This is a genomic window from Providencia sp. 2.29 (assembly GCF_015832305.1).
In the GTDB taxonomy this organism is placed as follows: Bacteria; Pseudomonadota; Gammaproteobacteria; order Enterobacterales; family Enterobacteriaceae; genus Providencia; species Providencia stuartii.
Window position 1 is genome coordinate 4,030,413 of sequence record NZ_CP065420.1, and the last position, 57,671, is coordinate 4,088,083.

Annotated in this window: 49 protein-coding genes and 2 pseudogenes (2 of these 51 cut by a window edge); 15 read left to right on the forward strand and 36 right to left on the reverse strand. The window is 39.8% G+C overall.

The window, feature by feature from the left end; all coding sequences use genetic code 11:
* The 3 genes from I3B46_RS19095 to I3B46_RS19105 all read right to left on the reverse strand — a co-directional run.
* On the reverse strand, nt 1-1,914 hold the 5' portion of the coding sequence (locus tag I3B46_RS19095) for a fimbria/pilus outer membrane usher protein (RefSeq protein ID WP_231405883.1). Its footprint begins 486 nt before the window's first position; only the first 1,914 of its 2,400 coding nucleotides appear in the window; the start codon lies at nt 1,912-1,914; the stop codon falls past the left edge of the window.
* 305 nt (nt 1,915-2,219) lie between these two features.
* Nucleotides 2,220-2,780 (reverse strand): fimbrial protein, encoded by a 561-nt coding sequence (locus tag I3B46_RS19100; protein WP_004917353.1) that lies wholly within the window; start codon nt 2,778-2,780, stop codon nt 2,220-2,222.
* A 121-nt stretch (nt 2,781-2,901) separates the two neighbouring features.
* Complete coding sequence (locus I3B46_RS19105; RefSeq protein ID WP_004917356.1) at nt 2,902-3,204, reverse strand: helix-turn-helix domain-containing protein; 303 nt, start codon at nt 3,202-3,204, stop codon at nt 2,902-2,904.
* A 1,254-nt stretch (nt 3,205-4,458) separates the two neighbouring features.
* Between I3B46_RS19105 and I3B46_RS19110 the strand changes: the two genes are divergently transcribed.
* Both I3B46_RS19110 and I3B46_RS19115 read left to right on the forward strand, forming a co-directional pair.
* Nucleotides 4,459-5,439: a nitrilase family protein gene (locus I3B46_RS19110; protein ID WP_004917359.1), complete on the forward strand. Its 981-nt coding sequence runs from the start codon at nt 4,459-4,461 to the stop codon at nt 5,437-5,439.
* 97 nt (nt 5,440-5,536) lie between these two features.
* Entirely contained in the window at nt 5,537-6,442 is a 906-nt protein-coding gene (locus tag I3B46_RS19115; RefSeq protein ID WP_004917362.1) for a LysR family transcriptional regulator, read from the forward strand.
* A gap of 95 nt (nt 6,443-6,537) precedes the next feature.
* Here I3B46_RS19115 and I3B46_RS19120 read toward each other — a convergent pair whose 3' ends face one another.
* The 5 genes from I3B46_RS19120 to dmsA all read right to left on the reverse strand — a co-directional run bounded on the left by I3B46_RS19120 (nt 6,538) and on the right by dmsA (nt 12,772).
* On the reverse strand, nt 6,538-7,857 hold the full coding sequence (locus I3B46_RS19120; RefSeq protein WP_004917363.1) for a polysaccharide deacetylase family protein: 1,320 nt from the start codon (nt 7,855-7,857) through the stop codon (nt 6,538-6,540).
* 260 nt (nt 7,858-8,117) lie between these two features.
* Nucleotides 8,118-8,732 (reverse strand): Tat proofreading chaperone DmsD, encoded by a 615-nt coding sequence (gene dmsD, locus I3B46_RS19125; RefSeq protein ID WP_040132488.1) that lies wholly within the window; start codon nt 8,730-8,732, stop codon nt 8,118-8,120.
* Between the two features lie 107 nt (nt 8,733-8,839).
* A complete protein-coding gene (locus tag I3B46_RS19130; protein WP_004917367.1) occupies nt 8,840-9,697 on the reverse strand; it encodes a DmsC/YnfH family molybdoenzyme membrane anchor subunit in 858 nt (285 codons plus the stop codon).
* Nucleotide 9,698: 1 nt separating this feature from the next.
* Nucleotides 9,699-10,316, reverse strand: a complete 618-nt coding sequence (locus I3B46_RS19135) for a DMSO/selenate family reductase complex B subunit (protein ID WP_014657404.1) — start codon at nt 10,314-10,316, stop codon at nt 9,699-9,701.
* Nucleotides 10,317-10,327: 11 nt separating this feature from the next.
* Nucleotides 10,328-12,772, reverse strand: a complete 2,445-nt coding sequence (gene dmsA, locus I3B46_RS19140; RefSeq protein ID WP_036942829.1) for a dimethylsulfoxide reductase subunit A — start codon at nt 12,770-12,772, stop codon at nt 10,328-10,330.
* Nucleotides 12,773-13,822: 1,050 nt separating this feature from the next.
* On the opposite strand from dmsA, the gene I3B46_RS19145 reads away from it, so the two are divergent.
* Nucleotides 13,823-15,145 (forward strand): MFS transporter, encoded by a 1,323-nt coding sequence (locus tag I3B46_RS19145; protein ID WP_004917375.1) that lies wholly within the window; start codon nt 13,823-13,825, stop codon nt 15,143-15,145.
* 74 nt (nt 15,146-15,219) lie between these two features.
* On the opposite strand, the gene I3B46_RS19150 is transcribed toward I3B46_RS19145, so the two are convergent.
* The 6 genes from I3B46_RS19150 to I3B46_RS19175 form a co-directional block, all read right to left on the reverse strand.
* The gene (locus I3B46_RS19150) at nt 15,220-16,269 is read right to left on the reverse strand and encodes an osmoprotectant NAGGN system M42 family peptidase (protein WP_014657402.1); all 1,050 of its coding nucleotides are present in this window, start codon (nt 16,267-16,269) and stop codon (nt 15,220-15,222) included.
* A gap of 4 nt (nt 16,270-16,273) precedes the next feature.
* Nucleotides 16,274-17,044, reverse strand: coding sequence for a FadR/GntR family transcriptional regulator (locus I3B46_RS19155; protein WP_041705166.1), 771 nt, complete (start codon nt 17,042-17,044; stop codon nt 16,274-16,276).
* A gap of 54 nt (nt 17,045-17,098) precedes the next feature.
* Complete coding sequence (locus tag I3B46_RS19160) at nt 17,099-17,893, reverse strand: ABC transporter ATP-binding protein (protein WP_060561453.1); 795 nt, start codon at nt 17,891-17,893, stop codon at nt 17,099-17,101.
* Nucleotides 17,890-19,692, reverse strand: a complete 1,803-nt coding sequence (locus I3B46_RS19165; RefSeq protein ID WP_004917383.1) for a dipeptide/oligopeptide/nickel ABC transporter permease/ATP-binding protein — start codon at nt 19,690-19,692, stop codon at nt 17,890-17,892. Before I3B46_RS19165 ends, I3B46_RS19160 begins: the two co-directional genes overlap by 4 nt.
* The gene (locus tag I3B46_RS19170) at nt 19,689-20,636 is read right to left on the reverse strand and encodes an ABC transporter permease (protein WP_014657400.1); all 948 of its coding nucleotides are present in this window, start codon (nt 20,634-20,636) and stop codon (nt 19,689-19,691) included. The genes I3B46_RS19165 and I3B46_RS19170 overlap by 4 nt, the downstream gene beginning before the upstream one ends.
* Nucleotides 20,637-20,732: 96 nt before the next feature.
* Nucleotides 20,733-22,292, reverse strand: a complete 1,560-nt coding sequence (locus tag I3B46_RS19175) for an ABC transporter substrate-binding protein (protein WP_004917390.1) — start codon at nt 22,290-22,292, stop codon at nt 20,733-20,735.
* Between the two features lie 150 nt (nt 22,293-22,442).
* Between I3B46_RS19175 and I3B46_RS19180 the strand changes: the two genes are divergently transcribed.
* From I3B46_RS19180 to I3B46_RS19190, 3 genes are all read left to right on the forward strand, one after another.
* A complete protein-coding gene (locus I3B46_RS19180) occupies nt 22,443-23,090 on the forward strand; it encodes a DUF1028 domain-containing protein (RefSeq protein ID WP_014657399.1) in 648 nt (215 codons plus the stop codon).
* A gap of 423 nt (nt 23,091-23,513) precedes the next feature.
* A complete protein-coding gene (locus tag I3B46_RS19185; protein ID WP_072502726.1) occupies nt 23,514-23,951 on the forward strand; it encodes a helix-turn-helix domain-containing protein in 438 nt (145 codons plus the stop codon).
* A gap of 1,054 nt (nt 23,952-25,005) precedes the next feature.
* The gene (locus tag I3B46_RS19190; protein ID WP_004917397.1) at nt 25,006-26,427 is read left to right on the forward strand and encodes an NAD(P)/FAD-dependent oxidoreductase; all 1,422 of its coding nucleotides are present in this window, start codon (nt 25,006-25,008) and stop codon (nt 26,425-26,427) included.
* A gap of 185 nt (nt 26,428-26,612) precedes the next feature.
* Here the strand turns inward: I3B46_RS19190 and I3B46_RS19195 are convergent, their stop codons facing one another.
* From I3B46_RS19195 to I3B46_RS19210, 4 genes are read right to left on the reverse strand one after another with little or no spacing between them, the layout of a single operon-like run.
* The gene (locus tag I3B46_RS19195; RefSeq protein WP_004917400.1) at nt 26,613-27,368 is read right to left on the reverse strand and encodes an iron ABC transporter ATP-binding protein; all 756 of its coding nucleotides are present in this window, start codon (nt 27,366-27,368) and stop codon (nt 26,613-26,615) included.
* Nucleotide 27,369: 1 nt separating this feature from the next.
* A complete protein-coding gene (locus I3B46_RS19200; RefSeq protein ID WP_004917402.1) occupies nt 27,370-28,353 on the reverse strand; it encodes an iron chelate uptake ABC transporter family permease subunit in 984 nt (327 codons plus the stop codon).
* On the reverse strand, nt 28,340-29,302 hold the full coding sequence (locus I3B46_RS19205) for an ABC transporter permease (RefSeq protein WP_004917404.1): 963 nt from the start codon (nt 29,300-29,302) through the stop codon (nt 28,340-28,342). Before I3B46_RS19205 ends, I3B46_RS19200 begins: the two co-directional genes overlap by 14 nt.
* A gap of 3 nt (nt 29,303-29,305) precedes the next feature.
* Nucleotides 29,306-30,274 carry a siderophore ABC transporter substrate-binding protein gene (locus I3B46_RS19210; protein ID WP_004917406.1) on the reverse strand — a complete coding sequence of 323 codons (969 nt, stop codon included), beginning with the start codon at nt 30,272-30,274 and terminating at the stop codon, nt 29,306-29,308.
* Between the two features lie 767 nt (nt 30,275-31,041).
* Here I3B46_RS19210 and I3B46_RS19215 point away from each other — a divergent pair.
* The 4 genes from I3B46_RS19215 (at nt 31,042) to I3B46_RS19230 (ending at nt 33,281) form a co-directional block, all read left to right on the forward strand.
* Complete coding sequence (locus I3B46_RS19215; RefSeq protein WP_004917407.1) at nt 31,042-31,383, forward strand: DUF5713 family protein; 342 nt, start codon at nt 31,042-31,044, stop codon at nt 31,381-31,383.
* Nucleotides 31,384-31,579: 196 nt separating this feature from the next.
* Nucleotides 31,580-31,876 carry a DUF2645 family protein gene (locus I3B46_RS19220; protein ID WP_014657396.1) on the forward strand — a complete coding sequence of 99 codons (297 nt, stop codon included), beginning with the start codon at nt 31,580-31,582 and terminating at the stop codon, nt 31,874-31,876.
* Nucleotides 31,877-32,471: 595 nt separating this feature from the next.
* Nucleotides 32,472-32,921: a hypothetical protein gene (locus I3B46_RS19225; protein WP_014657395.1), complete on the forward strand. Its 450-nt coding sequence runs from the start codon at nt 32,472-32,474 to the stop codon at nt 32,919-32,921.
* 15 nt (nt 32,922-32,936) lie between these two features.
* The gene (locus I3B46_RS19230; RefSeq protein ID WP_223854657.1) at nt 32,937-33,281 is read left to right on the forward strand and encodes a thioredoxin family protein; all 345 of its coding nucleotides are present in this window, start codon (nt 32,937-32,939) and stop codon (nt 33,279-33,281) included.
* Nucleotides 33,282-33,308: 27 nt separating this feature from the next.
* Here I3B46_RS19230 and I3B46_RS19235 read toward each other — a convergent pair whose 3' ends face one another.
* Nucleotides 33,309-34,691 carry an SPOR domain-containing protein gene (locus I3B46_RS19235; RefSeq protein WP_014657394.1) on the reverse strand — a complete coding sequence of 461 codons (1,383 nt, stop codon included), beginning with the start codon at nt 34,689-34,691 and terminating at the stop codon, nt 33,309-33,311.
* Between the two features lie 978 nt (nt 34,692-35,669).
* On the reverse strand, nt 35,670-36,869 hold the full coding sequence (locus I3B46_RS19240; RefSeq protein WP_104873195.1) for a nicotinamide mononucleotide deamidase-related protein YfaY: 1,200 nt from the start codon (nt 36,867-36,869) through the stop codon (nt 35,670-35,672).
* 265 nt (nt 36,870-37,134) lie between these two features.
* Here I3B46_RS19240 and I3B46_RS19245 point away from each other — a divergent pair, with 265 nt between their 5' ends.
* Entirely contained in the window at nt 37,135-37,788 is a 654-nt protein-coding gene (locus I3B46_RS19245) for a CPBP family intramembrane glutamic endopeptidase (protein ID WP_004917420.1), read from the forward strand.
* A gap of 73 nt (nt 37,789-37,861) precedes the next feature.
* The gene (gene yegD, locus I3B46_RS19250) at nt 37,862-39,214 is read left to right on the forward strand and encodes a molecular chaperone (protein ID WP_004917421.1); all 1,353 of its coding nucleotides are present in this window, start codon (nt 37,862-37,864) and stop codon (nt 39,212-39,214) included.
* A 54-nt stretch (nt 39,215-39,268) separates the two neighbouring features.
* On the opposite strand, the gene I3B46_RS19255 is transcribed toward yegD, so the two are convergent.
* From I3B46_RS19255 to I3B46_RS19270, 4 genes are all read right to left on the reverse strand, one after another.
* Complete coding sequence (locus I3B46_RS19255) at nt 39,269-40,981, reverse strand: lysophospholipid acyltransferase family protein (protein WP_004917422.1); 1,713 nt, start codon at nt 40,979-40,981, stop codon at nt 39,269-39,271.
* Nucleotides 40,982-41,451: 470 nt separating this feature from the next.
* Complete coding sequence (locus I3B46_RS19260) at nt 41,452-42,036, reverse strand: HutD/Ves family protein (RefSeq protein WP_014657390.1); 585 nt, start codon at nt 42,034-42,036, stop codon at nt 41,452-41,454.
* A gap of 224 nt (nt 42,037-42,260) precedes the next feature.
* Complete coding sequence (locus tag I3B46_RS19265) at nt 42,261-43,358, reverse strand: acyltransferase family protein (RefSeq protein WP_014657389.1); 1,098 nt, start codon at nt 43,356-43,358, stop codon at nt 42,261-42,263.
* 5 nt (nt 43,359-43,363) lie between these two features.
* Nucleotides 43,364-45,901, reverse strand: a complete 2,538-nt coding sequence (locus I3B46_RS19270; RefSeq protein ID WP_104873194.1) for a penicillin acylase family protein — start codon at nt 45,899-45,901, stop codon at nt 43,364-43,366.
* Between the two features lie 666 nt (nt 45,902-46,567).
* Between I3B46_RS19270 and I3B46_RS19275 the strand changes: the two genes are divergently transcribed.
* Complete coding sequence (locus I3B46_RS19275; RefSeq protein ID WP_036942803.1) at nt 46,568-47,440, forward strand: phosphorothioated DNA-binding restriction endonuclease; 873 nt, start codon at nt 46,568-46,570, stop codon at nt 47,438-47,440.
* A gap of 407 nt (nt 47,441-47,847) precedes the next feature.
* Here I3B46_RS19275 and I3B46_RS19280 read toward each other — a convergent pair.
* Nucleotides 47,848-48,935, reverse strand: a protein-coding gene (locus tag I3B46_RS19280; protein WP_104873193.1) for an IS3 family transposase whose coding sequence is annotated in 2 segments (ribosomal slippage) — nt 47,848-48,683 and nt 48,683-48,935 — 1,089 coding nt in all. Because the reading frame shifts where the segments join, the coding sequence is not laid out codon by codon here.
* A 424-nt stretch (nt 48,936-49,359) separates the two neighbouring features.
* Nucleotides 49,360-49,929, reverse strand: a complete 570-nt coding sequence (locus I3B46_RS19285) for a hypothetical protein (protein WP_163761873.1) — start codon at nt 49,927-49,929, stop codon at nt 49,360-49,362.
* Between I3B46_RS19285 and I3B46_RS19290 the strand changes: the two are divergent.
* Nucleotides 49,898-50,778 (forward strand): annotated as a pseudogene (locus I3B46_RS19290) (IS3 family transposase); the annotation flags it as partial. The gene I3B46_RS19285 and the pseudogene I3B46_RS19290 sit on opposite strands and share 32 nt — an antisense overlap.
* 43 nt (nt 50,779-50,821) lie before the next feature.
* On the forward strand, nt 50,822-51,277 hold the full coding sequence (locus I3B46_RS19295; protein ID WP_163762199.1) for an Hcp family type VI secretion system effector: 456 nt from the start codon (nt 50,822-50,824) through the stop codon (nt 51,275-51,277).
* A gap of 344 nt (nt 51,278-51,621) precedes the next feature.
* On the opposite strand, the gene I3B46_RS19300 is transcribed toward I3B46_RS19295, so the two are convergent.
* The 10 genes and pseudogenes from I3B46_RS19300 to I3B46_RS19345 all read right to left on the reverse strand — a co-directional run.
* Nucleotides 51,622-52,245, reverse strand: a complete 624-nt coding sequence (locus I3B46_RS19300) for a hypothetical protein (RefSeq protein ID WP_060561465.1) — start codon at nt 52,243-52,245, stop codon at nt 51,622-51,624.
* A 221-nt stretch (nt 52,246-52,466) separates the two neighbouring features.
* The gene (locus tag I3B46_RS19305) at nt 52,467-52,730 is read right to left on the reverse strand and encodes a hypothetical protein (RefSeq protein ID WP_052038336.1); all 264 of its coding nucleotides are present in this window, start codon (nt 52,728-52,730) and stop codon (nt 52,467-52,469) included.
* 228 nt (nt 52,731-52,958) lie between these two features.
* A complete protein-coding gene (locus I3B46_RS19310; RefSeq protein WP_072197236.1) occupies nt 52,959-53,183 on the reverse strand; it encodes a transposase in 225 nt (74 codons plus the stop codon).
* A gap of 116 nt (nt 53,184-53,299) precedes the next feature.
* Nucleotides 53,300-53,653 (reverse strand): annotated as a pseudogene (locus tag I3B46_RS19315) (Arm DNA-binding domain-containing protein); the annotation flags it as partial.
* Between the two features lie 598 nt (nt 53,654-54,251).
* Nucleotides 54,252-54,818 carry a hypothetical protein gene (locus tag I3B46_RS19320; RefSeq protein WP_015422297.1) on the reverse strand — a complete coding sequence of 189 codons (567 nt, stop codon included), beginning with the start codon at nt 54,816-54,818 and terminating at the stop codon, nt 54,252-54,254.
* A gap of 68 nt (nt 54,819-54,886) precedes the next feature.
* On the reverse strand, nt 54,887-55,129 hold the full coding sequence (locus I3B46_RS22570) for a hypothetical protein (RefSeq protein ID WP_121875334.1): 243 nt from the start codon (nt 55,127-55,129) through the stop codon (nt 54,887-54,889).
* Complete coding sequence (locus I3B46_RS22575; RefSeq protein ID WP_116672728.1) at nt 55,126-55,833, reverse strand: WYL domain-containing protein; 708 nt, start codon at nt 55,831-55,833, stop codon at nt 55,126-55,128. The genes I3B46_RS22570 and I3B46_RS22575 overlap by 4 nt, the downstream gene beginning before the upstream one ends.
* 211 nt (nt 55,834-56,044) lie before the next feature.
* Nucleotides 56,045-56,881 (reverse strand): DUF932 domain-containing protein, encoded by an 837-nt coding sequence (locus tag I3B46_RS19335; protein WP_116672727.1) that lies wholly within the window; start codon nt 56,879-56,881, stop codon nt 56,045-56,047.
* A gap of 101 nt (nt 56,882-56,982) precedes the next feature.
* Nucleotides 56,983-57,417 carry an antirestriction protein gene (locus I3B46_RS19340; protein WP_121875361.1) on the reverse strand — a complete coding sequence of 145 codons (435 nt, stop codon included), beginning with the start codon at nt 57,415-57,417 and terminating at the stop codon, nt 56,983-56,985.
* Nucleotides 57,418-57,657: 240 nt separating this feature from the next.
* A protein-coding gene (locus I3B46_RS19345) for an antirestriction protein (protein WP_109396749.1) crosses the window boundary here: on the reverse strand, nt 57,658-57,671 show its end. 412 nt of this gene lie beyond the right edge of the window; only the last 14 of its 426 coding nucleotides appear in the window; its start codon lies beyond the right edge, outside the window; the stop codon is at nt 57,658-57,660.

The following is a 57,671-nucleotide window of genomic DNA, read 5'->3' on the forward strand; positions in this document are numbered from 1 at the left end:
ACTAGTACCATTACGATGAAGCGCCGCACCATATTTCGTGGCCGTCATGGAGCCGTACCAACTTCCGCCGAAGGCTCGATAAGCATTCACATTTTCAGTCGCATTGAGATTTAATACACCATAAGCCGATGAGTACTGATAACTACCACTGATACTAGGCTCCATTCGGCCAAGTTGACGTTTATCGCCCCCAGCACGTAAACTCCAATAGTTGTTGTTAATGTTTTCACTGTAATACGCGACTGATTGATTTAACTCTTTGCCATCATTCGCATATTGCAGGTCATAACTGATAGAGGCGCCACTTTCTAGCGGAATAGAGAGTGATAAATACGCTTGGTTATCATCCGTTTCTTGGTACTTTATTTTATTTAATGACAATGTTGCTGACATATTTCTGATATTACCAAGGTTAAATATTTTGCTCAGACTCATGCCAAATGTCGTGGTTGATTCACTATTCCAAAATTGGTGGTGAGACGCATTAAGATATAAGGTGGCATCCAATAAACTGATATATTGGTTAAAGGATGCGGTATACACATTTTTATCTCGCCTAAAATCCAACATGCCGTTTGCAGCATCGATGTATTGCGGCATAGTTAAAAATGCTTTATCCGAGAACTTATAACCCGCAAAGGTGATCTGTGAGTTAGTGGATTCAAATCGTTTAGAATAATTTAAGCGGTAGCTATTTCCTGAATAAGTCCCCAAATTATTTAACTTCGCCTTAGCGCGTGTAATATCAAATGAAAGAGCGCCGAACTGGTTCATGTTTTGCCCAATACCAACGTTAATGGCTTGATATTCGTTGTTATTAAGCGTGGCAATCACTCCCCCGAATAAGGATGTACGACTAAAAAGGCCATAAGAGGCTTCACCTGCAATAAACCGCGGTTTAGTACGTTGTGAACGGCCAAATGGGCTAGATTCCCCCACTGAAAGCTTATATAAAAATTGCCCCTGCCGCGTTAAAAAAGGCAGCGATGCCGCGGTGACTTGATACTGTGTTTGGCTGCCATCTTCCTCTTGAATGGTGACATCTAACGTACCTTGTACCGCCTCGGTGATGTCCTGAATATTAAAAGGCCCTGGTGCAACACGAGCTTGTTTAATCACACGCCCATTTTGAGTAATAGTGACCATTGCATTCGTTTTGGCAATTCCTGAAATTTGTGGCGCATAACCACGCATCGAAGGGGGTAACATGCGAGTATCACTAAAAATCGACGCGCCAACAAAACGAAAACTGTCAAAGAGCTCCGTTCTTAAATATGACTCTCCTAATAAAATTTTTGCCCCTAATTCAGGGAAGGCTCTAAAGGCATAAAATTGCGTCCAATCAAATCGTTGGTTTGTTTTACCTTGTGAGCGATTATATTGATATTGATAGTCAGCACGGAAACGCCACGCACCTAAATTCCCCCCCGTTGTTCCGTTGCTACTGGCGCTAAAGGTTTCATTGCTATTTTTTGGCGCAGAATAGTTAGTAAATAGATTGTAGTCTATTAATAAACCTGCAATTCCATTATCCCATTGCGATGGTGGCACCCAGTAAGGGTCATCATATTCCAACCAAGCTTGAGGGATTGAAAATAGAATATTTTGGTTTGCTTTATCGAAAACATAATTTATGTTCATTGATTTAGGCAATTCAATACACTGATTACGCTTATCCTGTAATATTTTATTCCTAATGCTCGTTTTTAAGGAAAAAAGCTCTATCATTTCAGGCGTAATACAGAGTGCTGAAGTGTCTTTATTAACTTCAATAAACTTAATGAAATATTGTCCCGATAACTTACGACCATTTAATGTAATGTCTGTAAGATATTCACCTGCAGGTACAAAATCTGGATTGGAAAATTGACTGAGATCGATGTTGTCTCTATCTTTTGCATCAATAATATTCATATTAAACTCTATTGCATTAGATACACTTGATACCGACAGTGTAAGAAAAATAGAGAATAATAATTTATTCATATTTGGTTGAAGCGACAAAAACATGATAATCCCAGTCAAATAGATAAACTAATCAAAACAAGGGGAAAAGCAACAGGCAAATAAATGCCTGTTACTGATATGTACTCAAAATAATTCACATTTTATCTAAATAACAAACGGAATAGCTTTTACCACTATCAAGAGTAATAAAACTCATTAAGCCATTACATTCTTAATAAATAATAAAATAACTTTAAGTATAATGTGAAAATTTATAGGTAATTTAAGGCGTAAGTTGCTTGAGAAATAATACTACCTGTTTCTACCTTATTACCATTTGCTTCAACGCGTGCGCTAAATGTTAATTTATTCGCACCATTCACCAGTGGCATTTCAACGCTGGTATCCCCAACTTTCATGACTGCACCGTCTGCGTTAATTAGGCGAACGCCAACACCTTTCGATGTTCCCGTGTTAGCCAATAAATCCTTTTTCGTGGTATCTGGAGTACCAGAGAATGTCACTTTCACTTTACTGACCGCAGGGAAAAGCACTTTGTCGTCTGCACCCGTCACCGCAGCCAGATCACAATTCTCTAATGCAATAGTGTACTGAACGCTTTGGCTAAATTTATTGCCCGTTTCTAATACTTTATTCGCGACTTGACCTAAATCGACATTAACTGTTCCATCGCCAGGTAAACTGCACGGTGCATTAATGACTTTACCTGTAAAGTTAATGACACCACTTCCTTGGTCAATAGCTGCATTTGCAACTCCAGTAGCACATGAAGCAACAATAGTTGTAGCTAATATGGTTTTAACAAATTTCATTTCATTTTCCTATTTAAGACAAAAGACTAACGTACATAAACTCCCTAACGATAAAAATCGTTAGGCAGAAATTTATTATTATGTTGTGGCTGAGGAAGGCTATGAAGTAGTAATATGAAGTTTATAGATAATGATTAACTACCATATGATTCACAAGGTTATTTTTAATTTCATTGTCATTTATTAATTCAACACGACCTTCTATTGAAAAGATTTCATCGTTAAAAAAACAGATCAAATCGGTTTCAAGTGCTTTAGCCAAACTAAGAAGATTATCTAATGTAATATTACATTCACCCCTTTCATAGCGTGAAACTTGCTGTTGACTGATACCAACTAATCCAGCAAGTTCAGCACCTGAAAGCCCTAATTCTTTTCTTCTTTTGCGAATTTCTTTACCAACGATCTGGTTTACATTTTTCATTTATTAAGACCTGACCTAATTTAAAATAGTCAATAATGACATGGATAAAGCAATAAAAGCTCATTTGTTTATTATTATTATTTTAATTTATCCCTACTTAAGAAATAGAGATAATCGTAAAGGTCTAATTTGGAGTGATTATAGAACGCATTGCTCGAAAGTAAAACTGTTTGTAACGATCGATACGATCAATCAAATTAGACAAAACCTATCAAAAACATCTATTAAAAAAAAGAATAATGCCTCAATAAACCTATTCATATTTTATTATGTTTTTATTATCCTCCCCAAATAATAAATCTATTTTAAACGGATGATATTTAACATTAATTCACTTTACCCCCCACCGTTGTAAACATAGAAAAGAATAGAATATTAATAACGAATTAAGAGTATTAACCAACTATACTCAATAATGCTTTTTTATTGTTGAAATATAAGAATAATTTATAAAATATATTCAAAAATTCAAATTTAATCATTCTTTTTAGATTCTAATTATTTTACCATCGCCAGTGGTTTATTTATTTTATCTTATGTGAACAAGTAAAAAATTTAGTAGCAAAATCATACTCGGTATAGGAGTATAAAATATGTTAAACATCCGCTTTATTGCTCTTATTTGCATTTTAACTTCCTTTAGTAGGGGTTAGGTGGTTTTCAATCGTTACATTTGATACAAAGTAAACTTATTAGTAGTTTTTACTAATACCCTCTCTTGTGAAAAAATATATAACCCCTTATAATCAACAACATATAGTTTTTACTAAGTGTAACAAAGTAATATTGAATGTTTCTATTTACTGTAATAGTTATATTTGGTTGACGTTAAATAGCACAAAAAGACTATTCGTTATCAACCATCAATAAGCTCAAAAAACGTTAATCCTGAGTTTATTAGATAGTTTGACTTAAAACCTAAAAATTGATAGAGAGAATAGAGAGATATAAAACAATCTATTCTTAAGCTAGCACTAATGCTAACGTTCTTTGAAATATTTTTTTATCGATGCCTTTACAGATAAAGCAACAAAAAATCCAATAGCTTTGGCCGTCTTATAGAGTGAAATACTATGCTTCTAAATAAGATTGGAGTAAAAATTGGCTGATCATTTTTCACTATCATGGAAAATAAATCGCTATTTTGTGCGGAAGCCATTTAATAACCATTGGTTATCGAATAAGAGAATATCTCATTATACCTAGCTCAAATTATATGGTGTTATCTACTCATCGTAAGAGAGGAGATACCCTATGTCGACACCAATTCGAGTCGCCACCGTACAATTCCAACATAAAGCCTCTGATAAGGCTTATAACCTAAAACAGATCCATGCATTTATCGATCAGGCCGCATCTCAAGATGTGCAAATACTTGTGCTGCCAGAAATGTGCATTACAGGTTATTGGCACGTGCCTAAGCTGCCTAGCGAAGCTGTCTATCAGCTCAGTGAAACTTTACATGATAGCCCATCATTAACACCTATCCGCCAACGTGCAAAAGAGCTTAATATGATCATTGGCGTGGGGTTAATTGAAAAAGGCTTAGATGATAAATGCTATAATACTTGGGTTGCTTGTATGCCTGATGGCACGTATCACGCCCATCGGAAATTACATGCCTTTGAGCATCCAAGTATTCATTCAGGCGATAGCTACACTGTGTTTGATACGCCGTGGGGAGTGAAAGCAGGGATCTTAATATGTTGGGATAATAATTTAGTCGAGAACCCACGAGCAACCGCATTAATGGGAGCTGATATTATTTTAGCACCACACCAAACGGGGGGAACTCATTCCCGTAGCCCATACAGCATGAAGCCAATTCCTCTTCCTTTATGGGAGAACCGAGAAAAAGATCCTGAAGCATTACGAGAAGCCTTTCAAGGGGAACATGGTCGTGGCTGGTTAATGCGTTGGTTACCTGCTCGCGCCCATGATAATGGCGTCTTTTACATTTTCAGTAATGGCGTTGGTTTAGATGACGATGAAGTCCGTACAGGTAATGCCATGATCATCGACCCATATGGTCGTATTATCAACGAAAGCGATGCTATTGATAATGATATGGTGATCGCCGAGCTAGACTTAAGCTTACTTCCAATGTCAACTGGTCGCCGCTGGATGTCAGGCCGTCGCCCTGAGTTGTATAATATTTTGACAAAAACAATGGGTTATGAGCGTGATGCGCGAAGTGTGCGATTTGCTGATAAGCCTGTCGCAATTTCAAAATAACAGCAGCACATTTCCTTAAATGGATAATATACTTGTAGAGACGCCATTCAGGGTCTCTACAAGTTAACATGACTGATAAATTTACTGATGAGGCGTAATGGATACCCGATTATTACGTGCTTTTGTTGTTTTAGCTGACACGGCAAACTACCATACGGCTGCATCCCAATTGTGTATCACCCAACCCGCACTAACGAAGCAGATTAAACTGTTAGAGCAACAGCTCTCAATAACGTTATTTGAACGAGGTCGACATGGTGCACAACTGACTGAAAATGGTCGTAAGCTGCTCCCTTTTGCGCAACAAGTATTATCTCAAGCTGAGCTACTTTTGAACCGAGCAAGCGAATTGAGTACCCAATTCCCGAAATCTATTCATGTTGGATTTGGCATATCAACGTTCCAAGAAGCCTCTTTTTTCGTTGCGCGTTTGCGAGAACATTTAAAACAGACAACGATTTACTTTGATGATATGCCGTCAGATATCATGTCGCAAAAATTAGAAAATCATCAATTACAGGTTGCATTTTTACGCCGTCCTGAAATTGCATTTTCTACAGATTTTACAGTGCACCCGTTAAAACAAGAGACCTTGGCTCTCGCCATTTCGACATCACAACTCAGTGATGACCCCGTGAAACAGCTATTAATAAAGCACCCTTATTTATCGCTGCGTAAAGAAAGAGGTAGCGGACTATCACATCAAATCGAACGGTTCCTGGGCCAACAGGGGATCTCATTAGAGCCGGTACAAGAGGCTAGCGATATTCAAACCATCATCGCACTGGTTGCCGCTGGTGTGGGAGTCAGTTTAGTTCCTTATAGTTCAAGGCATATTAGCCGCCACGATGTGGCTTTTATCCCCATTGAAGACAGCCCATCGGCTATGTGGAATATTGATGTAGTTTGGTCATTAGCACTGCCTAAGCCTTGGCAAAATACCATTATGACACTACTTAAAGAAACTATGCTTCGTTTCAATCATAGCCCGAGTCTAAAATAATACTATTTAGTGATTGCTATGGTCATGTCAGGCTTCTTAATCGTAATTCCATAAAGGAAAGCGCATTCGCTTTCCTTTATTATTCGTCGCTATGCTTACCTATCAACCACAATATTTTTATTGACGATATTATCACTGCGGTTCCCCACCATCTGAGCGAACTTTTCGATAGGATCTGTTTTTAGTGCATACAATCTTTTTAATGCCAATGGGTTATCCCCTAAGCGTACTTTGCCTTGTATAGTCGTTACAGCAAGGTGCATTCCTGCTTGTTTTGCTGCGTTCATTGCCGTTTGGTTAAAACCACCAAATGGATAGGCTAAATAACGTTGCTCACGGGTAAATGGTTGTAAAGCATGCATAGAGCGTTGGAAATCTAAGAAGATAGTATGCTCTTTGCGACTAAAAATAACAGGGTTTTTACGAGCATCTAGCTTATGTAAGAAATGCGTGTGTGACTGAATATTAAACACATCTTGGCTACTTTTAATTTCCTGCTTACTCATAAATTGTAAACCATCTGCCGACCACTTTTGCGGCACACTTTTAATACGCGAAGAAATAACGAACAATGTGGCCTGTTGATGGTTATTTTTTAAAATTGGATACGCGTAGCGATAAACCGATTTCAAGCCATCATCAAACGTCAACACCACCGATTTAGCAGGCAAATTAACCGATTTATCTAAATATCCCTCAAGATCAGATAATGACAGTGTTTGGTAACCCGCCTGCTTCAAGTAATCCATTTGGGCGCGAAATGCCTCGACAGAAGTGGTCGTCGATGTATGCTGAAATTTTTTATTCTCACTTTCTTTGAGTAAGTGATGATAAGTGAGAACCGGTATCCCTTTGTCTATCTCAACCTCATCTGATTTGATATACCCTAAGCGGTCACCTAAGCGAATGGTTAACCAAGCTGTTTTTTCACCATTTTTTTCTGTTTTGATCATCCGATCCAACACGGGATAACGCAAATTACCAAATAGCATCGCGATTGGCTGGCTGTTTGCTTTTGCTGAGCGATAGACTAATGTGTTTTGTGTCGTGATCAGATAATTGTAGATAGGGTTATTTAAGTCATTTAACCTATCGTCTTCCGGTTTTAAACGTGGTTTTAAAGGTGATACTTCTTCTGTGTTCACATAAGCATAATCATTACCAAACTGCATAGGTCGATAATCACCAGCAGGCTCATACATATAGAAACCATGTTCAGAATAAAGCTCGGCGACGGCTTTCATTTCCCCAGCAATAGGCGCAAAAATCGTCTCATTCTGTTTAATCTGCATGAGTGTTGGCGGGGTATCAGCCAATTGCCAATCTTCTGTACTTTGTGGCGGTGTTAGAGCAAATGATTTTGGGATCAATAAAAAAATGAAAATAACAAATAATATCCACGACTGATTACGCATACTCTACCCATAATAACGACCAGAGAAAAAAACCGGCTTATTCTAAACCGACTCAATAGCTATTATCCCTATACTTTACAAAAAATAATTTATCTAAATAAGATGATGACGAGAGATAACACACCCAGTGTATTCTCGTCATTGTCTCAATTCGTATAACGAATAACCAATTTTTAGTGGAGGGGGCGGTAGTGGTGGGTCGTATTCGCTATGTTGATATAGCCCTTTCATTCAGGGCTATACCACAAATTTAATCATATTTAACGATAGAAAATCGCCTTTTCAGCCGCTTTCACATCAAGCGATTGCTGCCAATTCACTAACGTCAAATGGGCAAGTTCCGCAAGTCCGACATAGAAAGAAAAATGAGCATCTGCCTGCATTTTATTAAGATAGTGCACACCCCAAGGCAATATGTGTTGAGCCAACAGTTCATTGAGTTTGGCAGGGTTATTTTCTGCCACCCATGCGACCATCATTAATAATAAGCCAAAGTGATCTTCTGGTTCATTTTGCGTTAAACAAATATCAATCTGGTTATGTTGCATCCACTCGCGTAGTTGCAATGTTGATTCACCAAAAATCACATTCTCTTTATCGAGCCAAACAGATCCCCAAGGTGGTGCTGGTAACGCATATGGGCCTATAAATAGCCGCTGATATGCGTCATCCAATGTTTCATTATCTGTCTGTATTATTGCCATTTTATCGGCGATCGCCTGCTTTTGCTCCTCAGAGCCATACGGCCACTCTTCCGCCCATTGTGGCGTTGATAGCAATGCGATAATGTCTTGGATATCATTCGGTGCATAATAAAAGGCAGCACCGAGTACGCGTGCTGTCAAAGAGATAGAATTTAAAGTTTGTTCACTCATGGTGTATTTTATTCGCTTATTATTCGATACTTAACGGCTGTTTGCCTTGATTTAACCACAAATAGTTTAAAAGGCTTAGCAGTAAATCACTAAGCCTTCTTCTCAGTTTAATTAACCGCCATACCAACGGTCATATGTAGGCCGTAAAAAACACCACGCCCCACGATTTCACCTGCGAGCACGAATAAAAAACCGATCCCCATATTAATCACAGAAGGGTTACGTTTTGCCACTAATGGCATTATCCAACAACCTAACCCCATTGCAATGGCAACGATTTTAATATCCATGAGTATTCCATAATCTGGCACTAGGTCGACCGCTTTTTGTACGGGTGTTTCTATACTTGCCAAATCAAAGCCTTGGGTGATTGCCACACATACACTGACGAGTAATGCAACCACACTCAATGCAGGAATACGGCGAATACATTGCAAATCAAACCCAGCGATACGTAACAACAGTGCAGCTAATATTGGGCCACCAAGGAATGCCGTTAAGACAAAATTTAGGGTGGTATAGCTGTTATTCCAAGTTGGAACAGTATCAATCAGGTAAACGCGAGATGTTGCAACAATAAAGACTGCTGCCATGACCATCACGACTAATAGCCATAATTTGCCGAGTGCCGCTGGCATTTTATTAAGCACCGCCAGAAGCCAGTAAAAACCGCCCAAGGCAAAAAACAGCGCCCCACTCGCTACCTCATTACTCAGTGATGATGCCCCTAAGCGATTAAATGAGTTGAAAGCGCGTAACGGTGTTCCCATATGTGTCGTGGATAATAGGAAGCCTATCCCCATCAATAGCCACAAACCAAACATGCTGTAATGCACTTTACGGTGAAGCTCTGTTGACAGTTTTCCACTGAGTATCACCGCTGCCATAAAAATAAAAGCACCCGCCACGCTTTGGCCTATCACCGTGAAAAACATCAATGGCCATTCATGAATTCCCGATCCCATATTATACCTCCTCCGGGTTAGCCAGATGCCCAGTGGTATCTCCGACAGGACGGCTATTGGCATTCAATTTTAAGACAATGTTTGGATGCGTATATTTTGCCGATGGCAATGGCGCGATTTCCGCTAAAGTCCCATATTTTTCACGTAGCTCTTCAATAGGCGCCATATCCAGTGCTCGTAATGGACAAGACTCAACGCAGATAGGTTTTTTACCTTCTGCCACTCGCTCATAACAGCCATCGCATTTTGTCATATGCCCCTTCACTTCATCGAATTGTGGAGCACCGTAAGGGCACGCCATACTACAGTAACGGCAACCGATACACACCTCTTCATCGACAACAACAAAGCCATCTTCACGTTTATGCATCGCGCCACTTGGGCATACTTTAGTACAAGCAGGATCATCACAGTGGTTACAAGATATTGACAGATAATAGGCAAAGATATTCTGCCCAAATACACCATCCTGCTCGGTCCAATCTCCTCCTGCATATTCATAGATGCGGCGGAAGTTAACTTCCGGAGATAAGTTTTTAAAGTCTTTGCATGCTAGCTCACAGGTTTTGCAGCCAGTGCAACGACTTGAGTCGATATAAAAACCATATTGCGTTGACATAACTGACATCCTTAAGCTTTAACAACTTCAACAAGATTAGAATGTGATGGGTTCCCTTTCGCCAAAGGCGATGGGCGTTGGGTGGTTAACACGTTAATACTTCCAGCGTGATCCACACGGTTACCATCTGGGTCATACCAAGCCCCCTCACCCAAACCAACGACACCCGGAACAATACGTGGTGTGACTTTCACTTTCACACGTACCTCGCCTCGGTCATTAAAAACGCGGACTAAATCACCATGCTTAAGATCCCGTTTTGCGGCATCTTGTGGGTTGATCCACAACTCTTGTGGGCAGGCGGCTTTCAAAACATCCACGTTGCCATAAGTAGAGTGAGTACGTGATTTATAGTGGAAACCTGTTAACTGTAATGGGTACTTATCCATAAGTGGGTCGCCATATTGCTCAAAACCCGGTGAATAAACAGGTAATGGGTGGATCACATCTCCCTCGTCTAGCTCCCACGTTTTTTGCAATTCAGCTAATTGGGAAGAGTAGATCTCAATTTTACCTGACGGTGTCGTCAGGGGGTTCGCAACGGGGTCTTCACGGAAGTTACGATAGGCAACATGATGGCCTTTCGGATCCCGTTTTTTGAAAATACCTTGTGCGCGGAACTCTTCAAATGTTGGTAATTCAGGCAATGCTTCGCGAGATTGTTCGTATAAATGACGTAACCACTCCTCTTGGGTTCGATTCTCGGTGAACTGCTCACCAACGCCCATACGCTTAGCAATTTCGCTCGTCATTTCATAGATATTGCGACTTTCAAAACGAGGTTTAATCGCCTGATCAGCAAAAATAACGTAAGACATGTTGCCCGCCGAGGCATCCATACAGAAATCCATCTGCTCCGATGCGGTACAATCAGGCAGCAAGATATCCGCATATTTTGCTGAGGCTGTCATGTGGTTATCAATCACCACAATCATTTCGCATTTAGATTCATCCTGTAAAATTTCATGAGTGCGGTTAATCTCTGAATGCTGATTCACTAAGCAGTTTCCTGCGTAGTTCCACACCATCTTAATCGGCACATCAAGCTTATCTTTACCACGGACGCCATCGCGGGTCGCTGTCATCTCAGTGCCACGTAATATGGCATCGGTCCACATAAACATTGAGATGCTGGTTTTGACTGGATTGGTTAAGGTCGGCATACGAACAAAGGGAATGCTGTACGACCCTTCCCGAGCACCAGTATTGCCACCATTAATCCCGATATTACCGGTTAAAATAGCGAGCATGGCGATCGCGCGAGAGGCTAATTCGCCGTTAGAGCGACGTTGAGGCCCCCAACCTTGAACGATATAAGCAGGCTTCGCCATGCCGATCTCGCGGGCGAGTTTCACGATACGTGCAGCAGGGATACCTGTAATAGGAGCTGCCCATTCAGGCGTTTTTGCTTGTCCATCGGGGCCGTCACCTAAAATATAGGCTTTATAATGTGCATTTTTCGGGGCCCCAGCTGGCATTGTCGTTTCGTCGTAGCCCACACAGTACTTATCAAGAAATGGCTGATCGACTAAGTTTTCTTTGATCATCACATAGGCAAGCGCACTCACTAACGCCGCGTCTGTTCCCGGTCGAATCGGGATCCATTCATCCTCACGTCCAGCGCCTGTATCGGTATAGCGGGGATCGATAATGATCATTTTTGCATTCGATTTTTCGCGAGCTTGTTCAACATAATAGGTTACCCCGCCGCCGCTCATACGCGTCTCACTCGGGTTGTTGCCAAACATCACGACCAATTTGGAATTTTCAATATCAGAAGGACTATTACCATCAGCCCAGCCGCCATAGGTATAGTTCAGCCCTGCGGCAATTTGCGCGGTACTATAGTCACCATAGTGATTTAAATAACCGCCACAGCAATTCATCAAACGAGCAATTAATGTTGCACCCGGTGGCCATGATTTTGTCATCGTGCCACCTAACGTACCTGTACCGTAGTTTAGGTAAATAGATTCGTTACCGTAGTCATTGATTAAGCGCTTCATGTTGTTAGCGATAACATCAAAAGCCTCATCCCAACTAATACGTTTGAATTTTCCTTCACCACGTTTACCAACACGCATCATGGGGTAGCGTAGGCGGTCTGGGTTATACACGCGACGTCGCATTGAGCGTCCACGTAAGCAAGCACGTACTTGATGCAGTTCTTCATATACATCATTACCCGTGTTATCGGTTTCGACGTATTTAATTTCACCATCAACGACGTGCATACGTAATGGGCAACGGCTTCCACAGTTTACAGTACATGCACTCCAAACTACTTTCTCTTCTCCGGTGGGTGTCGCTGTTTTTTGCTCTGCGGCAGCGGAGGCGCTGAAAGGCAGAGAGAACCCTCCAGCCGCTGCTGCCAAACCCGTGATAGTTCCGGCCTTAACAAAGCCACGACGGGTAAGAGGAGCAAAAACGGATGCTTTCTCTTTTATATTTGCCATACATAACTCACTCAATTAATTTGCTTTAAATGTTAAAAAGTAAACTTCCAACAAAACGGAATAAAATATATTTAAGGTGTGTACTGCCAGTAATAGACACGATTAATCACATGGGTGAAAAATAAGATTTTGATAATTTAATGATAACAACCCATCAAATTAAGAGATTGTTTTACATCAATAAACAGACTAATAACTCACGTTATTAACCAAACTAACTTATTGAAAATAGAAATAATTTATAACATTACCGATATGTACAGCAGTATATACTGATGAATTTTTATGATAAATTGATAGATGAAATCAGAATTAAATATCGATAGCTTTATTTATCAAATAATATTTTTAGTGAATTATACCTAAAAACAAAACCTCTATATTAAGTTAAAGAATAATTAACAAAAAAAATTAAACTAATAATGTTAATAAAAATACCGATTATTCATATTTATCATGATAAAATACATAATATAAACTTTATCAATAAATAATAAACTAAAATGATAATTATTAGTATTTATTTGAGTTTTCGATAAACCAACTCTATTTGGCTGATGGCACATTGAATGCAAACATCTTAAAAAATCATTTATTTCAATATATTATGATATTTTTCGTATGCAGATTAGCTGTTTCAATAAAATAAAAAATTAAATGGCAATATCGAAACAGAACAGTGAATATTCAATAACTCCTCTCCTATCATCGATAATACATTTATTTTTTTAATCTAAATACGTTACTTTTTATATTTAAAATGACGTCTAATATGATATTTTTACGCATATTCTTAGCATGAAATTATTTTTATTTACGAGTATTCCGAATAAAGATAAAGCGCATGTAACAAATAAGCTAAAAAGTAAAAAAACTCATATAAAACACTCAGTTAGTTAAAACATTTAGTGTTGTTAGTTATCTAAAAATGACATGAAAAACAGGATATTGATCTCAATATTTAATTTACATTACCGTCAAATATTGACTCACTAAGTAAATACCGCTATTTGTTGAATTATTGTTAACTAATATTGCGGTGGTGATAAATTGGAAATATCTCAAGATAATGTAAAAAGAACGGATGCAACGCTAGATGCCAATGCAAGATCAAAATGCATTCGAGGAATTGTTGGAGCAGCTTCTGGTAACCTAGTGGAATGGTTTGATTTCTATATCTACGCTGTTTTTGCTGCCTATTTTACTAAAGCGCTTACTCCGCAAAATATGGATCCACTGACGCAATCTATCTATGTCTGGGGGGTGTTTGCTGCAAGTTTCTTTATGCGTCCAATTGGTAGTTGGCTATTTGGTCGGATTGCTGATCGCCATGGTCGAAAGCGTTCGATGGTCGCATCCATTTATTTGATGGGGTTTAGTTCTTTCTTGTTTGCCGCCTTGCCAACTTATGAGCAAGTCGGGATGTTTGCACCATTGTTATTGCTACTCGTGCGCTTGTTGCAAGGCTTATCTGTCGGTGGCGAATATGGTGCCGTCGCAACCTATATGAGTGAACTCGGCCTTAAAGGACAACGGGGCTTTTTTGCTTCATTCCAATATGTCACATTATCCGGAGGGCAGTTATTAGCAAGCTTGCTCAGTGTTATTTTATTAGCGTTTCTCACTGAACAACAGCTACAGGATGGTGCTTGGCGTATTCCTTTTGTCATTGGGGGGATTGCAGCGATAGTCTCATTAATTGCTCGAAAACGCCTTGATGAAACCTTAAGTAATGAAGCATCAGAAGCAAAAGAGTCAGGTTCTTTAATCGCTCTTCTAAAACAGCATTGGAAATCTTTCTTTTTAGTCGTTGGTTATACTGCCGCAGGCTCTCTCTGCTTTTATATTATAACCGTTTACTCAAAGACCTATCTCACAAACATCGGTATTGATAGCAAAGTGGTTGGTTACATTATGACCGTATCACTCTTTGTGTTCATGCTGTCTCAACCTGTGTTCGGCATTATTTCTGATAAAATTGGCCGCCGAGCAGCAATGATTACCTTCACGCTATCCATGCTGCTATTTATCTACCCAGTGATGGTGATTGGCATGCGTTATTTTGCTCAGTCTCCTATCATTATCGCCTTATTACTGATTTTCTTAATGATGCTGTTAAGTTTTTACACTTCTATTAGTGGGCTAGTAAAAGCTGAAATGTTCCCGCCTCATTTACGAGCGTTAGGTGTTGGGGTCTCATATGCGATAGGGAATGCTATTTTTGGCGGCTCAGCTCCCTCTGTTGCACTACAATTTAAAGCCAGCGGCGCAGAAAACGCCTTTTTTATCTATGTCATGGTTGTATTGTGTATCTGCTTATTTTGCTGCTTCCAGCTACCTAAAGAGCCTGAGTATTTAAATGACCGCCATTAATTAACTTATACAATCAAAAGACCCCCAATCATTGGGGGTCGCTTCAAATTCTTGACGTTTTTTACCTAAATCCATTACTGCCCTGGTAATGGCACTAAATCACTTTCAATATAACGTCTGACCAAGGTGGCTAATGCAACCAGTGAATCAACGTGCGTTCTTTCCCAACCATGTGAGCTATCCAGTGCAAAACAAGCCAATGCCACGCGGATATCCCACCCTGCATCGACGGCAGCGGCACTGTCTGAGCGGTAGTGTTTAAAGGTATCTCTCACATGAGGAATATCATACTGTTGGCACAGCTTAAGTAGGTGGCGTGTGATAGCTAAATCAAATGGACCTGTTCTATCACGAAATGCCAATGTTAACGCATCATCCCGCGTTGTTTGATCGGGAGCCGACACCGAGTTATCAATGGCTAACAGTTCTTGTACTTCAGCACCAAAGCCATGCGTTCCCCCAATACCGACTTCCTCTGAAATAGTAAACATGATTTGGCAAGCCACTTCAGGCAGTACTTTATCATCCACCAGCGATTTCAATGCAGCTAATAACACTGCACAGCCCGCTTTATCATCAAGATGGCGAGAGACGATAAAACCATTATCAATAAACTCAGGCTGTGCATCGACTGCAACCATATCCCCTACATTAAAGCCATGTGCTAATAAATCAGCATGGTTATAACAAGGTGCATCAAGGCGGATTTCAAGGTTATCCCAATCGGCAATCTGGGTATCCACTTCAGTATTAAAACGGTGCCCCGATGCTTTTAACGGCAGAATAGTTCCCCGATATTGGTTGTTGTCACAAAATACTGTGACTCTCGCTCCTTCAGCGAAACGTGCGGCCCATGTTCCCGTGTTACGTAGTGCCAATCGCCCATTCGGCTTTAATTGTGTCACCATTGCACCGAGAGTATCTAAGTGTGCCGCTAGTGCCCTTTTGGGCTCACCATTGCCTAACGTAATATGTAGCACACCTCGGCGGGTGTATTGCGGTTGAAAACCTAATTCTGCGAGCCATTGATGAGTCTGCGCTACGGCATTCTCTGTCATACCTACAGGGCTAGGCGTTTGTAATAGCGTCTTTAATACAGATTTAAGATAATCTTGATCAATCATGTCATTACCTGTCTTCACTTAAAAATCGTTCTTGTAAGGTTGCTTGCAAGGCCAGCATGGCTTGTTCCGCATACGCCATATGCGCTTCCATAATCGCTTTCACTCTAGGAGCATCTTTACGGCGCATGGCGTCAATAAGTTGATATTGATAGTCAATCCCTTGTCGACGATCGACAGGTTCAGGCTTTAGGTAGATGTCTTTGCAAATCGCCAAATCCTTAAGCAACCGTTGAAGAAAATGACAGATAAACACTAAAAGTACGTTATCAGAGTAGCTCGCAACAACAGCGTGAAAATCCAATTCGGCCATCCGCTGCTGCCAACGTTCGGCTTCATCAACTGGCTCATGATCATAAATCGCTATCGTGTCATACAGTTTTTGAAAACCTTCATTATCCATATTGTCGATAGCGCTAACTGCCACCACAGGCTCTAATAATTTACGTAAGGTATAAATGTCTTTTATCGAAATATTCCGTGTAAACAAATAATTAGACAGTAAACTCATCGCTCGCGCTTCTGTCATAGAATCAATAAATGCACCGCCACCAGGCCCCGTTTTCGTTTTTATCAACCCTTGGACTTCTAGCGATTTTAAAGCTTCTCGAACGGTGCTTTTACTGGCGCTATAACGCTCTATTAGATCTTTCTCTTGTGGCAGTCGATCACCTGGCATTAAATTATCCGCCATGATCGATTCTTTAATCGCATTCACAATTTCATCCGTGCGTTTAATTCGTCCTGTTTCTGTCATCGGCTGTTTCTCTGTGTTCATATTTTTCTTCCGGCCGTCGTCTGTTGTTCTATTTTTCATCTCCACACTCGCCTTTTACTCAAAAGAGAGCCTTGGCGCGCTGGTCAATAAATTCTGGGTATAACTCTGTTCAGGGGCAGCAAATAAACGATGAGTTTCCTGACATTCTAGCAAATCACCTAAATAGAGCACGGCCACTCTGTCAGCAATTGATTCAACGACGGCTAAATCATGACTTATAAATAAGTAAGATAACGAAAATTGTGTTTTTAGCTCTTGTAGCAACAACAACACTTGCGCCTGTACCGAAACGTCCAATGCGCTAACAGGCTCATCGAGAACGAGGATCTGTGCATCGGCTGCCAATGCTCGTGCAATCGCTAAACGCTGAGCTTGCCCACCCGAAAACTCATGTGGATAGCATGCCAGCGCATCCAATGGCATACTTACGGCCTCGAGTAACTCATGTAATCTATGGGTTTGTTCAGATTTATTCATCTGCTTAAGGTACTTTAAAGGTACGGATAAGGTTTCTCCGATCGTTTTACGTGGGTTCAATGATGCAACAGGATCTTGGAAAACATATTGGATAGCTTGACCGAAGGCTCGTGTTCCTTTTTTTTGCCACTGAGAACGGTTTTTTCCCAATATGCGGATCTCCCCTGATGTTTCCTGCTCCAATCCAACTAAAATACGGGCAAGAGTACTTTTCCCCGAACCGCTTTCCCCAACGATCGCCAATGTTTCACCTTCATAAAGATCTATTGAGATGTTTTTTAGAGCCTTAACTTCTCTACTTGTTGGATGAAAAAGGTTAGGTGGGCGACCAAACGTTTTTACCAATTGATTGACTTCAATGACCTTATTCATGATACCTCCTGCACCGCGTCTGGTTTAGCGCTATAAATATCTGCAACATGGGTAAGAAATGCTTTTCCTTCCCCCAGTTTTGGCACACTGGCAATCAAGCGACGCGTATAAGGGTGCTGTGGCTGATGAAGTACCGTTTGTGTTGCGCCCGTTTCTACAATTTGGCCTTGCTGCATCACCGCCACCCGATCACAAATTTGGTTAATCACCGCAAAGTCATGGGTAATAAAAAGTAGCGCAACCCCTCTTTCACGACGTAACTTATTGAGTAATTCTAAAATGCGTGCCTGTACAGTGACATCCAGTGCCGTTGTCGGCTCATCGGCAATAATTAACACCGGATCATTCGCAAGAGCCATGGCAATCCCAACACGTTGGCGTTGCCCTCCAGAAAGTTGATGGGGATAAGCGTGATAACTCTCTTTTGCTGATGGAATACCAACACTCTCAAGTAACTCAATCGCCTTATTCTTCGCTTGTTGATCGGAAAGGGATTGGTGAGCGGTGATCGCCTCTTGTAATTGTGCACCTATCGAAAACTGTGGATGCAGTGTCGTCAACGGATCTTGAAAAATATAAGAGACTCTAGCGCCACGGCGTTGCTGTAACGCCGATAGAGATAATGACAACATCTCTTCTTCATTAACATAGATCCCACCACCGGTGATCACCGCTGGCGGGGAAGCTAATAGCCCCATAATGGACAGTGCTGTAACACTTTTACCAGAGCCACTTTCCCCTATCAGCCCTAAACACTCACCACGCGCCACTGAAAAACTGATATTTTTAACCGTTGGGCGCAATAGAGGCCCTTGACGAAAACCAACACACAGTGACTTCACTTCTAACACCGCCTTGCTGCCTTCCGTACGTGCTGGAATATCAATACGTGCGGTTTCTGTCACTGGTTGCGAGCGATGCAAAGCCCCTGATTTGAGCCTTGGATCAAGTAAATCGCGAATGCCATCACCTAATAAATTAAAGCTAATGACGATAAGAAAAATCATAATGCCGGGCACTAATGCAACATGGGGCGCCACGAACATCTGTGCTCTACCTTGCCCTAGCATTGATCCTAAGTCGGCATTCGGCGGCTGTGTTCCTAACCCTAAAAACGACAACCCCGCCGTTTCCAAAATCATCCACCCTATCGTGGTTGACATAGTCACGACAATAATAGGCAATACATTCGGTAAAACTTCCGTTAATAGAACTTGAATATGGTTTTTACCTGATAACCTTGCCGCCTGAATAAAATCACGATCGCGCAAGCCTACTGTTAGCCCTCGAATATTACGTGCAAAGAAGGGGATATTAACCAAAGCTATCGCGTATAACGCATTAAGTAAGCCCGGCCCAAGTACAGCGACAATCGCCAATGCCAGTAAAATATAAGGAAAAGCCATTAACATATCGATGCAACGCATCAATAGGGTATCAGTTCGCTGCCCAACATAGCCGGCAATTAAGCCAATTAGCGTACCTAATACGGCTGCAATTAACGTCGCAGAGATCCCCACAAGCAGTGATACCCGTGTTCCCCATAATAACCGTGACAAAATATCACGCCCAAGATGGTCGGTTCCCAACACATGACCCGAAGAAAAAACAGGTAATAATCGATTAATGAGATCCGTTTTATCGGGATCAGGCAGTGGCAGCCAAGGTGCTAGTAATGCTGACAACATGATGACCAATAAGATCGCTAGCCCTAATGCAGCTAAACGATTGGTCATTAACAAAGACCAAGCCGATTGGCGATAACGTGGCTGGATAACCGGTGTAGTAATTTGGCTCATGATTTTAACCTCGGATCCAAAAGTGCCTGCATCAAATCAGCAAACAAATTAATAAATACATAGGCTGCTGCTGCAATTAAAACACCGCCCTGCACTAAAAAGAGATCACGTGTCGCAACCGCTTTGACCAACATGGCACCTAGCCCCGGCCACTGGAATACGGTTTCGATATAGACAGCACCGCCTAGAACAAAACCAGCCTGAATCCCAATAACGGGGATCACTGACACGAGCGCCATACGAAAAGCATGACGAAAAATAACTTTGCGTTCGCTAAGTCCTTTTGCTCGAGCAGTACGAATAAAATCTAAGCGCAAGACCTCTAACATCGCAGTACGAGTTAATCGAGCAATGACCCCTGTCGCGACTAAAGAGAGCGTCACTGCTGGCAGAACAAGATGGTGCAATAGGTCACCGAACCCACCGCCTTGCCAAATCGAATACATCCCTGACGCAGGAAACCATTGCAGTTGTACCGCAAACAGCATGATCATCAATAGGCCGATCCAAAACGATGGCATCGAAATGCCCAGTAACACGGCTAGCGTGATCATTTTGTCACTCCAGCTAAACTGGCGGATCGCCGAAATAATGCCTGCCAACAACCCTAAAACAGAGCTGAGCAACAGCGCACTGCCCCCAAGAATTAAGGTGGCTGAAAAACGTTCTAATACCTCGTCAGTGACAGGACGATTGAGTACGAATGAGCGCCCAAAATCCCCCTGCAATAAATTACTTATCCAAATAAAGTATTGTTGATATAGCGGCTTATCTAAACCAAGTTCCTGTTTTACCCGCGCCACATTCTCTGGTGTTGCCCATGGTCCGAGCAGTGCTTGAGCGGGGTCACCAGGGATCAACGCCATGATGAAAAATACGATAAGCGTGAGCCCAATTAAAATGGGTATCGTCGCTAAAATTCGTTTAACACAATATAGCCACATAGGTTCTTCCCCAGTAAATCTTCCCGTCGTAACCGTTTTAATGCCGAGTAAAGGCTCGCTACTTTGTTATGCCGTGAAATTAAGCCAATTGATCCGTTAATCTTTATGAACGTCTTTAAGCAATAAATTAAAATTTGGCTGTAATTTAAAATTACTGATCCGCGCACTGGCGACCGCATTTTGCTTCCAATTTGCCACAAACAGCCATGGCGCATCTTGGTGAACTCTCTTTTGTACCTGCCGATAAAGCCGTGCCCTCTCAGCCATATCGTTGGTTACTCTTGCCTTATCTAATAAGCTATCGAGTTGTTTATTCGCGTAATAGCCAGAATTAAATCCCCCTTTCTCTGGCCATGATCCAGAGTGCAGCGTCAAAAAGGGTAAGGTGTCAGGATCGTTCGTCATCCATGCCATTTCCGCCATATGTGCTTGTTTAAGCCCTGAATTCACCTTTGATAAATAGGTATTCCACTCAAAAGTCTGTATTTCAACTGACAGCCCAACGGCCTTTAGGTCGGCCTGAATCGCTGTCGCCATCGGGATCGGATCCAACATGCCAGATCCTCCCTCTGTGACATAAAAAATAATTTTTTGCCCTTCTGCTCCCGCCGCTTTAATCAATTCACGCGCTTTTTGAGGATCGTAAGGGTAAGCCTCCGTTTCAGGATCAAACGCCCAATCGAAAGCTGAAGGGATTGGCCCCTGTGCAACATCTGCGGAGCCTTGAAGGATATATTTAACGATATTCTGTTTGTTGACTGCGTAATTCACGGCTTGCCTGACACGCACATCGTCAAATGGTGGACGTGATGCATTCAACATGCCATACCAAACATGCGGGCCTGTTGCTTGATACAAGTGAAAACGTTTATCAGAGGCAAACAGTGGTACATTATCCGCGGGCACTTCAACCATCGCATCAATCCCTCCCGACAGCATTTCAGCCACGCGAGTATTAGCGTCAGTTATTGGGCGAAAAACCACATATTGCAGTGACGGTCGCCCTCCCCAGTACTGATCATTAGCTTCCACAACAACACGCTGATTCGCCGTCCACTCGGTAAATTTAAAAGGCCCAGTCCCACTTGGATGGCGACCAAAATTTTTATCGTATTGTTTAACGGCAGTTGGCGAGACAATCAAACCTGCGGGGGTTGCAAGATTGGATAAAAAAGGGGCAAACGGCTCTTTTAACCGGAAGATCACCGTGGCGTTATCGGGCGTTTCAATGTTGTCGATAACAGAAAAGAAAAATGATAAAGGAAAAGGCCCTGTATGATAGTAAGGATGCTCACGATTAAGCATACGTTCGAACGTAAACTTAACCGCTTGTGCATCTAATGGTGATCCATCATGAAAGCGAACCCCTTTGCGTAAATGAAATGTGTAAGTCAGTCCATCCTCACTCACATTCCATGATTCGGCCAGTGCAGGCTCAAGCTTTAATGAACCATCAGAATTGCGCACCAACCCCTCATAAATATTCACCAAGATCCGTGAATCATTGGCAGCCGTCGCCACCTGAGGATCTAATGATTGCGGTTCAGCCACTTGCCCTAATAACAATACATGGCTGTTTTCATCGCCCCATAGCGGAAATGAAAAAGCGAAGAGAAGTGAAACTGTGGCTACCCATCTGCGTAAACACATGCCCATATTTGTTCTCCCTGGTGTGGTGACGATGCTGTGATATGTGTCAATTTTGTTAAAATTATTCTCTTTTTCTTTATTTATGATTATAAATTAACTTTCTCGCAATAATTTATAATGATAAATTTGATCGGTGTCTAATTTATGAGGTGTAAAATGACTTTTTCTATCGTCGCTCGTTGTGCAAAAACGGGGGAAATTGGAGCAATAACCGCAACAGGTGGTCCCGCAGTAGGGGCATTAGTTCTCCATGGGGCAAGTTATCATGGTGCGATTGCCACACAAGCCATGACCAACCCCATGGCAGGTATAACCGGAGTTGAATTCCTTCGAGAGGCTATGCCAGCTAAAACCTGTTTAGATGTTTTGCTTAAAAAAGATGCCGCCCCCACATTAAGGCAATTGATCATTATTGATAAACAAGGCACCAGTGCGCATTGGACAGGACAGGCATGTTTACCTTGGTGTGGTGGCTTATCTGAAACCAATTTAGCGATTGCAGGTAATATGCTCGCAGGAGAGCATGTTTTACACGCGCTATACGATACCTACCATAAATACTCAGAATTAGCGCTAGCAAATAGGCTATTAATGGCAATGAAAGCGGGTGAAAAAGCGGGAGGTGATTATCGAGGAATTCGTTCAGCGGCACTCAAAATATGGCACCATCGCCAATATGCAGATATTGATATTCGCGCTGATTGGTCACAACAACCTTTATCTGACTTAAACGTTATTCTGCATCAAATATGCTCAAGCGACTACGCCGATTTCTTCGCACAAATTCCCACTGGAAATGAATAATCAGCTTCACTTAACAGCAATCACGTAATTCAACTTAGGAAATTAATACTCATAATATGAAATTATCTCTAAAATAGCCGTCAAACCTTTGACGGAATGTAACAAAATGAAACATTTTAGGCGACAATTAACTATTTCAAATAGAACAAATTAGTAAACACATTTACTCTTTTTACGTCATAATTCGAAATATAAATAAAATAACCTTCTTAAAATGACGATGTTTTCATAGGTTTAAGCTCTCAATTTTCAAAAAATTTACGTGAATACCAATAGTGTAAATCAGCATTTCCAATAAAAATAAACATAACAATAGTTATAAACTATCAAAAATCACTGTTTATTAGGTATAAACATTTTTACACCTACAGCAGACTCGTTATAGTAGCGCCCAAATAGAGGCGATGAGTAGAAAACTAAATAATGGAAGAAAACAAACTCAGTACACTATCGGGTTACTTTTTACGCAAGGCAAGAAAGGAGAAGAAAATCACGGGCAAAGAATTAGCCAAATTAATGGGGATCAGCCAGCAACAAATTTCTCGCTATGAAAACGGGATAACGCCACTCACAATTGATTTACTGTATAAATTTCTATTGATCTTGGAGATTGATGGCGCAAGTTTTATACAAAAAATTTTCCACGAATACGCGAACGGTAGCAATAATAAAGAGCCTGCTCCCGTCACACCACCATCACTCAGCCAATATATCAGACACTTTATTAAAGATAAAAATAGCGCAACACGCGATGAAATACGTTATTCCAATCACAATAGAAAAAATTTAGAGACCTATTCCGTCCAGCTCAAGCCACTCAATGGCGCCAAAATAAAGAGAGTTAATTCTAAAAAGGAATAAATCGCCCTATAATAAATTACACTCCAATAATAGAGGTTTATACTAAATAAGCACTTCTACCTAAGTGAATTAATTGTCATTTCCCACTGGGTTCGCCAAACTTTTAATCCATGATTTTTCTGGCATGATGATAATAAGCACAAATTATGTATGCCAATTGGTTAAAAAATAGATAACTCAAACTGTTGCCTAAATAAAAAACCTGATTTATTGTAAGGATTACTTATTTAGATAACACTTTAACCAGCTTAGTCGTATATTTTACTTTTACCACTATGTGTGACTAAAAAAATAAACAAATTTAGGATTATTATTAGTAACAGTCGTTATTGAAAGGGTTAAACTGGATAAGAATTCGTCTTTGACTATTTTATCAACAGACACAAAGATAAACATATCTTCATGTTTTTTAATGATAAATCAGAGGTAAAATATATTCCTAATAGGCGTTTCAATAACAAAATATATTTTTTCAACTTTATTTTAAAATAGTGTAAACCTAAAAAGACGCTACGAATTTTCCTGTTACTGAAAAAATTGAGAATTTAGTTCAAAAAAACGACAATATAAAAAACACAAACATTTAGATATTTAATTAAATGTTTTTAAACTAATACGTATTTTATCTATTTAACCTTTCAAGAGTAAAAAGAAGGATAACCACCAACCCTCATAAAATCGGATATTTCATTCTCCTACCCTTATTAACCACACAATATAGCATTGTTTAACACTTGGCTCATTCTAGTATTTTTGCTAATTACTCACTCTACGAAACAAATATCCACCGCATCTAAGTTGATTAAAAAATCACTGTACACATTATCTGACATTTCACTTTATTTTCTGCCCTCTTAAAAAGATTGAATTTTATTAAAATAGCTCGCAAACCCCTTACAGGCTTGATTATTTCTGATTATGAATATTCACATTTCTCTTACTTTTGTTAACAAATATTAACCATAGTTAACAACATCATGAAATATGATAATATGATTATCTTAAATTGTAATTATTTACTATATAAAAACTAAGGTTATTATTGAGGTTATAGATGAAAATCTCGAGAAGAAAACTACTTTTAGGGGTCGGTGCTGCGGGTGTTCTCGCAGGTGGTGCTGCGGTTGTTCCAATGATCCGCAGAGAAGGTCGGTTTGAGTCCACCAAATCTCGTGTTCCTGCTGTAGCAGGCACAGAAGGTGCATTACCAAAATCCGCTGATGCCGTTATTATCGGTGCAGGCCTTCAAGGTATTATGACTGCAATTAATCTCACCGAAAGGGGGATGAACGTTGTTATTTGTGAAAAAGGCGTTGTAGGCGGCGAACAATCAGGCCGTGCTTATAGCCAAATTATTAGCTACAAAACTTCCCCAGAAATTTTTCCATTACACCACTATGGAAAAATTTTATGGACTGGCATGAATGAAAAAATCGGTGCTGATACAAGTTACCGCATTCAAGGCCGTGTTGAAGTTCCTTCTAGCGAAAAAGATCTAGAACTCACCAGAGAGTGGATCAAAAAGACAGCAGAAAACCCAGGTTTTGATACACCTTTAAGAACTCGCATGATCGAAGGTGAAGAGCTGGCAAAACGCTTACCTAATGCACAAACTCCATGGAAAATCGGTGGATTTGAAGAAGACGCAGGTAGTCTCGACCCAGAAGTGGTTACACCAACCATGGCTAACTACGCCAAATCAATCGGGATCCGCATCTATACCAACTGTGCAGTAAGGGGCATAGAAACCGCTGGCGGTAAGATTTCCGACGTTGTGACCGAAAAAGGTTCCATCAAAACTTCTAACGTAGTGCTGACTGGTGGTATCTGGTCTCGCCTATTTATGGGTAACCTAGGCGTTGATGTTCCTACACTGAACGTTTACCTATCTCAACAGCGTATTACTGGCGTGCCTGGTGCACCGAGAGGTAACGTGCATCTACCAAACGGTATTCACTTCCGTGAACAAGCTGATGGTACTTATGCGGTAGCACCACGTATCTTTACCAGTTCTATCGTTAAAGATAGCTTCCTGCTAGGCCCTCGCTTTTTACACCTACTCGGAGGCGGAGAGCTGCCATTAGAATTCTCAATCGGTAAAGATCTCTTTAACTCCTTCACCATGGCAACCTCATGGAAGCTGGATGAGAAAACGCCATTTGAAGAGTTCCGTACCGCAACTAACACACCAAACAATGAGCACTTGGATGGCGTTCTAGAAAGACTTAGAAATGAATTCCCTGTGTTTAAAGACTCTAAAGTGGTTGAGCGTTGGGGCGGCACTGTTAGCCCAACTGACGATGAGATCCCAATCATTTCGAAAATCGAACAATACCCTGGCCTTGTTATCAACACCGCAACAGGTTGGGGTATGACAGAAAGTCCTGCATCTGGACAGTTGACTGCTGATCTATTGATGGATACTAAGCCTATCATCGATCCACGTCCATACAGACTTTCTCGTTTTAGCGAGTAATATAAAACGCTTTTACGCAGGATTTGGATGCACTCTTCACTTATGCTAATTAGGTGAAGAGTGATTGGAATGGCGCGTGAATGGTTTGTAGCTTTGCTACTGCGTTTGATATATAGCTCAATAAAATAGCCTCTATGCTAACAAGCAATAGAGGCTATTTTTTTATAAAAATAAAATGACTTCGTTTAGTAATACATCGCTATCAATTTATTATCGACAGATTTAATCTCAATAGGAGTATCAAAGATATCTTCGATGATATCGACCTTCATAATGTCATTAGGCGCCCCATGATAAACTAACTTCCCTGCTCGCATAGCGATAATATGGTCGGAGTAGACAGAGGCAAAATTGATATCGTGGATCACCAAAATAATCGTTTTGCCTAACTCGTCTGCCGCGCGACGCAGCAATTTCATCATAATGACCGCGTGCTTCATATCAAGGTTGTTGAGTGGTTCATCTAACAGCACATATTCAGTGTCTTGACATAAAACCATCGCCACATAGGCTCTTTGCCGTTGACCACCTGATAGCTCATCCAAATAACGATGACGCAAGTTAGATAAATTTAAGAATTCGAGTGACTCATCGATTTTCTTTTTGTCATCAAGAGTTAAACGCCCTTTTGTATAAGGATAGCGGCCAAAACCAACTAACTCTTCAACGGTTAATCGACTTGCGAACTGGTTTTCTTGTCGCAACACTGACAAATAAGTCGCTAGCTTATCACTTGGCGTTTTTACAACATCTAGCTCATTAACCTTCACATGCCCAGAATCGGCCATTAATAAGCGCCCAATGATTGATAAAAGCGTCGACTTACCTGCTCCATTAGGCCCAATAATCGATGTAATACCACTATTTTTAATCGTTGTTGTGATGTTATCTAAGACCTTAGTATCCTGATAACTTTTCGATATCTGATTAATTTCAATCATACTAAAACCTTCTTAACACCATATAAATAAAGAATATGCCGCCGATAAACTCAATCACAACAGATAGCGTACCCGCCATGTTCAAGCCGTAATCAAGGATCAATTGCCCTCCAATAAGCGCAATCACTCCTAATAAGAAAGAGACGGGCAACAGATAACGGTGCTGACTACTACCACTAATAAAATAAGCAAGGTTCGCCACCATTAACCCTAAGAAAGTTAATGGCCCTACTAATGCTGTCGATACCGCCACTAATATCGATATCAGTAATAAAATCACCGTCACTTTATGGCGATAGTTAATTCCTAAATTGATCGCATTTGCCTGACCGAGAGCTAAAACATCGAAACAATAGCGCATACGCCACAGCAAAATACCAACGACTAGCGTAATTGCTAAAGTAAAGAAGATCAGCTCAGGGGTCGCTCGTGTAAAAGTCGCAAACATACGACTTTGTAGAATTGAGAATTCATTCGGATCCATCAACCGCTGTAGTAACGTCGCCGTACTTTTAAATAACGTACCAAGAATAATACCAACCATCAAAACGAGGTTGATATTCAACTTAGCTGAAACAAACAACCAGCGATAAAGTAATACGGAGAATAGAACGAGTAGCGATGACTCTAGCAAAAACTTCCCAATATTGAGCAACCAAGATGCAGGGAAGCTATCGGTATAAAACACAAAGATTGACTGTAATAAAATAAATAACGCCTCTAAACCCATAATAGAGGGCGTCAATATCTTATTATTGGCTATGGTCTGAAAAAGAACGGTCGAGACTCCAGAAGCAAAAGCGACCAGAATCATCGTCAGCACCATATAACCTCGGTGTGGCAAAATATAAGCAAGGTTATTGCCAAGATTGATAGTCATAAAAAGTGTAATAGCTATAACCGACAGCCCCAGTAATAGCCATATTCTTTGTAATGGTGTCATCCCTTTTTTGGGTAACACCACTGATGCATTAACTTTTTGCATAACGCTGCTGCTTCAACAGTAAAAAAAGGAAAATAATGGCGCCAATAACACCTAAAATCACACTTGCAGGTATTTCGAATGGATAACGGACTAAGCGACCGACAATATCACAGAGTAAAACTAACCCTCCGCCAGCAATACAGATCCATGGCAGCGTTTTACGAATATTGTCTCCCATAATTAAACTAATGAGATTCGGGATAATCAGTCCTAAGAATGGCAATGCCCCGACAACGACAACAACAACCCCGCTTATCAGTGCAATAATCGATAAACCAATTGTCATTACCTTACGGTAATTTAGCCCCACGTTGATGGCAAACTCACGACCCATACCCGCAACCGTGAAACTATCCGCAATCCAACAAGCAAGTAATGTGAGTAAACCGACTAGCCATAAAAGCTCATAACGACCCTGAATGATGCTAGAAAAATCTCCGCTCATCCAAGCACTTAATGACTGTAGCAGGTCAAATGAATACGCGGTAAAGATTGTCAGTGCGCTGATAACGGCTCCTAACATTATGCCGACCAGCGGCACAATCAGCGCTGATTTTAAGATAACCCTGCGCAACAGCATCATAAACAGCATTGTACCCAGCAATGCAAACCCGCTTGCCACTACCATTTTGGTCATAATATCGGCGGTAGGGAACAGTATCATCACAAATAATAAGCCCAAACTCGCTGACTGTGTTGTTCCCGCCAACGAGGGCTCAACAAAACGGTTTTGGGTTAGGAGCTGCATGATAAGCCCAGCAACACTCATAGCGCTGCCTGCTAGGATCAAGGAAATAGTTCGAGGAATACGACTGATAAAAAAGATGTCTTGCATCTCTGGATCGGTGAAAAGTGAAACGGGTGACACGTCACCCGCTCCAATAAACAAACTCATCACCGCTAATACCAATAAGGCGATAATTCCAAAAAAAAGATAAAGCGTTTTCATTGATTAGTTTGTTTGGTTTTTTTCTAATGCGTTATTAACATCATCCATTAACTGAGAATAAGTTTGAATGCCACCAGCGATGTAAACAGCAGACGGATCAAGATAAGTCACTTGTTGTTTATTCCATGCCGATGTTTTTCTTACTAACGCATTGTCTAAAACTTGGGCTGCTGGCTGAGCATCTGTGCGGCCAATTGCGCTATCACGGTCAATGACAAACAACCAATCTGGATTCAGTTTGACTAGCAATTCTGCGTTAACAATGTTGCCATGTCTGCCTGTATCTTCAGTGAAGACATAAGCAGGCTCAAAGCCCAATTCATCAAAGATGAAGCCAAAACGTGAGCCTGGACCATAAGCAGAGATCTTACCGCCACTCACTAAGATCACCATCGCTTTACCTGCGGTTGGTGTTTTTTGTTTGATTTGAGCAATTTTTTCTTTGAAATCAGAAACCAGCTTTTTAGCTTGTTCTTCCTTACCGAATAGCATACCTAATTCAGTTGTGCGTTCAGTTAAGCTATCAATAAAGCGTTTATTATCAATATCCATTGAGATAGTTGGCGCAACAGCACTGAGTTTGTCGTATGCGTCGCGAGCGCGGCTACCAGCTAAAATTAAGTCAGGTTGTGCATTGCTCAGCACTTCATAAGCAGGTTCAAATAGTGTGCCTGCGTTGATGTAATCCGGGGAGTTATACTTAGATAAAAATTCAGGTAATTGAACGTTTGTTTTTGGTAGGCCAGCGACTGGGGCGCCTAAGGCATCCATAATATCCAGTGTTTCCATACTCATAACAAACACTTTTTCAGGATGGCGAGGAACTTCTGTTTTACCTTGAGCGTGCTCGATAGTGATCGTTTGTTTCTCTGCCGGTGCAGAAGTTTCTGCCTTTTCTTTAGATTGATCACAACCAGCCAATACTAAGGCTGACACTAAGACGAGCCCTGAAGTTAGTGATTTTACAAACATCCAATTTCCTCCATCTATCTCTAAATAATGTGAGTTGTCGCTTTAAGCCCGATAAATCTACCCGATTTGGTAAACGCATCAATGCTCAGCGCGGCTAGCAGCTTCATAAAAAGAACCCATAGCGCTGCCACCGACTCCACCCATAGCACAAATAATAGCGCTATCTTACCTTGTACTTAGTACAAATGATATTAGTTTACATTTGCATTCAAAAGAAATGGTAGCAAACGCACAAATTCCTAAAATAGATCTTGCCCCCTAGCACGCAAAGGCTTTCATGCTATTGTGTTTGGTTTTACTATCATAAGATACGAAAGAAGAGAGGAACCTAAGAGAAACAGGCATATTGGGTAGTGCACTGATGCCACCACAGACACCACAGACACCACAGACACCACAGACACCACAGACACCACAGACACCACAGACACCACAGAAATAGCACCCAGCAAAGTCGTTAGCTAGAAAAGATAAAAATTATGTTACTCATTCGTTTAAAAGTGCATTTTCCCTAGCAGAAACAAACGCCAAATAGCAATAATCGCAAATAAACATTCAAACATTGTAAAATGTGTTATTGACAGTGCCTATTGCTGATTTTTTCAAACCCAAAACACGGAAATAGGTACCGCGCTATTATTAGACCGTGCAAAAGCCTACCGCCCTCACGTTATTCAATTGGTCAACTCGCTTCTCATTCAGTGTGCCACTACAATATATCTCCGCATTAATTTGTTTTTAGGATAACGCTTTCAAAAGGAATAAAAATGCCCGTAACCAACCCAGACGTTTTGAAGCTCCGTTTATTAGGTGAAATGTATGATGACAGCTATTTTCCTGATCATCTGGTGAAGCAGGGTGAGGCCATTCTTCTGCGATTGTGTGAGGCACTGGAAAACAATCCACCGAACGGACTGGCGGAGTTGTATGTGCTGACACAGCAGTCAACGGAAGAATTTAACGATTTGCAAGATGCCTTTGAAGAGGCGGGCAGTGAGATTGAAACGGTTGCCCGTGATGCTATCGGCGAATCATTTTACCTGATTGCTCGGGCATACGGCTTTTTAGATGCAGATCCGGAGGAGCTGATTGCAACACGGGAGTGGTAATTAAATAACAATCATACCGTGGCCAACTAATATTGGTCACCGCATTAGGCTGTTCATAGAGCAGCCGCCCTGCTCCATAGACTCTTCTTGGCTCTCGCCAAGTAAAAATGGCTAAATGAAAGTGAAGAAGCGATAAAACGCTACATGAGAAACTTGTAGTGTTTTACATAAAAGGGATTATAGGAATCTGATTTATATGAAATACATATATAATACAATAATTATCATTTATATGTTTTTCTTATGCATGATGATAACGGTTTTTTCTATATCTGATTATGAATGGATGATTGGGGAGAGTGAAATAACAAACTTATGTCAGTTACCCATGGGAGGAAGATATACACTAGAGCCAATGTTGGTTATTTTACCGTTGCTAGTGCCATTATTTATAATTAGAAATAAGAAAATACGCTATTTATGTATTTTGATTGCTGGCTTTTATATCTATTGGTCCTTTTTCCTGAGATTTAATCTCTGCATGCCATTTTAGGTACCGTTAAACATTGTATATACGATATGGGTACTGCCTGTTTACCCTCGCCATGACCATTATATTAAAAAATGAGTTAATTGACTAAAACAGCCCGCCGCTCCCAACCAAAGCTCATCAAAGCCATGCTCAGGCACAATCACCCAGTCACCCTGAAAATTCCTATTCCTTTGGGTTTGTTTTTAACATTTCTTTTTTAAATCCCAAAATATGGTTACGTCTTAAAAACACTCAATGCTTTATAAGATAATGGCGTATGAAAATACAAAAAATTCAACTCCGAAACAGAGATGCGTAAATGGAAAAGACGTAATCAAATTGTAAAAAGGAAAAAAGCTCAAAAAACATAATACTTCATCAAAGTGATAGCATCATCCTTTTTCTTCTCTCCATGAGCGGTTATTAAGCTATCACTTCTTAGTTTGTTAATTTTACTAAGCTTGAGTTTCTATCGATGGTGTAATCCAAAGGTGCTGTATCCGTTGATTGATTCTCTTATGTGATATATCGAAAATAACCACTATATTCGGTTCATTCTTTCATAAATAGCCATGTAAGATATGGTGTTAAATAACAAGTGCATTAGGAAATCACTATGACCAATTATCGTCATATACTGCTTTGTATCCTATCGGCTAGCCTATTTTCCCCAATCGGCCTTGCCAATACCCACACAGTCACAGTATTCCAGTGTGTGAATAAAAACCAAAAAAAGGTTAATATCAGCCTAGCAAATGGTCAGTACATTTATCAATTCGGCAAACTTAATCAAAAACCTGATATCACTATGGTAAGAAAGCCTGAACAATTAGCTGCACGTTATCTCACCCCTAAGGGAGATAGATTCAATGGAAAAATCTATGAGGTTGATTTTCGAAATGGCGACTATACCTATACCGTTTCCTCTTCCTATTTAGACTCAAAGCATATCGCTCATGTGGATGTATATCAAAAAGATAAATTACTTACTTCTATCTCTTGTTTGCCAAATACCATTGTTGATAACCTTCATGAACATATTTTCGATTTGCCAAGTGATGATTAAATAATGGCTCACACTATGCCAATAATAAAACACCTCGATCAACAAAGTTTTACAGAAGCGCTTTTTAATCCAGAACAACAAGGGCAGATAGCTATTATTTATTTTTCTGCCTCTTGGTGCCAGCCTTGTAAAAATATGCAACCGATCTTTGAGCAACTCCCTCTATATTTGGATAGCTCAGCCATTAATTTTGGCATCGTTGACATCGCTCAATCACCTACTCTAGCACCGATGTATGGTATTAAATCGGTGCCTTCAATCGCATTATTTAACGACTCACGTTTGGTTGCTATCGTGGCTGGGGAAGTCTCACTACAGCATGCCATAACAAAGATACGGTCTGCTCTCCCCATTGATTAATTACCTCCCCTAAGGCCCCACGATACATTAATGAAGTTCTGATTGAACATGCCGTAAACTACGTACCCACGGCTTATCACGTTGAATTGCCGAGGGTAAATTTTTCAATGCTCGTTTTGCAGAAGCTATATTAGAGAATTCACCATAAACCAATACATACCATTGGCGACCATGACGAACGGTTTCATACACTAAATAATTTGACAATTTATGGCGGCGCGCATGTTCATAGAGACCAGCTGGTGAACTGGCACTACCAATCTGCAATGTGTAATGCCGAGGGGATGCAGTGCGAGGATCGCCTCCTAAATTATACATAGGTTTCATGTCTGACGAAGGCTTCTTGGCTACTTCAACCGTTTTCTCCATTCCAGATGCCGCCTCCTCTTTAACCACGGTTTCCTTCAGTTCAATTCTAAAATGGAATATTCCATCCTTAGGCAAATTAGATAGCGTAGACGCCAACTGAGTTAGCTTTGTATCAACCCTTTTTTCAGAAATTTCAGAATTCAATGAATCAGCAACTTTCTCTTTAACGTTTGCTGATCCTTCTATTGATGGAGCCATTGGTACAGTTGCATGTTTGGCAAGCTCACCTTGTTGCTCAGGTGATAACGGGATAGCCGATGTAACTTGTTCTGTTTTTTCAGGGGAGTGATAAACAATACCAACCGGATTTATTTGTTCTACTGACACCTGATTATTTAAAATATGGCGTGAAAGTAATATCCATTTCTTTGATAAGCCATTCAGTGCGTCATCATAGATTTCAATACTGCTACGAATAACATGGCTTAAGCTAGGAATAGCTGCAATTTTTGTCTGAAATTGGTTCCTTTTTAACGATTGGATAGTAGGGTCAAATATGGGCACTGAAATGATAGCCTTTTGCAGTAATACAAGATCAATTTTCGATTCTGGCTTTGGCTCTAACTTAAAGGGATGCACTCCAATATGGTCATTTGCTATTTTAGGTAACTGCTGACACAGCTTTTGATCTGGCACTGTCATGAGCACACGAGACGATGACATTGCAGTTTCTTTTTGAATGTCAGAAAGAAAATCCTTTGCAATGTCATGCACTTCCCCTTCCGCCTGTAATGCTTTTTCTAACCACCATTGCGCGCAAGCGGTATTTTGTACGCCGCCATCACCAAAATAAAATAAAATCCCTAGATGAAGCTGCCCGAGGGGATATCCTCGTATAGCTGATTGATGGATATAATAACGGCCTTTAATTAAATCGACCGGAACGCCATCACCGTTAATTAATTGCACGCCCATATCATGAATAATTTCAACGGGTGTACGCTGTGCTTGTGCAACAGACTGACACACTACTGCTCCTGCAAAAACAGTAGATAGAATAGCGAATTTAGCGATACTACAATGATGCTGTGATATAAACATGAAATAATTCCAAATAGGTAATATAAAAATAAATGGAATGCACTTTGATAATAAAATTAAGTACTATCTTTCAAATCTAAGGCCGGTCTGGTAAATAAGGGGAATTTAAAACCAATTTATACCAAACACCATTTGTACGTTTCATTGTTAATACACCAAAAAATAATGCCAGTTAATCGCAGTGAGTAGACTCAATGGATTATTCCTCGTTAATTTAAATTTTTTAAGTCACCCATGGTTAAAAATCACTGTCTAAGCTTGAGTCAGTGTTAAATTAATAATGATCAGATCGCTCAATTTTGGTAAACACTGGCAGATATCATGTTCTAATTCATTATTCCTTTTTAATCCGTTACAGCGGGGAGACTGAACTCGTTCCTAGCCCGCATAAATAAGCATTTTACCATCATGGGAGTATCCACTTCGATTATATCCTTACTAATAACCTTCAACCCATACTGGAGCAGTATTTAATAAACACCGAGCTAGTTACCACTTTCTCTAGTCCATCCCACTCGATACTTTCATATCCTAGTCTACTATCTAAGGAAATACCAAATAATATCTATTATCGTAACCCTTGTTTATTTCCTACTTAATTACCCGCTATTTTAAAATATTCATAATGCCTTATGCGTAATACGCCTCATTTAAAATGGAAGGAAGATGTGTATATTTCTCATATCATAACCCTATAACATAAAATAATTTGTCAGCATTAAAACAGTCACTCCAATTTAATAATTATGCGTTTATTTAGCAAAATCGATTTTTCTAACCATTTAAATTCATCTTAAAAATTCTTATTTCTCGCCCCCGAAACTTAAATAAAATGAATACCCTTATGTTTATTAAGTAAAAATACCAATATTTGAAATATAATATAAAAACCCTAGGTAAACCCACTAATCGATGATGATTATGTGTGATTAAAAAACGCTGTGTTTTGACATATCAAACACAGCGAAGATTGTAATATTAACGAACTAATGTCTCTGATTGCGCTAACCACTCATATTGGCCAAAAACGTCGCGCCCCTTGAGCCAACGTTGCAACATATCCAACATTAACATCACACTGACATCTTGTTTGACCTTAGTACTGTGATTACTTGGCATATAACGTACACGCTGGGCATAGCTTTTTTCGGATGTATATAATGCTAATGATAGACAGCCATCGTTAGCGCCTCCAACCGCTAAACCAATATGTGCTTTTTCTTGTTTAGCGACCTCACTAGCATGGCCTATCAGTGCTAATAAACTCTGGTCTTCTTGTTGGTTTATCACTTTACAGCCATTGAGTGGGGCCGATACTGCATTTAAAGTCCAATTGAGTAAACCTGCGCTAAACTCTTCACAAATAGCAATCCTAAGCTGTTTTTCATTTAACTCACGGCATATCACGCTAGGTAAGCCTTCAATACCCTCAAAAACTACATTTTCACCAACACCTTCTTTGATCACTTGCCATTGCGCTAACATTTCCTCTTTCAATGTTGCAGGCCCTGTGAGTTTCAATTCAATAATAGGCATAGAGGAGCGGTATCCAAGTACACAGCCTTCCGGAAGAGCGAGTGAATCAAATTGCTTAGCTAAACTACTCTCACTTCGTCCAAAACTGGCTAAACGTAGGCATAACGGGGGTTCGTTCAATGGATATCGTTGGCGTAATCTTGGCAAAATTTGATCATGTACCATCACTTTAAACTCTGAAGGTACGCCAGACGTAAAAAATAACCAACAACCATTGAGCTCCATGGCAAAACCACATGCCGTACCAATCGGGTTATCCACCAATTCGGCACCTTCCGGTAACAGCGCTTGCTTACGATTCGTTTCTGGCATTACCCATTCTCTGGAAGCAAAATAGCGTTCCATAACCGTAATCCATTCAGCATGCTCAACTAAGGGCACCCCAGCAGCCGTTGCTGCCGCCAAAGTACTTAAATCATCACGAGTTGGTCCTAGTCCACCATTAACGATCAGAATATCTGCATGTTGACTTCGCGCTTGTAAAGTGTGTACTAGGTCGTTCAGATTATCACCAACTGTCGTTCGCCCACTCAGTGGGAAGCCTTCTTGAAAAAAGCAATCAGATAACCAAGCTGCGTTAGTATCAATAATTTGCCCATGCAGTACCTCATCTCCGGTACTTAACATCTCTACAATTAGCATCCATAAGCTCCAGTTTGCGAATGTTTAATGATTTTCCATTAAGCTACCCTATATTGGCATTCGCTAAAATAAATATTTGAGATAACTTCGTTAAATTTACTCATTCCTCTATTTTTCTTTGGTATGACTTTTTATTACTCACTCATAGAGGCGCTAACTAATTGCTATACAATGCATTTAATAGATGAATTTATCTAAAATTTTTGTATATTAACTAAGTGAAATTAAGGAATTTAACGTTGTTATTAAAAAAGGATATACTTATATGAATCCACCTAAAAGCCGCCTCACTCATTTACTCATTTGCATCGGAGCATTTGTCGCTTGGTTTTTTTCTTCATTCATTATACTGTTGATGCCTAATGCACTTTTGTTACTGCAATCCCAATATGCTATCCCCGCTATATCATTGCTATTACTGTTGCCTTGCGCCTTAGTTTGTTGGTTTTTTTACCAAAATAGCTTCAAACTTATGCCTATCGGTAAAACCAATTTAAATGAATTAAAACTCCCCATCTTGGCTATATTTGGCTTAATATTTCTCAATATGCTATTGGGAGCACAAGAAGAGTGGCTTGAAAGTATCAGTCACATGACTGGCTTTGCCTTTTTTCTCTATGTAATAACGATTATTATCGCAGCCCCGATTAGCGAAGAAATTATATTTAGAGGCTTTTTACTTAATGCGGGCATGTGGTATGGCACGGCTGGAAAATGGATAGCCATTATCGCTTCTTCATTTTTATTTGCTTCAATACACTCACAGTATCAATCTGTAAATACCCTTATTACTATCTTTATAATGGGCGCTATTTTATGCCATGTAAGGATCAGCACTCGCTCATTAATTGCACCAATATTACTCCACGCTTTAAATAACACGATTGCGACTATATTCATATTTGCAATGTCATTTTAGTAGTGGTAATTCGCCAGCGCTTCCGGTAAAGTTTGCCGCCTTTTCGGCGAGTAATTAAAGCATTGGGGGCAAAATGTTTATTGGTTTTGACTACGGAACATCAAACTGCGCGGTCGCAATTATGGATAAGGGAAAGCCTACACTGTTACCATTAGAAGGTGATAGTGCTTATATTCCGTCAACCCTTTGCGCGCCAACTCGAGAATCTGTTTCTGAACATTTATTCCGTCATCTTAATATATTACCGTCAGATGAAGTGGGCGAACAAATACTGAGGCGTTCCATCGCATATAACCGTGAAGAAGGGATTGAACTACTTCCTGAGGATATTGTTTTTGGCCAAGCAGCATTAGAGCTATACCTAAAAGATCCTCGCGATGTCTATTATGTCAAGTCACCAAAATCCTTTCTTGGTGCTTCAGGCCTTCACGAAGTGCAACTCAGTTTCTTTGAAGATTTAGTGTGCGCCATGATGGCGAATATTAAACAAAAAGCCGAACTGCATTTACAACACACAATTACTGATACTGTCATTGGCCGCCCAATTAACTTTCATGGCCGTGGTGGTGAATTAGCTAATCAGCAAGCTGAAGCTATTCTTATTAAAGCCGCAAAACGCGCTGGGTTTAAAAATATTGCCTTTCAATTTGAGCCAGTTGCCGCTGGGCTTGAATATGAAGCGGCTTTAACGCAAGACCAAACTATATTAGTTGTCGATATCGGTGGAGGCACAACCGACTGTTCACTGATCAATATGGGGCCAAGTTATCAAGGTAAAACCGACCGAACAGCAAGTCTATTAGCTCACACCGGTCAACGTATTGGAGGTAACGACCTTGATATTTATTTGGCTTTAAAACAATTAATGGACTCATTTGGTATGAGCAGCCAAACAGTATCTGGAATTAAAATGCCGATAAGCCAGTTTTGGAATCCTATCGCGATTAATAATGTGGAAGCACAAAAAGAATTTTATGCAAAACAGAATTTAACAGCGCTCAATCGATTACGCCAAGAGGCACAAGAGCCTGAAAAATTGCTGCGTCTTATTGAGGTTTATAATGAAACCCTTGGCTATCGCTTAGTGCGCCGCGCTGAAGAAGCGAAAATTGCTTTATCAGACAGTGAAAATTACTTGGCTCATATTGAATTAATGAATGAGACTCTCGAAATTAATATTCACCGTGACCAGATGGTAGAGGCTATCGAATCACCAAAAAGTAAAATGATAGAGCTGGTTAAAGAAGCCGTGACACAAGGTGGTGTGCAACCAAACGCGATATTTATGACAGGAGGCTCTGCCCAATCCCCCGTCCTATGTCAGGCCATAAAACAAGAATTACCCAATATTCCTATTGTCCGAGGCAATGATTTTGGCTCAGTCACCGCTGGCCTCACCCGTTGGGCTGAGATCTGCTTTAGATAATCGATACAAACGCCGTATGCCATACGGCGTTTTTTCTTTGCATAATAACTTAGATTACGTTTGGTTATCTTGGTGAACCGCTACATACCGCTGATAACGAGAAGGTTTCAACTTCGTCAAATCCACCAATACCAAGCCATCAATACAATTGTTGAAAGCAGGGTCGGTTCCAAAATCAATAAACTGTACGCCACCCGGCTCACATAGCTCGGTGTATTGCTTATATAAGGTTGGAATCGAACAGCCAATATTATTCAACAGACTTTTTAGCTTAACTAAATCTTCGTGATAATTATTCCCTGAAAACTGTGCTAATACCTGTGGTAATGAGGCAGGATACGGCTGGCGAGACTGTGCCAACGAATGATCCGCTGAGAAATAGAGGCGATAAAACGTAATTAATAGATCACGAGCGGCAATTGGCATCGTACCCGATATCGAAACAGGCCCAAATAAGTAACGATATTGCGGGTATTTTGCAAGATAAGCGCCAATACCTAACCAAAGATAGTCAAGACCACGCTTACCCCAATAAGTAGGTTGAATAAAACTACGGCCTAATTCAATCCCTTGCTCAAGTATCGGTAGCATCTCTTTATCGTAATGAAATAACGTATAACTGTAGATACTTTCGATGCCCTTTTTCTTCAACTGCTCGGCAGTAGGAATAAATCGATAAGCGCCAACAATTTCTAATGCATCTTCATCCCATAAAACGAGATGATAATAGTCATCATCATAGCTATCTAAGTCGCGCCGCCTTCCTGAACCCTCACCGACAGCACGAAAAGCAATTTCACGTAATCGACCTAATTCACGTAAGATAGGCGTTCTATCCTCATCTTTTCTACGATACAGAAAAATCGCCTTACCATCTGGGGCTGTGCCTAACCGCTCACACGCCATCAATGCTTTTTTCAATTCTAAGCGATCTTCCGGTAATGCAATGGCAGATTCACTGGTAAAAAGCCCTTTTTTTCCTTGCCCAAGAAGATAAACATGGCGGCGAAAACGTTCTGCGAGATCATGCGATCGAGTATGCCCATCATGCCAATGAGTAAATGGGATACGGCCACCAATTCGAATTTTTATTCTGCCATCACGCTGCTTAAACATTTCTCGTACGAGCAATAATGTCGATAATGGACGGTATATTAATGAGGTTAAATAAAATAGAGGGCTATTACGACCAGTAACGTGAATAGGTACAATTGGCGCACGAGCTTTGGCCGCTAAACGTAAAAAACCAGTATGCCAATGACCATCCCGGATCCCTTTCGCACTTAATCGGGAAACTTCACCAGCAGGAAATAAAATCAAAGCCCCTTGCTTATTTAAATGCTCTTGCATTGCCTCAATTTGTTTGCGGCTAGTGCGATTCCCCATATTATCAACAGGAACAAATAAGCTACTCAGTGGCTCAATATAATTCAAAAACTGATTTGCTACGATTTTAACATCTGGGCGAATTGTCGCGACCGTACGTAATATTGCTAAACCATCCAAAGAGCCTATCGGGTGATTAGCAACTAATACAAGAGGACCTTGAGAGGGAATATTTTCTAAATCGCCATCAACTAACTCACAACGAATATTAAAGTACTCGACGATTTGCTCAACCAGATCTAAACCTTTTAGGTGAGGATAATTTTCAGAAAATTGTTTAAATTCTTTTTCAAATAGCAGGAACTTTAGTAAATTCCGTTTCCAAGCGGGAGGCGCTCGGTCTGGGAATACATCTTGTAGCAAAGCATCCAAACTAAACATCTTAATTGTCTCCTAGTTTAGCTATTGCAAACCTAAGCTAGAACAATGGCAGTAGCGTGTCAATTTAATGACAAAACGGTTAAACTCATCCAATAATGACAATATCCCTATCTTATGAGTTACAAATAAAAAACATAATATATTCAATTAATTAATATTCTATAAATACAACACAGCTCAATTATGGATAAACCTTGATCCTACCACAACTATATATAGCTTAACCCTACGTTTTATGACCTTTTTAATCTATTTTGATATTTTTATTATCATACTCAATCAAAAATATTCACTCGTCATATTCTGATAATGAACTAATTTGATTAGTTTATCCTTGATTAAAAATTTACAGAGTATTTTTTATAAAAATAAAGTAGATTACGCTATAAGATGAGGATGAAAAATAGTATTAATTTACCGCTGTTATTAGTAAACGACAAATAACAGCGATTTTATTGTTGGCAGTAACTTTACTTAGCAAATAATTCAATCAGGCAAAAGTCACTCTTTGGTTGAGTGACAAGGTTATATTGCAAAGAATTTCCATCATTTTCCACCAATAATGTTTCAAATTCTTTTAAAGTATGCGAGTTCAAACCAATAGTAACGCCAAGCTCGCCACTAGCATTAAATATTAATACCCTGTCAGCATCACTTATCCACTGCGTCACATTGTGTGTATTGAACCATTGCAGACGAGCGATGTACTTATCAGGGTTATAGATAAGATTGAAATCGCGAATAGCCTCACCTAATAGCTCAGCATACACATCACTTTCACCATGAAATGCAAAAAATTGTTTTTGACGGAGTGTTACAGGAGAATTTTTATCCACCTGCAAGGTTAGCCCTTCTCCGCCATCTAATACACCAATAATCCGTTTCCTACTCGGAAAATAAGAAAAGGCTCCAGCCGCTTTCACATCGGCAATAGAAACTCGCCAATCAAAATCGGTTAATCCTACACCGTGACTACGCGCAATTTCTAAAGTAAAACCTTGCCCATTTTTCCATGGCATTTTTTGGTAGTTTTTCGCTGTTAACACTCGGATCATGGTTTAAATCAACCTTTAAGTAATCGTGTCAGTTTAGTCAGTAAACATATACTAAAAGGGAAAACTCCTCCAGTATCAGAGTCAAAATCATATCGTGTTAACCGACTTATCGGAGATGAGCGAAAAAGCCTCCTTGCTTAATTGAAATACCATGACTGACTTCATTATCACTGACTCATTTTAGGGAGAGTGGATATTTTTTTACGCGATAACAAAGCCACAACTTAATGTAGCACCTTCAATCTTTCCACATATCGTCCAACGAACAACCCAATAAACATGATCCCCAACGCGATCAAAAACGTAGTGATAAATAATACCCACAAATTCTGATACACATAAGGTTGCACAATCCCATAAGCAAAGATTAGCAAAGGGAAATGCAGAATATAGATCGTATAAGAGCTCGGCGTTAATTGTTTACCAGGTAAATAAAAACGAACGCGGTGAAAACTCATCAAATAAAATAAATAGCAGAAACTAATGCCACACAAAGTGCCATACAACGCCAACAAATATTTTTGCTTGTCGAAACTGAATGGAAAATAAAAAACGCCAACCACAGCTAATGTCAATAGTGTTAAAGCAATCAAGCTAAAACTGGTAATGAGCGTTTTTCGTTTTAATTGATACTGGTGATTATGAAGCAGTGCAGCAATCACACCACAACACCAAATTAAGGCATACAAGAAAAAAGTATAATTCAATACACTAAGAGTGAGTAATAATAGAATACCGATAATCGTACACCAACGCTGATTAGGCATCATAAATAAGGCAAACAGTGTATAGAACCAAACCTCAAATGGTAATGACCAAAATGCAAAGTTACTTGGTGGAGTATCTGTAATAAAGCCGTTGATAAACAACAATACTCCCACAAAGCTCTTAACATCCAGCGCCATTCTCGCCTGAGTCATCGTATCGCTAATAATATTAATGTCACGGCTACCACTAGCAAAAAAATAGGGAGAGATAAAATATAAAAGTAGTAAGACAAAACAGCCTAAATAAAAAGGCGGCAAAATACGATTTAACCGTGAAGTTGCATAGCGCCTTACTTTAAAGTAAGTATTTCGTTGAATATTGTAGCTAACCGACTTACAAATCAAAAAACCACTTAACGCAAAAAAAGCCATGACACAGCTATGACCAAATAAATATAGCGGCAGCATCACGATAGGCCATACTGGATATAAAAAGACTAAATATGCATGCCCAAATAATACTGTCGCGGTACAAAATCCCCTTAACATATCCAATTGTTCAGAAACATTTGGGTCAATCGGTGCAAAACGTTGGAATAATTTATTAGAGATCATCGGTATTAATGCGCCTGTGTTGAAAGTGAGCGAGGCACAAACTGCAACACGTTATCGCTGTACCACTGGGATTGCCCTTCCGGACTAAAAGGAAGGTTTTGATATTTTCCTTTCAACCAATCCTCAATATTATCGGCATAATGACGACTTGCAGGATTGGCAGACTGCCCCGCATTATTCATTACCCATACTGGATCTTGTTGGCTGAAATCAACAATTAAGCGCATTGCAGGGATCAACAAAGTATCAAAATTATCGCCCATACTATAGCTGGAAATATTGACCGTATTGAGATTTCCACCCGCTGGATAAGGGCCTCGATTCAAATAGCTATCGAGTCGATCAATCGTCCTGCGTTGTTCTTTTGGAAGATATTCCGCCATTTGTGATGACAAGCTATTCCATTGATAGCGGTGTAATTTCCCCCACTGCCAACGTGAATAATTTTTGCCAAATTGCTTTTCACCTTGTTGGTTAGCCAGTGCTAATGAATAGGCAATGATTTTCGCTTTACCGCTACGAGCCGGGTCCGATTTTTGCCAAAAAGGACTCGCATTGGCACTTTTGTCATCTTGCCAAAGCAGATGCTCAGCTTGCGCTGAATAAGATTTGGAGCTTTCAACAAACGCCTTCCACGCCTGCGGTGAATCGACGAAGCGATCTGCAAATAATTGTTGGCTGAACTGAGCTAAAAATAAGTTATACAGCGCCGCACCAGCACTATCGGCATGCAGGTAACCATCAAATGCCAACAAGCGTTGTTGAGCTAGCCTCGCTTGTTGTTGTTCTGATTGTGGGAGTTGAGCGATCGCGTTTTGTAATGCAGGGTCTCTGAGATAAACCTGTAACTTCGTCACCATAGGGTCGAATTGATCATACTGCATCTGCTGCATGCTATCTAAATTATGTCGATCCGTTGCATTCAATAGCGCTGAAATTCGTTCAAAACGTTCTGGGTGCGCCCATGTTTGAGAAAAATTAACAGGATAGCCCTTCTCTACAACTCGCTGATTTGCAGTCGCCAACCAACCTTTTCGAGTTTTAATTGAGGTTGGATAATGCTGATTAGACACCCTGCCGATCCAATCATATTCCCCTTCCCATGCCGGAGAGGGAAATAACCCAAGCCCTTTTTTGCGCAATGGATAACTTCCCGTTAATTGCCAGCCAATTTGTTGCTTATCGGCGAACAGCATATTAACGGAGATCACGCTAATTTCTTTTGCTAATTTAATGGCTTGGGAAACACTCTTTTGTTTAGGTAGATCCATTAACGCATCGATACTAATATCATCGGTAGCGGGCAGTAGGCTACTAAAGGCGATCCCGTATTGCGTTCTGACCTCAAGGGGTTGCAGCAAATAACTGCGCTCTTTCAGCGACTCATTTAGCAACACACCATGTTGCGTATGATAGACATTTTCGACTCTATCGGGGCGACCTTTTACATGAAACACGGTTTGAGTTTGCTTTACCGGATACCATTGCTGTTGATAGAGATATTCAAATCCATTGTCCGTTTCTCTGATCTGCTCCAAAAATAGATCCTGATTATCCGCCATCACCATGGTATATCCCCACGCCAGATCAGGGGCTGCACCTAATACAATCGCGGGGATCCCTGAGATCGCCGCACCAGCCATAGATAGCTCAGGAGTTTCAATCTGAATAAAACTCCATAAAGAAGGTAAGCCGATTGGAAGGTGGGTATCATTAGCCAGTAATGTACCATTGTGTTGTGTGAGATCTGCGGTTACAGCCCAGTTATTGGATGCCATAACATCATGTAAATGAATATTTTTTAGAGATTGGCTAGCAAGTGTTAACTGGTCGATGTCTTGTTTAAACGGTTCTAAATTTAGCCCTTGCAATTTCTTTGCTTCTTGGTGAGGAAGAGGCTCATCAGGATAAGTTGGAAATAGCCAAGGTAGCATATCAGCCCCCAACTGCTGAGCAACGATTAAGCTATCAATCTCTTCATGCAGGTTTCCCGCCAAGCCGAAATTAGCGAGAGATAGAATTAAAATTGCATCATCGGGGCGCCATTTCGGAACAACATAATCTGCCGCTGATAAATCCATTGGTAGTTTATCTTGATGATTATCTAACCAAAGATTGACACCATTGGCATAAGCTTCAAGATAACGACGATTTTGTGGACTGACATTTCGATATAAAATAGTCGTCGCTTCACGAAAACCCATTTTGCGCATAAAACTATCAATGCCAACGGCCGGTTCGCCCAGGTATTCTGCTAAACGACCTTCTGCCGTGAGGCGCATCAGCTCCATATGGCTAATGCGTTCTGATGCATGAATATAACCCCATGTTAAATAAACGTCTTCAAGGTTTTGCCCTTTGATTAAAGGAACGCCCATTTGGTTATAACGTACAGTAGTGGGGGCTTTTAACCCTGCAAGAACCACTTGTCCTTCTGTTTTAGGGAGGGTATCAGCATAGTAGTTATTGAGTAAGCTGTGACAGCCAGATAGCAATAGTACCCCGCTGATAATACAAGATAAAAACAGTCCTTTGCGTTCCATCTATTGCCCCATATATCAGAACTACCACCAAAGAATTTCTCATTATAGGCATGACCTAAAGTTAAATTAAATAAGGGGATTCTTATCGTGGTATAGGGGGATTTATCTTCCACTAGCTTCAATGATGATGAATAACGTTTTATCTATTTTTGCTGATATACAGATAAGTTAAGGACGTTGAGTAATGGATATGTATAGACAACGAATGGAAAATTGAAACTTTCACAACAATACTCGAAAAAATATGTTTGCTTCGTTTAATATGACGCTAAACACGTTACCCGCACACGAGTATCTTACTTGCTAACCACAGAATGTTGGTTAGTTCTGACCTATCAGTTAATTTTACAATTATTATTAGCTTCTACGACCTTACACAATATTTACACTGGAATTTTTGAATTCTGAAAACGTTGTCAATGCTTATCAGCTGACTTAATTTTCCGTATAATCCGTTGTTTTTCTTTGCTTATTTTCTTAAAACGATTTGGCGATTACCAATAATCCATACAAATATCGTCAAACTAAATTTTTGTCGTCTTACAAACCATTTTTCTATAGCGAATTTGCAAAATAAGGTAAATAGATGGAAACTAGCTGTAAGCTGCTGCATCTGTTTGCCCAAATAAATGGTAATAACTCTAATCTGCTGAAAATAAAATAACTATGTATACTTCCAGTGCGCTACAGAATGATATTTCTAACTTGACGATATGGCGTAAAGGCGATCAAAGAGCCCCTCATAAGCCGCTATTGCTTTTATTGGTACTTTCAGAATATCGAAAGGGGCATCCCCGTCTATTTAATTATGGAAATGAAATTCACCAACAGCTATTAGAATTGCTTATTAGTTTTGGCCCATATCGCCGAGAATACTATCCAAATATGCCTTTTTGGCGATTAAAACGGGATGGTTTTTGGGATTTACAAAATACAGAAGAATACGAACTGAAAAAAGGGAATAAGCAGCCCTCTAAAAATGAGTTAATTCAGCAAAATATATTTGGCGGGTTTAATGAAGAAAGCTACCAACTTCTTCTAAAAAGGCCTACTTTGATAGATAAGTTAGCCCAACAGATTTTAAATGAGCATTTTCCTGAAAATGTACAAGATATTATCGCTAGCCGTCTCGACTTTCCACTCCATGAAATCCGCAAGGCCCGAGACCCCGCGTTTAGGCAAAATATTTTACGAGCTTACAATTATCAATGTGCTATATGCGGTTACAATTTACGTTATGATAGTGCTGTTGTTGGTTTAGAAGCCGCTCATATTAAGTGGAAACAGTTTGGTGGTCCATGCACGATTAATAATGGGATTGCTTTATGTTCACTGCATCATTCCGCTTTTGATATGGGCGCTATCGGCCTTGATGAGAATATGAAATTACTGGTCTCTAAAGGGGTTAATGGTAACCAGATGGTAGAAAAGTTATTCTGGAATTTTGCAGGTAAATTAATCTATTTGCCTAAAGATACGATGGAATACCCAAAAGATATATTTATTAATTGGCATCGTGAACAAGTTTTCAAACAATAAGAGTTGTTTTTATTGTTCAGCTCAATGTGAAAAAATATCAGATACCTAGTAGGCATTAGATATTATGCATGACACCTTATATTGTGATAACCATCTAAGGTACTGAGCGTTATTCACTCAAATACCCATAATTAAAATCGACACCCTATTAGCCAGATAACATGTAAGAACATGTGTTCGAAAGTGGATTCAGATCCTCCTAGAATGGAAAGCGGCAAATGTTAGGATAGACAATCTAATTATAATTGCCTTATTTTAAGATTGGTAGACATATTCATACTTCCACCTAGGTGATTAACTAAAATCACGAAGTTATCTCAATTAAAGTCAATTATTACAGCGTAATATTATCATTAAGACTAGTAATGGGGTAATCCCCCCGTTTTTAACCGAGGTTATAAGTAGAATCAGGTCATTCGTTGTTGATGTTGCATTGGGGTATAGCCATTCAACGCCATGTTCGGCCGTTCGTGATTATAAAACCATTGCCACCGTGTAGCATAGTCTTGTAATTCATCCAGTGATGAAAACAAGTATTGCCCTAACCACTCATAGCGGACTGTCCGATTATAACGCTCAATGTAAGCATTTTGCTGCGGATTACCTGGCTGGATAAAGTTTATTTTGATATCTTGCAGATTAGCCCATGATATCAATATATTACTGGTGTATTCTGGCCCATTATCACAGCGTATGCAAACCGGTTTTCCTTTCCACTCAATAAGTTGCTCTAGTACTCTTACAACCCGACTCGCCGGCAGGGAAAAATCCACTTCAATAGCTAATGCTTCACGATTAAAATCATCGATGATATTCAATAAACGGACTGAGCGCCCATCCGACAGTTGATCATGCATAAAGTCCATTGACCAACATTCATTGCTCGTTTCGGGTACCGTCAGTGGCTCGGGCTTATCCCGTTTTAGGCGTTTCTTCGGTTTTATTCGCATGTTCAGTGACAACGCACAATAAATTCGGTAAACCCTTTTGTGGTTAAATCTTAAGTTTTTTATGTTTCGAAGGTATAAAAAGCACAAGCCAAATCCCCAGTTGCGCTGGCTATCAGTGATGCGTATCAGCCAGTCAGCTATTGCTTCATTTTCTTTACTCAGTTTAGCTTGATAACGATAGCAACTTTCGCTCACTACAAATAACTGGTAGGCAAAACGTACGCTGATATTCCGTATTTTGACAGCTTCTTGCGCCATCCGCTTTCGATGCGATGGCTTCACCACTTTTTTGCCATAGCTTCCTGAATGATCTCAGCTTTCAACCTTTCTTCTGCATACATTTTTTTGAGGCGGCGATTTTCCTCTTCCAGTTCTTTCAAGCGGGTCATCATGGAAGCATCCATCCCACCAAAGCGTGAGCGCCACTTATAAAAACTGGCGTTGCTCATACCATGTTCGCGGCACAGTTCAGAAACAGGCGTTCCCGCCTCAGCTTGCTTAAGGATGGTGATAATTTGGCTATCGGTAAAACGTGCTTTTTTCATAGAGATCTCCTCAGTTCAGATTACGAGAAAATTCTACTTATTAATACACCGATTTTTCGGGGGGATTACCATGGTATAACTCCACTCAGCAAAAGCGGTTTGAACTGTTCAAAGCTAATCACATATCGCATCGGTAATAGTTTAGTTGACTGCGAATAGGCTTATACTGAATGAAAGAAGACTATTAACACGCTGTATTGGATAAGCTTACAGAATACTTTAACGATTATAACAATTACCATCTTCCAACAAATTGGAAAAGCTGTTACCAAGGGAGTATTGAAACCTTACAGTAGTTAATTAAACTATCAGTTTTCATCATGGTAAAAAATGGTAAAAATAGCAGTTCATATATTATCTCATAAGCATAAAAATTGTTTAATTCTAAAAATATTCAACTTTCCTTAATTAAAAAGGTGTTATCTTACCTCTTTTTCGAAATAACTAATTCTGTCAATTCAATCATTCTATTATAACGCATTATTAGCTCATAGAAAAATAATGCTGAAATAACTAAAACCATATACCCATATGTAGCTCCTATAAGCCAACCATTTGTTGAATCTAACGTTGTAACCGTAGCAAAAGCAGAGATGATTCCCGGTAATATTCCTAACTTATCAATAGGACCTATTATAAGTAACATTCTTTTTTCTAAGAAATTTTTTTCATGTTTTATCTCCATCAAACCCAACTCTAACTCTACCTTCTCTAAAGAAGCTAGCTTTTGGATGTATTTCTGATCAATCAAAGCCTCACTCTTTATATTTAAATTTATCGCAGAGTTCAAAGGAAGAAAAAAACTGTTTCTTATTTTACTTCTATTTTTGTACAATAAAAAAAACGGTGCTACTATAAAAGATAAATATACAAAAATAAGAATTAATAAAGCAGCACATAAAAACACCTCATTTTTAGAAAATTTAGCCCAAAACATCATCAAAAGAGATGATAATGTAAAGTATGCAGAAGAAAGGTTGAAAGCTGAGATCATTCAGGAAGCTATGGCAAAAAAGTGGTGAAGCCATCGCATCGAAAGCGGATGGCGCAAGAAGCTGTCAAAATACGGAATATCAGCGTACGTTTTGCCTGCCAGTTATTTGTAGTGAGCGAAAGTTGCTATCGTTATCAAGCTAAACTGAGTAAAGAAAATGAAGCAATAGCTGACTGGCTGATACGCATCACTGATAGCCAGCGCAACTGGGGATTTGGCTTGTGCTTTTTATACCTTCGAAACGTAAAAAACTTAAGATTTAACCACAAAAGGGTTTACCGAATTTATTGTGCGTTGTCACTGAACAGGCGAATAAAGCCGAAGAAACGCCTAAAACGGGATAAGCCCGAGCCACTGACGGTACCCGAAACGAGCAATGAATGTTGGTCAATGGACTTTATGCATGATCAACTGTCGGATGGGCGCTCAGTCCGTTTATTGAATATCATCGATGATTTTAATCGTGAAGCATTAGCTATTGAAGTGGATTTTTCCCTGCCGGCGAGTCGGGTTGTAAGAGTACTAGAGCAACTTATTGAGTGGAAAGGAAAACCGGTTTCCATACGCTGTGATAATGGGCCAGAGTACACCAGTAATATATTGATATCATGGGCTAATCTGCAAGATATCAAAATAAACTTTATCCAGCCAGGTAATCCGCAGCAAAATGCTTACATTGAGCGTTATAATCGGACAGTCCGCTATGAGTGGTTAGGGCAATACTTGTTTTCATCACTGGATGAATGACAAGACTATGCTACACGGTGGCAATGGTTTTATAATCACGAACGGCCGAACATGGCGTTGAATGGCTATACCCCAATGCAACATCTACAACGAATGACCTGATTCTACTTATAACCTCGGTTAAAAACGGGGGGATTACCTTACTATGGAAGGCAACAAACAAGGTCTTATCTCCAGAGGATGTTCTTCAATAGACTCTATCGGGAACAAGAGCCAAGTAGGAAAAGAAGATCAAATTTTTATTTTGGAATTTAAAAACTCCATTACTAGACACCAAAATGTCAATCATTTACCAATAGACTTTATAAAACTTATAGATAAATCATCATCATTGATTCTTAGTGCCATATCAAATAATGAAGTACTCAAACTAATATTTGATTTTTATCGGACTTCGCAGGATGGGAAACAAGAAAAATATTATTCAATCCTTATTCAAGGGGCACAAATAGTTGATTTTTCAACACGTTATCCACATAGTTTAACCCACAACATGAGCCAGCCCGAAGAACTAATCTCGGTTAATTATTCAGATATTACATGCACCCATCACATGGCGGGCACATCTGGTTATAGTATTAAAGAGAATAATATTTTTTAATAGACCTTAAGTAGTAGTATTTCTACACTACTACTTTTTTATTTGTTTAAGGAAAAACAAACATACTAAGTAAGAACATAACGATTATAATAACAACACATCCTATTATTGCTATTGGCAGAGTGGGTGAAAAAAGAAAGCATAAATAACATAGCACTGCTGTAATAGCTATATGGATAAGATCACTAAATTGTCTATACAAAAATGCAATCGAATTTTTAAAAACACTAATTATTTTATTCTTCATCACTAATTAATCCATCTAAATGCTTAAGAATTAATTCATCCGTAAATACTGAACTATCACCATAATAGTAAGATTCAATTAATGATCCCATATGAGGCTAAATAAAAAAATAAGTAAGATCTAGATTATTAGATTTTAATTTTAAATATAACCTTGGATATTTAATTTTCAATCTATCAGATGCTTTAACCATTTGTTCAAAAAGACCATATGTTGTTAAAGCCGACAGTTGCCAAGTAATAAATCTTTTCACTAAGGCATTCTTCGTGATATCTTTGATTATCTTTTGGGCTATTATATAAGCAATCGTATATACTAACATCTTCTTAACCATTTGTTTTTGTATTAATGAGTTAGTCATATTCTTTGTAGCTTCAGCATAAATTTTTATTTTCTTCTTTCTTTCTTCAGAAGATGAGTCCATTAAATCATTAATAATTATTTCAACGGCATCTATAATAATATCAGGATTCTTAACAATCTCCCAAATTAAACTTAAAATTCGCTCATCTTCTTCTTTAGTTTTTTTACCATATTTTTCATATACTGCATCATGGATCTCATCGTATTGATCGCCCAAATCTTCCCGATGTAAAAACATATGAGAGGTTCTACGAATAGACCTTTTACCGCCTAGATAAGCCGTATTTGCGATATCCTCGACATCTTTAACGACTGAATCGATCATCGAGCCGTATAATTCCTTTTCTTCCGGTGTCATAATTTGACCTTTATCATATAAATAGATTAATATTCTTTTATCTTACTTTTGATTCAAAATCAAACATCAATGTATTTTTATAGATGTAATGTTATTCTGATTAGGTTACAGACGATCTGTCCACTCCCCATTAATCGTGATGCTGGTGAGCTCACCAACATCATTAACTTTAGTATGCCTTACAAGGCAACATTAACTTGTATTGTATAAGTGATCTACTTTTAATCTTTTTCTGCATCATTGAACCACTTAGGCATAGGGTTTTCATCTATAGATAACTTGATAAAAGAATCATCGCCGTTTTGATTCTTTATACATCTTATTTCTTCAAACCCCCATTTTCCATTTCTATCAGAATAATAGACAGTATACTTATCAGCATGAAAACCAAAATATCTTTCTTTAGGATTACTTATTTTCCTCTGCCCACAATATGCTGAGGTTTTCCACTCAAAATTTGTAGCAAAATCAAGTGATAACACCATGAAATTGCCCATCCATATTGGGGCCAAAGTTAATGTAATTGAAGTAATGCCGATAAGAAGTAAGTTTGAGCCAAGCGTAATAGGCAGAACGACTTGTTTTCATTAAATTGCAGAGCTTCAGCACGGGAAACTGTGAAGATAATTGCTTAATCGTTTTAAACGCTACTTGGTTTCCTTTAGCAGGAGGGCGCTGGCTTTTTTAGGATTTCTTTCTCCATCCTAAGTTCTTTAATTTCCTTTCGAAGCCTTAATTAATAGCTCAGCTCTATCATCTGAATTCAAGCTGTTACCCGATTGCTCAGCGTCGAATTTTGCTTTCCAGTTATAAAATAATTTATCGGTGATCCCTAAAGAAGCTGCCGCTTTTGGCACGCTATAGCCTGGCTCGGTGACTGATGCGACCGCCTCTTGCTTAAACTCAGTAGTATAAATTCTGTTTGTTCGTTTTTTCATTTTACACCTCAATAATTGGATTATATTCCATTATTAAAGTGTCTTGTTTTATTAAAGCAGAACACTAGCATAGGAAATATTAAAACAAAACACATCACAAGATAAGGATGGCCTTATGACCACTTTTTATTGGTCGCGTGCCAATCACGAGCAACTTTCTCAACGGTATTGAATTCCTTTTGCTGCTCTTCCTTTAATTCTTTCTTGTGTTCGCGTGGATAAATACCTAAAGTAACTTGCTTTCTGGCTGCATCTCTTCTTTCTCTGGCATCTGCTAAAGAGATCTCAGGGTATACACCAAAAGCCATCAAATGTTGTTTACCGCCAAAGCGAAAACGGAAACGGAAACGGAAACGCCAGTATTTAGAACCATTGGGGTGAATATACAGAAACAAGCCATCACTGTCTGTCAGTGTGTAAGCTTTCTCGTCTGGTTTAGCTGCACGAACTTTCGTATCAGTTAATGCCATATTTTTTGTTCTCTTCCCCCCAGACTGGGTATATATACGAGATATCTCAGATGATTTCGCGTTACATAGATAACTACGTGCCTACGCTACAGGATGCGCCTGCATGTACTATCATTAGCAATGCCATCAATAATGCATAATAAATATTATCGAAGCGACAGATATACTCACAAGGAGGCTAATACGGGTTGGCCTGGATTGACATTCATTGACTAAAAATGCGAGGAAAGCCTTGCGGATACTGGATTTCAGGCACAAAAAAAGACGCCGGTTGACGTCTCTTGATGTTCTTATGGTGCGAAGGCCGGACTCGCACATAATACTTAACCTCATGATCTAAATTAAAATATAAAAGTATAAATTTATTTATACCAACACATGTACCAACAGATAAAATTCTTACTTTTTCTGATGGTTATCTAATACAAGTAATCGTGATGCTGATGAAACAATATAATTTTATAAGTTATCTTCATGCAGCATCAAAATCTGGTATTGTCGCTCCTCGGTTAGCCTCACTGGGTCAATCACCACCTCCTTAGGAGGTGGTTTAAGCTTGACGATGAAAGAATGGAGACTAATGAACATGTATCCACATTTATCGATTTTGTTTCTCTCGCTCCATTTCTTCTAATGTCTCTTTTTGAATACGTCCATATTTTTGAATATCCTCATAAGCTTTCATGTTAGTTTGTAACCCGCCTTGCATTCTATTTTTCTCTTTCCAACGAGGGCGATTTTTACCTGAAAATTCTTTCTTCTGACTCCAATAACCGATGGGGTACTGAGCCACAATCGTTCCTCCGACACCAATGTCCACCGTAGAGTATTGACCATTGTTGATGTAGCCCTTTTTAATATAAGCATTTGGACTACACGTGCCGGTATCTCGTTGTTGCCAAAAACCTTCAGTTCTCGCTACGATATAAAAATCACCAAATGCACACCCAGAGGCAGATTTTCGGTTCAGTACGGCAACATAATGTTTGGTTGAACCCACAATTTTACAGGTACTGTTTTGGCTACCACAGACTTGCCATAAAGTTTTACCTCCATCACCTTTATATTCCCAAATTGTATCTTTAGGCGGCTTGCTGGCGGCAAAAGCTTGCGAAGCGATAAGACATAATGATGCGGATGTAATAAGAGCTAAATATTTTTTCATTTAAAATTCCTTTCAATATTATTAGATACGTCAATATTGATGCAAGATAAGCACAACTTAATAGGTGCTCAGTTTTCTAAGGTGTAGCGTATTAAGTGTTCAATTAATGAATAGCTGAATGTTTCTTTACCGTGAAATTGCAGTCTCTCCTTAATCTCACTGGATATAGTGTCTTGATTTTTAATCGGCGTTATCCATTCAAAATTGCAATCGCGGCACATCCAACCCGTACCCCATGCAATGATGTCTTGCTCAGAAGAACAGTGAGGGCAATGTGTGGGATACGATGTTAGTGGGGTTAATAATGTCATGGTCGGTTCCTTTCTTTGTGTGATAGAAGAGAGGTAACTACTTGTGATATCAATCGAAAATGCGGTAAGGCCGCGATAAAATTGTTTTGTTGTGACAGTTGCATCACTACGTGTTTCGGTGTGAAGTGGGTATTAAGTGGTTGAACTTGCTGGATATCCTCTAACAGCAAAACATGCACTTGCTGATGATATTCAGCTAATAAATACCACTGGCCTTCACGGTAAATCAGTTGATAAGGTTGTAGTGGATTAAATCGACGCTCAGGTGTAAGTAAGCTAATAGATTGCTTACTGGTAATGGCATACACCAATTGATAGAAATGGTCAGCATGCAAAGCCGAAATCTTATGGGCGTGATGCCAAATCAAACAAGGTGCATGAGGCTGCTGAGTTAACAGTAACCCGAGTAAGCGGCTGTCTAACCCTGGAAACAAGCGAGTCATCCCAATCTGTTTCACAAAGGTAAGAACATCTTTGTCTCGGTAAGCTTTTAGCGTATTGATGGGCAAGCGATAACAACCTTGCCGACCTTCTACACCCAGATAAGCCAAGCGTTCACGTAAATCCCGTTGTAACGTGCGCTCAGAAACATTGAATTCTTGGACTAAATGCGAGAGCACAAGGCTTTCTCCTGCCATTAAGCGGGCAATCAACACAGAGAGTCGCACAGCCATGCGCTCATATTTTCGGTTGGTCTGAAACATAACGTATTGCTCTCAATAACAGACTTTAGGAAATTAAGAAATGAGGGAGTTTAACTTAGGGGATTGACAGGTTATGTCTGTTGGGAAAAATTCTCATTGGGCTTTTTAGTGAAAAATCACTATAAGTAATTCATTGATAAATAGCGTTATGCTTTTTATTTGAACAATAAGAAAGTAAGGCGTAACGACACAAACTGTCAGGGCGGGAAAATTAGTTGGGTTGGCAAGGGGCGAGTTGGTTAAATAAGGTATCCGCCATCACCCACAAGGCTTTATTGAGTTTGATATCGCCATCAATCCCATTAACTGAACGAGTGCGAGCGCGTTTACCTTTTGCAGTACGGCCTGATAATCCCCCTTTAATCAGATTTTCTTGTAAACGTTGGTACACCGTCCAAAGGTCTTCTTTTTTATCTTCAACGCGTCGAGGTTGTAAAACTTGAGCTTCAGTTATTGGTTGATGTTCCTCACCAAAGCGATAGGTTAAAGCCGCATGCGCCAAGGCCTGCTGTGCTGGTGGCGGTAATAGTAAGGACTGCATTTGCTCACGTTTTTCAGCGATGGTATCGAAGGTGCCTAATACTTCATAAGCCCCTTCAATGACATTATCGACAACATGACCTCGGTGGGGGACTCTGACCTCCCCAAAGGTATCGCCACAAACCAGCCCATTTTGACAAACATAGCGAAAAAAGCCCGGTAACATTTGATAACTGCTTGAACCATCATGGCTATTAAGTAAGATGATTTCAGGCACTTGGCTTCCTGTAATTTGGTCATGGCGTCGAAGTCTTAACATATGCTTGGTGTGCTCTCGGCGACTAGCATCACGTACACGAGTCTGGCAAGCAAAGAACGGGTAAAAGCCTTCTTTTTGAAGACTATCCAATAAGGTAATAGTTGGGATGTAAGTATAACGTTCACTTCTGGATTCGTGTTTTTCTTCTGAAAATACGCTAGGTACTGTGCGGAACAATTCTTCAATGGTTAGCGGGCGGTCACGACGAATGCTATTTGCCGCACCAAAGCGAGAAGCTAAACGAGACATAGGGGCTCTCCTCAGTGATAACACTGATAAATTAAAATAAGATAAAGGAAATAAGTGAGGTGATAAGCTGGTGGACGCTGTATTAAAGCGTTATCAATAACTTAGTCAATTAAGTGAAAGATTTGTGCTTGCTCGGGATGTTGCATCGCATAGTCACGAAGTTGGTAAAAATACTCTATCAGCACAGAACTCTCGGTTTTAAACAACCAGATGCTATACACCATTAGACAGACTGCGATACCGGTTGCTTCAGGGCTTAACTCAGCTTCATTTCCGTTATGCGGGTTAAACATTTGCAGGGAGGGTTCGAGCATATCAGGCCAGATAAAAGCGCCTCCATTCGATAACATACTGAACTCCCAGAAAGCCCCTTGATAGGTCTGACAGCATTTAGCCATCATGTTAAAGATATCGCCTTCGATACGTTGCCAATCCGGCACCGTGCCAAAGTAAAAACGCCAAAAGGTATCACGACCACGAGGGTGAACAAGGTTAGTTTTGATAACAGTTGATTCTTGCTCTTGTAAGGTAAACATAATAGAACTCCAATTCAGTCGATATTGATAGACAGTAATAAGCAAAAAAGCCCTACACCTTGCGGTGCAGAGCTTTCTCGAAATGATAGGTATATTGAGTATCATTTTTAGTGACTCATTCTGATGATTGATTCACTAAAATAATATAGATATAAAAATAAATGTAAGTTAATTAATGGGTTAGTCTGATGATACTTTTATAATGAATCAGATAATACGAAGGCGTAAATAAGGACGTGGTTAATCGATTAGAT

Coding starts and splice junctions, on each gene's coding strand:
- I3B46_RS19100 (WP_004917353.1), bottom strand. CDS start 2,780: ATGAAATTTGTTAAAACCATATTAGCTACAACTATTGTTGCTTCATGT.
- I3B46_RS19105 (WP_004917356.1), bottom strand. CDS start 3,204: ATGAAAAATGTAAACCAGATCGTTGGTAAAGAAATTCGCAAAAGAAGA.
- I3B46_RS19110 (WP_004917359.1), top strand. CDS start 4,459: ATGTCGACACCAATTCGAGTCGCCACCGTACAATTCCAACATAAAGCC.
- I3B46_RS19115 (WP_004917362.1), top strand. CDS start 5,537: ATGGATACCCGATTATTACGTGCTTTTGTTGTTTTAGCTGACACGGCA.
- I3B46_RS19120 (WP_004917363.1), bottom strand. CDS start 7,857: ATGCGTAATCAGTCGTGGATATTATTTGTTATTTTCATTTTTTTATTG.
- dmsD (WP_040132488.1), bottom strand. CDS start 8,732: ATGAGTGAACAAACTTTAAATTCTATCTCTTTGACAGCACGCGTACTC.
- I3B46_RS19130 (WP_004917367.1), bottom strand. CDS start 9,697: ATGGGATCGGGAATTCATGAATGGCCATTGATGTTTTTCACGGTGATA.
- I3B46_RS19135 (WP_014657404.1), bottom strand. CDS start 10,316: ATGTCAACGCAATATGGTTTTTATATCGACTCAAGTCGTTGCACTGGC.
- dmsA (WP_036942829.1), bottom strand. CDS start 12,772: ATGGCAAATATAAAAGAGAAAGCATCCGTTTTTGCTCCTCTTACCCGT.
- I3B46_RS19150 (WP_014657402.1), bottom strand. CDS start 16,269: ATGATTGATCAAGATTATCTTAAATCTGTATTAAAGACGCTATTACAA.
- I3B46_RS19155 (WP_041705166.1), bottom strand. CDS start 17,044: ATGAACACAGAGAAACAGCCGATGACAGAAACAGGACGAATTAAACGC.
- I3B46_RS19160 (WP_060561453.1), bottom strand. CDS start 17,893: ATGAATAAGGTCATTGAAGTCAATCAATTGGTAAAAACGTTTGGTCGC.
- I3B46_RS19165 (WP_004917383.1), bottom strand. CDS start 19,692: ATGAGCCAAATTACTACACCGGTTATCCAGCCACGTTATCGCCAATCG.
- I3B46_RS19170 (WP_014657400.1), bottom strand. CDS start 20,636: ATGTGGCTATATTGTGTTAAACGAATTTTAGCGACGATACCCATTTTA.
- I3B46_RS19175 (WP_004917390.1), bottom strand. CDS start 22,292: ATGGGCATGTGTTTACGCAGATGGGTAGCCACAGTTTCACTTCTCTTC.
- I3B46_RS19180 (WP_014657399.1), top strand. CDS start 22,443: ATGACTTTTTCTATCGTCGCTCGTTGTGCAAAAACGGGGGAAATTGGA.
- I3B46_RS19185 (WP_072502726.1), top strand. CDS start 23,514: ATGGAAGAAAACAAACTCAGTACACTATCGGGTTACTTTTTACGCAAG.
- I3B46_RS19190 (WP_004917397.1), top strand. CDS start 25,006: ATGAAAATCTCGAGAAGAAAACTACTTTTAGGGGTCGGTGCTGCGGGT.
- I3B46_RS19195 (WP_004917400.1), bottom strand. CDS start 27,368: ATGATTGAAATTAATCAGATATCGAAAAGTTATCAGGATACTAAGGTC.
- I3B46_RS19200 (WP_004917402.1), bottom strand. CDS start 28,353: ATGCAAAAAGTTAATGCATCAGTGGTGTTACCCAAAAAAGGGATGACA.
- I3B46_RS19205 (WP_004917404.1), bottom strand. CDS start 29,302: ATGAAAACGCTTTATCTTTTTTTTGGAATTATCGCCTTATTGGTATTA.
- I3B46_RS19210 (WP_004917406.1), bottom strand. CDS start 30,274: ATGTTTGTAAAATCACTAACTTCAGGGCTCGTCTTAGTGTCAGCCTTA.
- I3B46_RS19215 (WP_004917407.1), top strand. CDS start 31,042: ATGCCCGTAACCAACCCAGACGTTTTGAAGCTCCGTTTATTAGGTGAA.
- I3B46_RS19220 (WP_014657396.1), top strand. CDS start 31,580: ATGAAATACATATATAATACAATAATTATCATTTATATGTTTTTCTTA.
- I3B46_RS19225 (WP_014657395.1), top strand. CDS start 32,472: ATGACCAATTATCGTCATATACTGCTTTGTATCCTATCGGCTAGCCTA.
- I3B46_RS19230 (WP_223854657.1), top strand. CDS start 32,937: ATGCCAATAATAAAACACCTCGATCAACAAAGTTTTACAGAAGCGCTT.
- I3B46_RS19235 (WP_014657394.1), bottom strand. CDS start 34,691: ATGTTTATATCACAGCATCATTGTAGTATCGCTAAATTCGCTATTCTA.
- I3B46_RS19240 (WP_104873195.1), bottom strand. CDS start 36,869: ATGCTAATTGTAGAGATGTTAAGTACCGGAGATGAGGTACTGCATGGG.
- I3B46_RS19245 (WP_004917420.1), top strand. CDS start 37,135: ATGAATCCACCTAAAAGCCGCCTCACTCATTTACTCATTTGCATCGGA.
- yegD (WP_004917421.1), top strand. CDS start 37,862: ATGTTTATTGGTTTTGACTACGGAACATCAAACTGCGCGGTCGCAATT.
- I3B46_RS19255 (WP_004917422.1), bottom strand. CDS start 40,981: ATGTTTAGTTTGGATGCTTTGCTACAAGATGTATTCCCAGACCGAGCG.
- I3B46_RS19260 (WP_014657390.1), bottom strand. CDS start 42,036: ATGATCCGAGTGTTAACAGCGAAAAACTACCAAAAAATGCCATGGAAA.
- I3B46_RS19265 (WP_014657389.1), bottom strand. CDS start 43,358: ATGATCTCTAATAAATTATTCCAACGTTTTGCACCGATTGACCCAAAT.
- I3B46_RS19270 (WP_104873194.1), bottom strand. CDS start 45,901: ATGGAACGCAAAGGACTGTTTTTATCTTGTATTATCAGCGGGGTACTA.
- I3B46_RS19275 (WP_036942803.1), top strand. CDS start 46,568: ATGTATACTTCCAGTGCGCTACAGAATGATATTTCTAACTTGACGATA.
- I3B46_RS19285 (WP_163761873.1), bottom strand. CDS start 49,929: ATGATCTCAGCTTTCAACCTTTCTTCTGCATACTTTACATTATCATCT.
- I3B46_RS19295 (WP_163762199.1), top strand. CDS start 50,822: ATGGAAGGCAACAAACAAGGTCTTATCTCCAGAGGATGTTCTTCAATA.
- I3B46_RS19300 (WP_060561465.1), bottom strand. CDS start 52,245: ATGACACCGGAAGAAAAGGAATTATACGGCTCGATGATCGATTCAGTC.
- I3B46_RS19305 (WP_052038336.1), bottom strand. CDS start 52,730: ATGGTGTTATCACTTGATTTTGCTACAAATTTTGAGTGGAAAACCTCA.
- I3B46_RS19310 (WP_072197236.1), bottom strand. CDS start 53,183: ATGAAAAAACGAACAAACAGAATTTATACTACTGAGTTTAAGCAAGAG.
- I3B46_RS19320 (WP_015422297.1), bottom strand. CDS start 54,818: ATGAAAAAATATTTAGCTCTTATTACATCCGCATCATTATGTCTTATC.
- I3B46_RS22570 (WP_121875334.1), bottom strand. CDS start 55,129: ATGACATTATTAACCCCACTAACATCGTATCCCACACATTGCCCTCAC.
- I3B46_RS22575 (WP_116672728.1), bottom strand. CDS start 55,833: ATGTTTCAGACCAACCGAAAATATGAGCGCATGGCTGTGCGACTCTCT.
- I3B46_RS19335 (WP_116672727.1), bottom strand. CDS start 56,881: ATGTCTCGTTTAGCTTCTCGCTTTGGTGCGGCAAATAGCATTCGTCGT.
- I3B46_RS19340 (WP_121875361.1), bottom strand. CDS start 57,417: ATGTTTACCTTACAAGAGCAAGAATCAACTGTTATCAAAACTAACCTT.